Annotated in this window: 46 protein-coding genes, 19 tRNA genes and 1 pseudogene (1 of these 66 only partly in view); 12 read left to right on the plus strand and 54 right to left on the minus strand. The window is 24.3% G+C overall.

Going from position 1 to position 57,671, the window contains the following annotated elements; all coding sequences use genetic code 4:
• The 17 genes from lgt to NX772_RS03225 form a co-directional block, all read right to left on the minus strand.
• Nucleotides 1-549, minus strand: partial view of a prolipoprotein diacylglyceryl transferase gene (gene lgt / locus NX772_RS03145; protein ID WP_027123101.1) — the 5' portion only. It extends 429 nt beyond the left edge of the window; 549 of the gene's 978 nt are visible here — the first part of the coding sequence; the start codon lies at nt 547-549; the stop codon falls past the left edge of the window.
• Complete coding sequence (hprK, locus tag NX772_RS03150; protein WP_027123102.1) at nt 539-1,459, minus strand: HPr(Ser) kinase/phosphatase; 921 nt, start codon at nt 1,457-1,459, stop codon at nt 539-541. The genes lgt and hprK overlap by 11 nt, the downstream gene beginning before the upstream one ends.
• Complete coding sequence (gene uvrA, locus NX772_RS03155) at nt 1,443-4,283, minus strand: excinuclease ABC subunit UvrA (RefSeq protein ID WP_036449974.1); 2,841 nt, start codon at nt 4,281-4,283, stop codon at nt 1,443-1,445. Before uvrA ends, hprK begins: the two co-directional genes overlap by 17 nt.
• 65 nt (nt 4,284-4,348) lie before the next feature.
• Nucleotides 4,349-5,350 carry an NAD(P)-binding domain-containing protein gene (locus NX772_RS03160; protein WP_027123104.1) on the minus strand — a complete coding sequence of 334 codons (1,002 nt, stop codon included), beginning with the start codon at nt 5,348-5,350 and terminating at the stop codon, nt 4,349-4,351.
• Nucleotides 5,351-5,390: 40 nt separating this feature from the next.
• The gene (locus NX772_RS03165) at nt 5,391-6,596 is read right to left on the minus strand and encodes a replication-associated recombination protein A (RefSeq protein ID WP_051542108.1); all 1,206 of its coding nucleotides are present in this window, start codon (nt 6,594-6,596) and stop codon (nt 5,391-5,393) included.
• A 6-nt stretch (nt 6,597-6,602) separates the two neighbouring features.
• Nucleotides 6,603-7,958, minus strand: coding sequence for a DUF2130 domain-containing protein (locus NX772_RS03170; RefSeq protein WP_027123106.1), 1,356 nt, complete (start codon nt 7,956-7,958; stop codon nt 6,603-6,605).
• Between the two features lie 114 nt (nt 7,959-8,072).
• The gene (locus NX772_RS03175) at nt 8,073-8,426 is read right to left on the minus strand and encodes a hypothetical protein (protein WP_259429359.1); all 354 of its coding nucleotides are present in this window, start codon (nt 8,424-8,426) and stop codon (nt 8,073-8,075) included.
• Nucleotides 8,427-9,125: 699 nt separating this feature from the next.
• Nucleotides 9,126-9,216, minus strand: a tRNA-Ser gene (locus NX772_RS03180).
• Between the two features lie 40 nt (nt 9,217-9,256).
• A complete protein-coding gene (locus NX772_RS03185; RefSeq protein WP_027123108.1) occupies nt 9,257-9,763 on the minus strand; it encodes an adenine phosphoribosyltransferase in 507 nt (168 codons plus the stop codon).
• 33 nt (nt 9,764-9,796) lie between these two features.
• Entirely contained in the window at nt 9,797-10,636 is an 840-nt protein-coding gene (locus NX772_RS03190) for an FAD synthase (RefSeq protein WP_027123109.1), read from the minus strand.
• Complete coding sequence (locus NX772_RS03195) at nt 10,636-11,436, minus strand: YcsE-related riboflavin metabolism phosphatase (protein ID WP_027123110.1); 801 nt, start codon at nt 11,434-11,436, stop codon at nt 10,636-10,638. The genes NX772_RS03190 and NX772_RS03195 overlap by 1 nt, the downstream gene beginning before the upstream one ends.
• Entirely contained in the window at nt 11,423-12,289 is an 867-nt protein-coding gene (gene truB / locus NX772_RS03200; RefSeq protein WP_027123111.1) for a tRNA pseudouridine(55) synthase TruB, read from the minus strand. Before truB ends, NX772_RS03195 begins: the two co-directional genes overlap by 14 nt.
• Before the next feature lie 71 nt (nt 12,290-12,360).
• Nucleotides 12,361-12,445, minus strand: a tRNA-Leu gene (locus tag NX772_RS03205).
• 56 nt (nt 12,446-12,501) lie between these two features.
• A tRNA-Thr gene (locus tag NX772_RS03210) sits at nt 12,502-12,577 on the minus strand.
• Nucleotide 12,578: 1 nt separating this feature from the next.
• Nucleotides 12,579-12,654 (minus strand) — tRNA-Val (locus NX772_RS03215).
• 4 nt (nt 12,655-12,658) lie between these two features.
• Nucleotides 12,659-12,734: transfer RNA gene (locus tag NX772_RS03220), tRNA-Glu, on the minus strand.
• 2 nt (nt 12,735-12,736) lie between these two features.
• A tRNA-Asn gene (locus NX772_RS03225) sits at nt 12,737-12,811 on the minus strand.
• A gap of 261 nt (nt 12,812-13,072) precedes the next feature.
• Between NX772_RS03225 and NX772_RS03230 the strand changes: the two genes are divergently transcribed.
• From NX772_RS03230 to NX772_RS03240, 3 genes are all read left to right on the plus strand, one after another.
• Nucleotides 13,073-13,156, plus strand: a tRNA-Tyr gene (locus NX772_RS03230).
• A gap of 3 nt (nt 13,157-13,159) precedes the next feature.
• A tRNA-Gln gene (locus NX772_RS03235) sits at nt 13,160-13,234 on the plus strand.
• Between the two features lie 130 nt (nt 13,235-13,364).
• Nucleotides 13,365-15,485, plus strand: a complete 2,121-nt coding sequence (locus NX772_RS03240; protein ID WP_051542110.1) for an ATP-dependent Clp protease ATP-binding subunit — start codon at nt 13,365-13,367, stop codon at nt 15,483-15,485.
• Nucleotides 15,486-15,490: 5 nt separating this feature from the next.
• Here NX772_RS03240 and NX772_RS03245 read toward each other — a convergent pair.
• The 7 genes from NX772_RS03245 to NX772_RS03275 all read right to left on the minus strand — a co-directional run bounded on the left by NX772_RS03245 (nt 15,491) and on the right by NX772_RS03275 (nt 21,468).
• Nucleotides 15,491-15,565 (minus strand) — tRNA-Trp (locus NX772_RS03245).
• 80 nt (nt 15,566-15,645) lie between these two features.
• Nucleotides 15,646-16,098, minus strand: a complete 453-nt coding sequence (gene msrB / locus NX772_RS03250; protein WP_027123112.1) for a peptide-methionine (R)-S-oxide reductase MsrB — start codon at nt 16,096-16,098, stop codon at nt 15,646-15,648.
• A 26-nt stretch (nt 16,099-16,124) separates the two neighbouring features.
• A complete protein-coding gene (locus tag NX772_RS03255; RefSeq protein ID WP_027123113.1) occupies nt 16,125-18,998 on the minus strand; it encodes a lysylphosphatidylglycerol synthase transmembrane domain-containing protein in 2,874 nt (957 codons plus the stop codon).
• 12 nt (nt 18,999-19,010) lie between these two features.
• Nucleotides 19,011-19,601, minus strand: coding sequence for an SMC-Scp complex subunit ScpB (gene scpB / locus NX772_RS03260; RefSeq protein ID WP_027123114.1), 591 nt, complete (start codon nt 19,599-19,601; stop codon nt 19,011-19,013).
• Nucleotides 19,591-20,391, minus strand: coding sequence for a segregation/condensation protein A (locus NX772_RS03265; protein WP_036449978.1), 801 nt, complete (start codon nt 20,389-20,391; stop codon nt 19,591-19,593). The genes scpB and NX772_RS03265 overlap by 11 nt, the downstream gene beginning before the upstream one ends.
• A 2-nt stretch (nt 20,392-20,393) precedes the next feature.
• Nucleotides 20,394-21,161, minus strand: coding sequence for a lysophospholipid acyltransferase family protein (locus NX772_RS03270; protein WP_036449981.1), 768 nt, complete (start codon nt 21,159-21,161; stop codon nt 20,394-20,396).
• A gap of 13 nt (nt 21,162-21,174) precedes the next feature.
• Nucleotides 21,175-21,468, minus strand: a complete 294-nt coding sequence (locus NX772_RS03275) for a 4'-phosphopantetheinyl transferase superfamily protein (protein ID WP_027123117.1) — start codon at nt 21,466-21,468, stop codon at nt 21,175-21,177.
• A 102-nt stretch (nt 21,469-21,570) separates the two neighbouring features.
• On the opposite strand from NX772_RS03275, the gene recU reads away from it, so the two are divergent.
• Nucleotides 21,571-22,050 (plus strand): Holliday junction resolvase RecU, encoded by a 480-nt coding sequence (recU, locus tag NX772_RS03280; protein WP_027123118.1) that lies wholly within the window; start codon nt 21,571-21,573, stop codon nt 22,048-22,050.
• Here recU and NX772_RS03285 read toward each other — a convergent pair.
• The 11 genes from NX772_RS03285 to NX772_RS03335 all read right to left on the minus strand — a co-directional run bounded on the left by NX772_RS03285 (nt 22,045) and on the right by NX772_RS03335 (nt 32,092).
• Entirely contained in the window at nt 22,045-22,329 is a 285-nt protein-coding gene (locus NX772_RS03285; protein WP_027123119.1) for an HU family DNA-binding protein, read from the minus strand. The two genes, recU and NX772_RS03285, sit on opposite strands and share 6 nt — an antisense overlap.
• Nucleotides 22,330-23,637, minus strand: coding sequence for a ribosome biogenesis GTPase Der (der, locus tag NX772_RS03290; protein ID WP_259429360.1), 1,308 nt, complete (start codon nt 23,635-23,637; stop codon nt 22,330-22,332).
• The gene (gene cmk / locus NX772_RS03965) at nt 23,630-24,319 is read right to left on the minus strand and encodes a (d)CMP kinase (RefSeq protein WP_036450030.1); all 690 of its coding nucleotides are present in this window, start codon (nt 24,317-24,319) and stop codon (nt 23,630-23,632) included. Before cmk ends, der begins: the two co-directional genes overlap by 8 nt.
• Before the next feature lie 475 nt (nt 24,320-24,794).
• Nucleotides 24,795-25,718, minus strand: a complete 924-nt coding sequence (locus tag NX772_RS03300) for an ATP-binding protein (RefSeq protein WP_051542112.1) — start codon at nt 25,716-25,718, stop codon at nt 24,795-24,797.
• 7 nt (nt 25,719-25,725) lie between these two features.
• Nucleotides 25,726-26,661: a replication initiation and membrane attachment family protein gene (locus NX772_RS03305; RefSeq protein ID WP_027123122.1), complete on the minus strand. Its 936-nt coding sequence runs from the start codon at nt 26,659-26,661 to the stop codon at nt 25,726-25,728.
• A gap of 34 nt (nt 26,662-26,695) precedes the next feature.
• Nucleotides 26,696-27,244: a dephospho-CoA kinase gene (coaE, locus tag NX772_RS03310; protein WP_027123123.1), complete on the minus strand. Its 549-nt coding sequence runs from the start codon at nt 27,242-27,244 to the stop codon at nt 26,696-26,698.
• Nucleotides 27,245-28,105 carry a 5'-3' exonuclease gene (locus NX772_RS03315; RefSeq protein WP_027123124.1) on the minus strand — a complete coding sequence of 287 codons (861 nt, stop codon included), beginning with the start codon at nt 28,103-28,105 and terminating at the stop codon, nt 27,245-27,247.
• Nucleotides 28,098-31,025: a DNA polymerase III subunit alpha gene (gene dnaE, locus NX772_RS03320; protein WP_036449984.1), complete on the minus strand. Its 2,928-nt coding sequence runs from the start codon at nt 31,023-31,025 to the stop codon at nt 28,098-28,100. The genes NX772_RS03315 and dnaE overlap by 8 nt, the downstream gene beginning before the upstream one ends.
• Nucleotides 31,026-31,099: 74 nt before the next feature.
• A tRNA-Arg gene (locus NX772_RS03325) sits at nt 31,100-31,176 on the minus strand.
• Between the two features lie 2 nt (nt 31,177-31,178).
• A tRNA-Cys gene (locus NX772_RS03330) sits at nt 31,179-31,253 on the minus strand.
• Between the two features lie 35 nt (nt 31,254-31,288).
• Nucleotides 31,289-32,092 (minus strand): Cof-type HAD-IIB family hydrolase, encoded by an 804-nt coding sequence (locus NX772_RS03335; RefSeq protein WP_169733380.1) that lies wholly within the window; start codon nt 32,090-32,092, stop codon nt 31,289-31,291.
• 71 nt (nt 32,093-32,163) lie between these two features.
• On the opposite strand from NX772_RS03335, the gene NX772_RS03340 reads away from it, so the two are divergent.
• On the plus strand, nt 32,164-33,105 hold the full coding sequence (locus tag NX772_RS03340) for a ZIP family metal transporter (RefSeq protein ID WP_027123127.1): 942 nt from the start codon (nt 32,164-32,166) through the stop codon (nt 33,103-33,105).
• A 45-nt stretch (nt 33,106-33,150) separates the two neighbouring features.
• Here the strand turns inward: NX772_RS03340 and NX772_RS03345 are convergent, their stop codons facing one another.
• The 15 genes from NX772_RS03345 to NX772_RS03415 form a co-directional block, all read right to left on the minus strand.
• Nucleotides 33,151-35,118, minus strand: coding sequence for a transglutaminase-like domain-containing protein (locus NX772_RS03345; RefSeq protein ID WP_027123128.1), 1,968 nt, complete (start codon nt 35,116-35,118; stop codon nt 33,151-33,153).
• Between the two features lie 134 nt (nt 35,119-35,252).
• Nucleotides 35,253-35,328, minus strand: a tRNA-Phe gene (locus NX772_RS03350).
• Between the two features lies 1 nt (nt 35,329).
• Nucleotides 35,330-35,406: transfer RNA gene (locus tag NX772_RS03355), tRNA-Asp, on the minus strand.
• Between the two features lies 1 nt (nt 35,407).
• Nucleotides 35,408-35,483, minus strand: a tRNA-Met gene (locus tag NX772_RS03360).
• A 67-nt stretch (nt 35,484-35,550) separates the two neighbouring features.
• Nucleotides 35,551-35,641, minus strand: a tRNA-Ser gene (locus NX772_RS03365).
• 1 nt (nt 35,642) lies between these two features.
• A tRNA-Ile gene (locus NX772_RS03370) sits at nt 35,643-35,719 on the minus strand.
• A gap of 34 nt (nt 35,720-35,753) precedes the next feature.
• Nucleotides 35,754-35,830: transfer RNA gene (locus NX772_RS03375), tRNA-Met, on the minus strand.
• A 1-nt stretch (nt 35,831) separates the two neighbouring features.
• Nucleotides 35,832-35,908: transfer RNA gene (locus NX772_RS03380), tRNA-Ala, on the minus strand.
• Nucleotides 35,909-35,913: 5 nt separating this feature from the next.
• Nucleotides 35,914-35,990: transfer RNA gene (locus NX772_RS03385), tRNA-Pro, on the minus strand.
• Nucleotides 35,991-36,136: 146 nt separating this feature from the next.
• Complete coding sequence (locus tag NX772_RS03390) at nt 36,137-37,726, minus strand: MHO_4530 family protein (RefSeq protein ID WP_027123129.1); 1,590 nt, start codon at nt 37,724-37,726, stop codon at nt 36,137-36,139.
• 1 nt (nt 37,727) lies between these two features.
• Nucleotides 37,728-39,920 carry an ATP-dependent helicase gene (locus NX772_RS03395; RefSeq protein ID WP_084477560.1) on the minus strand — a complete coding sequence of 731 codons (2,193 nt, stop codon included), beginning with the start codon at nt 39,918-39,920 and terminating at the stop codon, nt 37,728-37,730.
• Complete coding sequence (locus NX772_RS03400) at nt 39,904-40,590, minus strand: RDD family protein (protein ID WP_027123131.1); 687 nt, start codon at nt 40,588-40,590, stop codon at nt 39,904-39,906. Before NX772_RS03400 ends, NX772_RS03395 begins: the two co-directional genes overlap by 17 nt.
• Complete coding sequence (locus NX772_RS03405; protein WP_027123132.1) at nt 40,590-41,585, minus strand: glycosyltransferase family 2 protein; 996 nt, start codon at nt 41,583-41,585, stop codon at nt 40,590-40,592. Before NX772_RS03405 ends, NX772_RS03400 begins: the two co-directional genes overlap by 1 nt.
• Nucleotides 41,586-41,593: 8 nt before the next feature.
• On the minus strand, nt 41,594-42,940 hold the full coding sequence (asnS, locus tag NX772_RS03410) for an asparagine--tRNA ligase (RefSeq protein WP_027123133.1): 1,347 nt from the start codon (nt 42,938-42,940) through the stop codon (nt 41,594-41,596).
• Nucleotides 42,941-43,033: 93 nt separating this feature from the next.
• Nucleotides 43,034-43,456, minus strand: a complete 423-nt coding sequence (locus NX772_RS03415; protein WP_240532002.1) for a hypothetical protein — start codon at nt 43,454-43,456, stop codon at nt 43,034-43,036.
• 13 nt (nt 43,457-43,469) lie between these two features.
• Here NX772_RS03415 and NX772_RS03420 point away from each other — a divergent pair, with 13 nt between their 5' ends.
• Nucleotides 43,470-44,117, plus strand: coding sequence for a hypothetical protein (locus NX772_RS03420; RefSeq protein ID WP_240532003.1), 648 nt, complete (start codon nt 43,470-43,472; stop codon nt 44,115-44,117).
• Here NX772_RS03420 and NX772_RS04020 read toward each other — a convergent pair.
• Both NX772_RS04020 and NX772_RS03430 read right to left on the minus strand, forming a co-directional pair.
• A pseudogene (locus NX772_RS04020) lies at nt 44,033-44,581 on the minus strand (MATE family efflux transporter); the annotation flags it as partial. The gene NX772_RS03420 and the pseudogene NX772_RS04020 overlap by 85 nt on opposite strands.
• The gene (locus NX772_RS03430) at nt 44,562-45,230 is read right to left on the minus strand and encodes a deoxynucleoside kinase (RefSeq protein ID WP_027123135.1); all 669 of its coding nucleotides are present in this window, start codon (nt 45,228-45,230) and stop codon (nt 44,562-44,564) included. The pseudogene NX772_RS04020 and the gene NX772_RS03430, both read right to left, overlap by 20 nt.
• A gap of 178 nt (nt 45,231-45,408) precedes the next feature.
• Here NX772_RS03430 and NX772_RS03435 point away from each other — a divergent pair, with 178 nt between their 5' ends.
• From NX772_RS03435 to NX772_RS03460, 6 genes are read left to right on the plus strand one after another with little or no spacing between them, the layout of a single operon-like run.
• Nucleotides 45,409-46,479, plus strand: a complete 1,071-nt coding sequence (locus NX772_RS03435) for a YitT family protein (RefSeq protein ID WP_051542116.1) — start codon at nt 45,409-45,411, stop codon at nt 46,477-46,479.
• A 52-nt stretch (nt 46,480-46,531) separates the two neighbouring features.
• Nucleotides 46,532-47,449, plus strand: coding sequence for a nucleotidyltransferase (locus NX772_RS03440; RefSeq protein ID WP_027123137.1), 918 nt, complete (start codon nt 46,532-46,534; stop codon nt 47,447-47,449).
• Complete coding sequence (locus NX772_RS03445; RefSeq protein WP_027123138.1) at nt 47,439-47,804, plus strand: hypothetical protein; 366 nt, start codon at nt 47,439-47,441, stop codon at nt 47,802-47,804. Before NX772_RS03440 ends, NX772_RS03445 begins: the two co-directional genes overlap by 11 nt.
• Before the next feature lies 1 nt (nt 47,805).
• A complete protein-coding gene (locus NX772_RS03450; protein ID WP_051542117.1) occupies nt 47,806-50,952 on the plus strand; it encodes an AAA domain-containing protein in 3,147 nt (1,048 codons plus the stop codon).
• On the plus strand, nt 50,942-52,024 hold the full coding sequence (locus NX772_RS03455) for a class I SAM-dependent RNA methyltransferase (protein WP_027123139.1): 1,083 nt from the start codon (nt 50,942-50,944) through the stop codon (nt 52,022-52,024). The genes NX772_RS03450 and NX772_RS03455 overlap by 11 nt, the downstream gene beginning before the upstream one ends.
• 40 nt (nt 52,025-52,064) lie before the next feature.
• The gene (locus NX772_RS03460; RefSeq protein ID WP_027123140.1) at nt 52,065-52,349 is read left to right on the plus strand and encodes a YneF family protein; all 285 of its coding nucleotides are present in this window, start codon (nt 52,065-52,067) and stop codon (nt 52,347-52,349) included.
• A gap of 24 nt (nt 52,350-52,373) precedes the next feature.
• On the opposite strand, the gene NX772_RS03465 is transcribed toward NX772_RS03460, so the two are convergent.
• The gene (locus NX772_RS03465; RefSeq protein WP_027123141.1) at nt 52,374-55,856 is read right to left on the minus strand and encodes a DUF1410 domain-containing protein; all 3,483 of its coding nucleotides are present in this window, start codon (nt 55,854-55,856) and stop codon (nt 52,374-52,376) included.
• The gene (locus tag NX772_RS03470; protein WP_027123142.1) at nt 55,798-57,345 is read right to left on the minus strand and encodes a DUF1410 domain-containing protein; all 1,548 of its coding nucleotides are present in this window, start codon (nt 57,343-57,345) and stop codon (nt 55,798-55,800) included. Before NX772_RS03470 ends, NX772_RS03465 begins: the two co-directional genes overlap by 59 nt.
• Nucleotides 57,346-57,671: the final 326 nt, after the last annotated feature.

A 57,671-nucleotide genomic window follows, 5' to 3' on the forward strand; every position in this document is an offset into this window, starting at 1 on the left:
ATTTCTAACAATTATTTCTCCTAATCATAAAACAGAAGAACCATCTAAATCAATTTTTCCATAAACTTCATGATTTGTATAATTTCCCCATCTTCCAACTGCTTGCCCTATTAAAACAGCAGGAAGAATAAAGCTCATAGCTTTTCGATAATCTATTTCTGTTCTTTTAAAATAAATATATGTTAAATCGGAAATAGTCGCTAAAATAACTCCTCATTGAATAGAAAGGCCACCACTTCTTATGTTTCATCAATTATCTTTTAATTTATCTGCATTTCCAGCTATAAGTTGTTCAAAAATATATCCTAATCTTGCTCCGATTATTGAAGTAGGAATTGTTATAATAATTAAAGTAAATAAATGATCAAAGTTTCATTTTTCTCTTTTTCAAAAAAATGCAATAGTTAATATAGCAAAAATCATTCCTAGCATAATCATAAAACTATATACAGGTAATCATTCTCAATTAAAAATATAAAATGCTTCACCTTCTTTAAAAGGTCTGGCAGTTTTTAAATATTCAGGTAATTGTGAAGTTTTATTTTCCATTTTTATTTTTTATCCTTTCTTGAATTTTTTCAATCGGGTCCAAACCATCCTGTTTAACTAAATAAGAATTAACTGCAGCAACAACTAAGGATGAAATTGTTCTTCCTTGCTTTACAGGAATTTGGATTTTTTTTATTTTACCATCTAAAATGTGGTAATATAACTCATTATTGCCAATTCGATCAAAATTATTGTTATTTTCAAAAGGAATTAGTTCTAAAACTAAATCTATATCTAATTTTGTTCTAATCATACTAGAACCATAAGTATGTCTAATATCTATTATCCCAATTCCTCTTACTTCTAATAAATCTTGTGTTATTGGTGAAGGTTTACCAATAAAGCGATTTCCTAATCGAGAAATTATTACAGTATCATCACTTACAAAAGTATGACCATCTTGAATTAATTCTAAAACTGCTTCTGATTTACCTACTCCTGAAGCTCCCGTTATTAGAACACCTACTCCATTTACAATAATAGCACTACCATGAATTGCTGTTTTTTTTGCAAAATACTCAGAAAGGTATCCTCCAATATTTGCAATTAAAGTTGATAAATGCTCTTCGCTAGAAACTGTAGGTACCATATAAAAATTAGAAATTTCTAAAATTTCATTAAATAACTCCTTTTCAAATCCGACAGAAAGCATTAATAAAGGAGGATTTGCTCCTATTACCCTATGTAACGCCTCTTTTCTGTCTTTTTGTGAAAGAGAAAGTAAAAATTTAGATTCATTCGTCCCTCATCCAACTATATTTTTAGTTAAAGTTTCATCTACATAAGCTCCTGCTAACAAAAGTCCTGCTCTGTTTATCGAAGGTCTTTCAATAAAGGACTCTTTGCATTCATTTAATGGTTTTAAATTAAATTCTTTAATTAAAAAATCTACATTAATTTTTTCTTTCATTTAATACTCCTTTTAAATAAATTCCGGTGTATGAATTTTCATTTTTAGCTACTGCTTCTGGTGTTCCTGTAGCTATAACTTTTCCTCCATTAATTCCACCACCAGGACCTAAATCAATAATATAATCAGCGACTTTAATTAAATCTAAATTATGTTCTATAACTAAAACTGTATCTCCATTATCAACTATTCTATTTAAAACTTTAACTAATTTTTCTACATCCGCAGTATGTAATCCTGTTGTAGGTTCATCTAAAACGTAAAATGTTTTACCTGTAGGTTTCTTTTGTAAAAATTTAGCTAGTTTAACCCTTTGCGCTTCTCCTCCGGAAAGAGTTGTTGCTGATTGTCCTAATGTTATATAATCTAAACCTACATCTATTAGCGTTTTTAATTTGTTAGCTATTTTAGGTCTATTTTCAAAAAATTCATAAGCATCTAAAACTGTCATATTTAAAATGTCTGATATATTTTTGTTTTTATATTTTATTTCTAAAATTTCATTTTTATATCTTGTACCATTACAATGATCGCAAGTTATGTAAACATCAGGTAAAAAATGCATTTCAATTCTTAACATCCCATCACCTTGACATTTTTCACAACGACCATCAGAGGCATTAAAAGAAAATTTTCCTTTTAAATAACCTCTAGTTCTAGATTCTTCTAGGCTAGCATATACATCCCTTATATCATCAAATACAGAAATATAAGTTGCAGGATTAGATCTAGGTGTTCTTCCTATTGGAGATTGAGAAACTTTTATTATTTTATCAATATTATATGAACCGTCTATAGATTTGTGTTTACCTGATTTTACTTTTTCTTCGCTAGTTAAATTTTCTAGACCTTTTACAAGAACTTCATTAACTAAAGTACTTTTACCTGAACCTGAAACACCTGTCACCGCAATAAATTTACCCAAAGGAAAAGAAACATCAAGATTTTTTAAATTATTCTCTGATGCACCTTTTACAATAATAGAATTTCCATTACCTGGTCGTCTTTTATTAGGTATTTCTATCTCTTTTTCTTTAGAAAGATATTTTCCAGTTATTGAATTAGGATTATTTATTAAATCTAAAACGCTTCCTTGCGCAACAACTTCTCCACCATTTCTACCTGCTAAAGGGCCTATTTCAATAACATGATCTGCCTCTAATATAGTTTCTTCATCGTGTTCTACTACAATTAGTGTATTACCAATTTCAACCATTTTTTTCAATGAATTAATTAACTTTCTATTATCTTTTTGATGTAATCCTATTGATGGTTCATCCAAAACATAAAGGACTCCCGTTAAATTAGAACCTATTTGCGTTGCTAGTCTTATTCTTTGTGCTTCTCCTCCAGAAAGACTTTCTGACTTTCTATTTAATGAAAGATATTCTAAACCTACATTTACTAAAAAACTCAGTCTATTTTTTATTTCTTTAATTAACATACTAGAAATTTCTTTATCAAACTCACTTATTTGAAGATTTTCAATTTCTTTTAAAGCATCTTCAATAGAAAGCGAAGATAATTCAAAAATATTTAGGTTATTTAGTTTTACAGCTAATGAGTATTTATTTAATCTTGCGCCCTTACATGAATCACAATTAGATTCCGACATAAATCTTTTATGTCATGCTCTTATATCTTCACTAGATGCTTCCATAAATTTTCGCTCTTGCTTATTAATTAAACCTTCGATAAATTTGGTTTTTTTGTATTCATTTCCAGCTTCGCTTACTACTGTAAAAGTTACTTCTTCATTTGAACCAAATTTTAATATTTCTATTTCTTCTTTTGTTCAAGTTTCTATCGCCTTGTCTAAAGGTAAATTATATTTATTAGCTAAAACTTCAAACTCTTTTCATTCTATAGTTTTTTTGTTTATAGGTAAAGGAAAAATAGCTAATGCTCCCTCTAAAACAGATAGTTCTTTTTTAGGCACTAAAAGATCAAAATCAGCTTTTAGTACAACCCCTATTCCCTTACATTTTTCACACATTCCTATTGGCGAATTAAATGAAAAGTTTTTTGTATCAAAATTTGGCATATTAAAATCACCAAATTGACAAGCTTGAATTTTTGAAAAAGTAATTTCTTGTTTATCTAAAACTTCTACTTTAACGATGCCTTTTGCATAGTCTGAAGCAATATCTATCGCTTCAGATATTCTATTACTTTCTTCTTCTTTTAAAACTAAACGATCAACAATAATATCAATATTATGTTTTTTGTTTTTATCTAAGATAATACTTTCTTCAACAGATCTAACTTCTCCGTTAACTTTTAGTCTTAAAAAGCCTTCTTTTTTTAGTTTTAATAATAACTTTTCATGTGTTCCTTTTTCATCAACAACAACAGGAGAAAGAATATGAATTTTTGATCCTAAAGGAAACCTATAAATAGCATCTACTATTTCTTTAGTTTTTTGACTTGTTATTTCTATATTATGTTTAGGACAAAAGGGTTTTCCAATTCTTGCATAAAGTAAACGTAAATAATCATAAATTTCAGTTATTGTTCCTACTGTAGATCTCGGGTTAGAATGTGTTGTTTTTTGTTCGATAGAAATAGCGGGAGAAAGTCCATCAATGGAAACCACATCAGGTTTTTTGGTTCCTCCTAAAAACTGTCTAGCATATGAACTAAGTGAATCAACATATCTTCTTCTTCCTTCTTCATAAATAGTATTAAAAGCTAAAGAAGATTTTCCAGATCCTGAAACTCCCGTAAAAACTACTAATTTATTTTTTGGAATAATTAAATCAATGTTTTTTAAATTATTTTCTTTCGCTCCAACAATGGTAATAAAATCGTGTGTATTTTTCATTATAAAATTATATAAAAAACTTTTTTGTTTTTTTATAAAAAGATGTTAAAAAAACTAAAATAAAACTATCTTAGTTCATTTATAAAAGTTGTAATTCTTTCAGGTTTTTTTGTTCCATTTAAAATTTCTATAATGGTTTTTATGACACTTATTTTTAAACTATTAATATCTATTTTAGACTCTAATATTTTAGCAGCTTCTTTACCTTCTATTGTTTGTTTAAAATCAATATTTGCTTTTTCGAGACCTCATCTAGCGATGTATCTTCCATAACTAAAATTTCGACTTTTTTCTGAACTACAAGTTAAAATTACATCACCTAAAGTTGAAAAATCAACAACATTTTTAAAATCAATGTCGGAAGATAAACTTTCATAAATTATCATAATATCTTTAATTCCTTGTGTTAAAAAAGCTGCGTGAGTATTTCTTGAATCACTATAGTAATTTAAAATCCCGCTACCAATAGCTAAAACGTTCTTTAAAGCCGCAAATAATTCAGATATAAAACTATCTTTAATTTCTATTAATTTGAAATAATCGTTATCAAATATTTTTTTAAGTTCTAAAACAAAATCTTTATTTTCAGAAAATACATTAACTATTGTTGTATTTTTATTGAAAAGTTCATTTGCAAAAGATGGGCCTAATATGGTTGCAAAATTATTAAGATTATTTTTAAATTCTTTTTTTATAAAGTTTGAAAAAAAGTTTTTACTATTGTTTTCAAATCCTTTAGCAATATTTATTAAATTTATCTTTTTATTTGGTCTTAGTTTTAAAATTTCCTCTAAAACCTTTTGAATGGAATTAGAAGGTATGGCCAAGACAATAATCTCGGTTTTGTCGATTAATTCTTCTAATTTTTTAGTAGTATGTAGCATTTCTTTATTTGAGAATTCAGAACTAGAAAAATATTTTTTGTTAAATCCTGACTCTATATCATTTAATTCTTCTTCATTTATACCATACATTAATACTTCATTTTTATTACTTAATGCCACATTTGCTATAGCTGAACCATATGCCCCTGTACCTATAAAACCTAATTTTATTTTTTTGTTCATAAAAACTATTATATAAAATTTTATTTTTTTATTAACTAACTTATTCCAAATTTTCTTTTATTTTTTTTCAATAACTCTTTATTTTTTCCTCATTTTTATTATTTCCGAAATGGAAAAAAACTTTATCCTTTAATTCGTTAGGTAAATATTGTTGATTTACAAAATTATTTTTAAAGTTATGAGGATATTTATAGTTTATTCCGTGATTCAAATTTTTCGCATTTTTATAATGAGCATCTTTTAAATAATTAGGAATATCAAAAATGTATCCGTCATCAACCATCTTTTTTACTTCATTGAAAGCTAAATAAGTAGAATTGCTTTTTGGACTAAGAGCTAATTCAACTATTATTTGAGATAAAGGTAATTTGGCTTCCGGCATACCTAATCTTTCGGCAGCTTGAATAGCTGCTTCTACTTTTAATGAAATAATGGAATTCGCCAGACCTATATCTTCATATGCGACAGCGGTAATTCTTCTATATAAACCATCAAAATCACCACTTTTTATTATCAAATATCCATAATATAAAGAAGCATCTACATCACTTCCCCTTAGAGACTTATGAAATGCACTTAAATTATTATAATGAGCATCTGAATTTTTGTCACTATAAAAATTTATATTCGGTATTACTTTTTTTATTAAATCTTGATCAATATTCTTATCATTACTTATTTTCATTATCAATGAAAAATTTAATTTTATTTTTCTAATATCAAAATTAGAATAATAAATAATTTTTTCGACAATATTTTTATCTATTTCTATATTTTCTTTTTTAAATAATGATTCAAAATAAGATAAAATATCCTCTTTTGTTGGTTTTAGAAATTGAAGAATTTGCATTCTGCTTCTAATTGCAGGATTAATTTTAAAATAAGGATTCTCTGTTGTTGTGGCAAAAATAATAATTTCTTGATTTTCTAAAAAAGTTAATAAAATATCTTGCTTATCCTTATTTAATCTATGTATTTCATCAATTATAAGAACTTTATTTTCTTTTAATTTACTTATCAATTCCTCTTTCTGTCCTATCGACGCGTTAAAGGTATCGAATTTAAAAGTCATTTTTCTAGCTAATAAGTTGGCAACAGAAGTCTTTCCAATCCCGGACTCTCCATAAAAAATAAAAGAACCAATGTTCTTTATTTCTATTATTTTATTAAACAAAAATTTAAGATGATTTTGTCCAATTATATCATCTAAATTTTCTATATCTTTTTCAAAAATTTTTGCATTCATAGTTAATTAATCTTGAGTTTTTTCTGTTTTTTTAATTATTTTTTTGATTTCAAAGTTTAATATTTTATTTTTTATGGTTATTAAATGTGAATCAATAACTATGTTAATATTTTCATCAATTTTTTGAGCTTGAGTTTTGATGATATCAGAAGCTTTTTTAATATCAATTATTTTCTTATTTAAATTCACTAAACTTATATCTAAAATGCTATCTTTCATTTTATTAAATTCTTCTATAATTTCTTCTTTTTCTTTAAAGACAATATTAGAAGTAGTTATATTTTCATAAGAATAAATAAAATATTTTAAAACGGATACAAAAGGAAGTAAATATGCGGGTCTAACCATATACATATTTTCAAAATCTTTAACTTTTTTTATTACAAAATCGTCTTTTGGTTCCACTTCCGTTACTAGAATTGAAAAACTCGCTTGCTTTTCTTTTCTTTCTTTTTCTAATTTTAAAAAGAAATCACTATTTTTTTGACCACCAGAAGCTCTTTGAGTTTTACACTCTATTACAATTTTACTCAAAGATAAACCTTCTCTTTTTTTACTAAAAAATTCTATAATAAAATCACTTTTAGTTCCATTAACAACACTATTATCTTTTTTAAGAACTATTTCAGGTTCCATACTAAAAGCGCTATTAATTTCTGAACTAACTCAAGTTTCTAGTTCCTCTCCTAAAAGTTTTATATTATTGTTTTTGTTTCTTTCTAAGTTGTTTATTTTTTCTAAAAGTTTTTCTTTTTCTGTTAAAAATTGAATTTGGAATTCTTGTTTAGAATTAATAACATCTGTTTCCATATTGACTTTTAAATTTTGATGTTCTAATTGCAATTTATTATAATTGTCTTTAATAACATTTGTATCATCAATTATTTTTAAAAATTCTTTACTTTTTTTATATTCCTCAACAGCGATAATCTTATCAGCTTCTTTCATTGATTTTATTCTTAAATTTTCGTCACTTAATTCTTTATTTTTGTCTTTTAAATCTTTAATTTCTTTAAGTATATTTAAATAATTAGAATCTGTCTTTAAATATTCTTCTATTGCTTGTTTTTTAAGTAACTCAACTTTGGATTCAAATATTTTTAGATTTTCTTTTTCTGTACTTAAATCTTGAACTAATTTTAAATATTCTTCACTTAGTTTAAATTCATTTATTGCATTTTTTCTTGCTTCTTCAATTAAAGAATTGTTGATTTTTCCTTTTATTTTTTGAATAAAATTTTCAATTTCTTGATTTTTATAATCATCGATTAAAAAGAAATCCCCTTTTTTAGCATCTTCAACAAGTTCAAATTTTATTGTTGGTTCATATTCAATAATTCTTACTTTAATTTCTTTACTCATTTTTTACCTCTCACACTAATTTACATTCGCCTATTGGCTTTTTTGGTTTTGAAATACATAATTCCCTTCTTTCTAATTACTATATTTAATAGTTAGACATAAATGAATCCTACATTAAAATTCGTTTTGTTCTTTTATGTATTTCCAAGAATTTAGCATTTCCTTTTTATAAATTATTCTATTTAAATTTTCAACATAAAAATGAAAACTTTTCAAAATTAATTTTACTGCAATTTTATCCTCAATTTTAAAATTATGGTTTTTAGATACTTCAAAAAAGAATTTCATTTCTGATTTTTTTTCTAGTAAATTTGATTTGAAATCATGAATATTATCAAACATTTGATAAGTGAAAATATTTTTAAATTCATTATTGATACTTTCTTTGTTAGCCCATAATCAATCAAAATATTTTTGACCCTTATCCGTTTTATTTTTTTTATAAAATCTTGAAATAATTATTCACATATAGAAAAATAAAAAAAATAATAAAAATGTATAAATTAAAAATAAATAAATTCACGCAAAGTTTGAATTAATTGATATTAAAAAATAAATGCTAATAGCATAAAAAAATATATAGAAAATTTTATTTATAAATCAAATAAATGAATGTTTTCTATAAAAAAATATTTCAAATTCTCTCTTACTTTTTAAATGTTTTATTTCTTTTTTATCTTTATCAAAAAATCCTATTATTTTTTTCAAGATAAAAAGGTAAAATATAGTAATCAATAATTTGGCCCCTGAATTAAAGAGTAATAAAGAAATAAAATTAAGAAAAAAGTAATTTATTGCTCAATTATTTTGTAAAAATGTTTCTTTACCTTTTAAAATTAAAAAATTAAAAATAATACTAATATCAAAAAATTTTAATAATCAAAAATCTTTATATAAATAAAAAATCCCAGTTATAAAAAAAGAAAAAATATTAAGGTAAATTTTGAAATCTAAAAAAATGTTTTTAAATTTTAAATTTATAATTTTTGTTCAACCAAAATAGTCAAACAAATAAAATTGTTTTTCCTTTTTTGTTGTATTTTTTTCTATTATTCGTATAACTACTGTTATTATTGTTAGAGAAAATGCTAATAAAAAAAATATATACGCCACTCTTTGTTCCTTTTTTAGTTATACTTGAATTATATCAAAAAAGGTATAAAAAAATGGCGGGGCAAACAGGATTTGAACCTGCGCGGGCGGTTAAGCCCCTAACGCGTTAGCAATGCGTCCTCTTCAGCCTCTTGAGTATTGCCCCACAAATTACTATATAATTATATAGTATTTTTTTATTTTTTTTATATTTTAATTAGAGATTCTACTTTATATGGAGAAAGCATATCTCTACCCTTTAAGTTTTCAAGTTCCATTAATAAAACTACTTTTTCTACTTTTGCCCCTTGAGACTCAACTAATTTTATAATAGCTTTAGTTGTACCTCCTGTAGCTAATACATCATCGATAATTATTGCTTTTTGACCTTCTTTGATCATTCCTTTTTGTACTTCTAATTTGTTTGTTCCATATTCTAAATTATATTCCATAGAAATTACTTCTCCAGGTAATTTATTAGGTTTACGCACCATTATGAAAGGTTTTTGTAGCATTGCAGCTACTGGTGTACCAAAAAGAAATCCTCTAGCATCTGGCCCTATTATAATATCCGCTTCTTTACTTAATTCAACCATTTTATCTATCACAAATCTTAAAACTTTGCCATTTGCAAGTAGAGGTGAGATGTCTTTAAACAAAATGCCTTTTTTAGGAAAATCTTGAACATCTCTAATATATTTATTTAATTCCATAATTTTAAATTATATTATATTTTTTATTTATGATTAATATTCTTTAGAAATAAATATTTCCTTAATTTCTTCTTTTTCTTTATCTGATAATTTATTTTCTAATTCAGTTGTAATTATTCTTTTTTCTTTGATAAATTCTAAAAATAAATATTCAACGTCGAAAATATTAGTTTTATAGTTATCAAAGAAAAATAATTTTTTTTCTTTATCTATAAAGTTTATAAATAGAATACAAGGGATTTTTTTATTGCCTTTTATAAGTTTAACTAAATATATTCCTGAAGGAAATGGAACTATATTTGAACTAAAATAAATTTGATTATTATATTTTATTTTAATTCTTGTAAAGTAATTATTTTTTAATTGTGAATTTACAAGACTAAATTTTCCTGTTAATAAATTTTCTTTTAATATAGAAGTGGAAATTTTATAATTGTCCTTTTTAATAATATCAACTATTGTTGTACTAGGGTAAATTTCTTTTATCTTATTAGAAGTTATTTTGGCTTCTTTACCCATTTTAAAATCTTTTCCCACAACAAAATGAGTTGCACCTTTTGAAAGTAATTTATTTAAAAATTCCTCTCCATTTGTATTTTTTATTTCATCATTAAAATCTAAAAGCAAAATATAATCTACTTTTAAATTTGCTAAATATTGAATTCTAGAATGCAAATCATTAAAAATATATTCACCATTTTTTTTAAGCTTTTCTGGATTTTTAAAAAGTAAAATTGTTACTTTTTTTTGAGTTTTTTTAGCTTCTTTCAATAATTCGCTATGTCCTAAATGAAAAGATTCAAATGATCCTAAAATAAATACAGAATCTTTAATTTCATCCTTATCAGAATCAAAATCAACTATTTTTGTCATTAAGATATTATTCCTAATTCTTTTAATTTTAAATATGTACCCATTTCAGTAGCCGATGAAGTTTTATCATTAGCAACTTCTACAACATAGTCAGGAGCACCTTCCATAGCAACACCATAACCTACTTCTTTTATCATTTCATAATCATTAGATCCATCGCCAAAAGCCATCATTTCTGATAAATCAATGTTTAATATTTTTCCTAGTTTTTTTAGACCACTGGCTTTATTACTATTAATTTTATTAATAAAAAAGCCTTTTGATCATGTTGAATTTATTTCTAAATCTAAATTATTTTCTTTTAAAAATTTTTTCGTTTTTTCAATCATATTAGGATCACTAGTTTTTACTGTTATAATATGTAAATTTTCTTTTTCAAACTCTAGTTCATTTAAATTTTTAAATTTTTCAACATGGTCTCTTAAAAATCAATTATCAAAGCTATGCCCTTCAGAAAAATAACCATAATTTTCAGTCATTACACTATGGTCACATTTTTCATTTTCTAAGAAATTACTTAACATTTTAAATTCTTTATGCGATATTTTATCTTCATAAATAATTTTTTTACTTTTACAATCGTATATAAATGATCCATTTGCTCCTAAAAAATAATCTACAGAAACATCGTCTAAAAGAGAACCTATAGTAATCATTTCTCTTCCTGTACAAAAAACAACTACTTTGTTTTTTTCTTTTAATTTAACAAACATTTCTTTTATTTCAGGATAAAAATCTTTATTAGTATAAGGTAATAGAGTTCCATCTATATCAAAAGAAAATAATTTATATTTCTCCATTTTTCTCCTTTAATTCTTTTTCAATAACATTACCAAATAATTTTATTGATTTCATTTTTTGTTCAACTATTTTACCAAATCCAACTATTTTATCATTAAAAATTAGCATAATTTCTTCTATTTTGTCATTTTTTACATCAATTTCTAAGCCATTTCAAAGTTTTTTTAATTCTTTTTCTGTCAAAATAAATTTTGGAATGTTTTTGTCTAATAGTTCTAATGGATTAATAACTTCTTTAGTCAAATCGGCGATTGATAAACTATTTAATTTAATTCTTTCTAACTCGATCATTATTGCTTCTGTACCTAATGCATTAGCAATATCTCTTATTAAACTTCTTATATATGTTCCTCTTGAAACTTCTGTCTCTAATTCTAGTTCTTGCTTTTCAAAGTCAAAATTTAATATTTTAATGTTTTTAATTTCCACTATTGAAGATTTAAGTTTAACTTCTTTATTCTGTCTAGCTAATTCATAAGCCTTTTTACCGTTTATTTTTTTAGCTGAAAAAATCGGTGGCATTTGCTCTATTTTACCTATAAATTTAGGAATTATATTTATTATTTCTTGTAGAATTATCTTTTTATTCACCTTTTTTTGCTCTATTTTACCCTCTATATCTAATGTGTCTGAAGAAAAGTGAAATTTTAGTTTAGTTATATATGTCTTATATTCTTTATCTAAATAATTTATTAATTTAGTGTCTTCATCAGTAGCTATTAAAAGTAAACCAGAAGCCATAGGATCTAGCGTACCTGTATGGCCTATTTTCTTTATTTTATTTTCTTTCGCAAATTTTTTTATTTTTTGAAAAGAACTTACTCCTTTTTCTTTATAAATAAGCTTAATCATATTAATAATATTACTTTAAAATTAAAAAATAAAAAGCAAAACAAACTGTTTTGCCGGTAATAATAATTATATGGTGCGCAAGAAGGGACTTGAACCCTTACGCCGTAAAGCACTAGAGCCTAAATCTAGCGTGTCTGCCAATTTCACCACTCGCGCATACTAAATAAGGTCATGTTAAAAGGAATCGAACCTTTCTAAAACCAAAAACATGATGGTGCCGTCTATAGGAATCGAACCTACGACCTACTGATTACAAGTCAGTTGCTCTGCCTGCTGAGCTAAGACGGCATGGTGGAAGATGAGGGGCTCGAACCCACGACCCTTGCCTTGTAAGGGCAATGCTCTCCCAACTGAGCTAATCTTCCAAAATGGTGACCCATACGGGACTCGAACCCGTGAATGCATGGATGAAAACCATGTGTGTTAACCGCTTCACCAATGGGCCAATGGCGCCGATTGCGGGGATCGAACCTGCGACCAACTGGTTAACAGCCAGCTGCTCTACCGCTGAGCTAAATCGGCACAATTTAGCGTATTTTTTTAATACTTTACAATTATACAACTTTTTAAAAAAATTCAAAAACTTTTTTTTAGAATATTTTTATTTTTAAAAAGCATAAATATTTTAACATATTTTAATAATAAAAAAATAATTTAATCTAATTAAAAACAATTACCCTTATAAAAATTATTGAATTTTAAATTTATATCTGTAAAATAAAAAAAATATAAAAATATTTTTAAAAATAATAAATTTTATTGTATAATGTTAAATGCATTTATGGGGGGGTAGCGAAGCGGCCAAACGCGGGTGGCTGTAACCCACTTTCTAACGATTCGGGGGTTCGAATCCCTCCCCCCCCACCATATTGCCCCATGGCCAAGCGGTAAGGCAGCGGTTTTTGGTGCCGCGATGCGTTAGTTCGAATCTAACTGGGGCAGCCAATCGTTTTTACGACCTAAACATCATTATTAGTATGATGTTTTTTTTATATCATATTTTTGGCACTCAACTAATTAGACTGCCAAAAATATGATATAATTTATGTAACATATTATAAAATAGGGAGGTAATATGAATTTTGAATTTAAAGAAGAAAAAAATCCACTAGAAGAATTTGGAAAAAATTTAACTGACTTAGCGATTAAAAATAAACTAGATCCAGTGATTGGAAGAGATGATGAAATCAGAAGAATTATTACTATTCTTTCTAGAAAAACTAAAAACAATCCGGTCCTTGTAGGGGAACCTGGAGTTGGTAAAACAGCTATAATTGAAGGATTGGCAAGAAAAATAGTTGAAGGAAGTGTTCCTGAAAATCTTAAAAATAAGCAAATTTGAGAAATTGATTTAGCTTCTGTTATAGCAGGAGCATCATATCAAGGTCAATTCGAGGATAGACTTAAAAAAATAATTAAGCAAATAGAAAACTCAAATGGAGATATAATAATTTTTATTGATGAAATACACTTATTAATAGGTGCTGGAAAAAATAATTCTGGAGCTATGGACGCTGCAAACATTATTAAACCTATTATGGCTAGAGGCGGAATTAAATTAATAGGGGCTACAACTTTAGAAGAATATAAATTATATATAGAAAAAGATGCTGCATTAGAAAGAAGAATGCAAAAAATCGATGTTATTGAACCAACTATAGAAGATACTATAACTATTCTTAGAGGAATTAAAAATAGAATGGAGAACTATCATAAAATAAAAATAACAGATGAAGCTTTAGTTGCTGCTGCTAATCTTTCATATCGTTATATTAATGATAGATTTTTACCAGATAAAGCTATTGATTTAGTTGATGAAGCTGGAGCAACTATTAAAGTAGAAATAAACTATCAACCAGAAGAAATTGAAAAATTAAAACAAACTTACGCTAAACTAAACATGGAGATCATATCTCTATCAAATGAAAAAAATAATGTAAATAATGAAAAAATAAAAGAAATAAACGAAAAAATAGAAAATGTTAAAGCTAAAATAAAAGAAAAAGAAGAACTGTTTCAAAAAGAAAAAAAACAAACACATAAATTGGCTTTTTTAAAGAATCAATTAGATGATCTAAATAATAATTTTAAAATATTGCAAAACGAAGGAAAATTTAAAGAAGCATCCGAAATTATTTATAATAAAATTCCTAATATTAAAAGAGAAATTGAAGATTTAGAAAACAACGTTATAAATAATAACAATTCTTTTGTAAAGGATCAAGTTACTGTTGAAGACATTGCTAAAATTGTTTCAAAATGAACTAAAATTCCCGTTACTAAACTCGTAGAAAAAGATAAAACTAAAATTTTAAATTTAAAAACTAATTTAGAAAAAATGATCAAAGGTCAAAATCAAGCTATAGAATTAGTTAATTCTTCCATTTTAAGATCAAAAGCAAATATAAATGACCCAAATAAACCGATTGGTTCTTTTATTTTTGTTGGTCCTACAGGTGTAGGTAAAACAGAGCTTGCTAGAGCTTTATCCTTATTATTATTTAATTCAGAAAAGCAAATTATTCGTTTAGATATGTCTGAATACATGGAAAAACATTCAGTTTCTAAATTAATAGGTTCTCCTCCAGGGTATATTGGTTATGAAAATGGAGGACAATTAACTGAAAAAATTAGACAGAATCCTTACTCTTTAATTCTTTTTGATGAAATAGAAAAAGCTCATCCTGATGTTTCAAATATCCTATTACAAATTTTAGATAATGGATATTTAACTGATTCTAAAGGAAGAAAAATAAACTTTAGAAATACAATTATAATAATGACAAGTAACATAGGAGCTCATGAAATATTAAAAAATCCAAATATTTCTATAGATATTTTAAAAAACAAACTTCTTGAACATTTTAAGCCAGAATTTTTAAATAGAATAGATGAAATCATTAAATTTAATCCTCTTTCTAAAGAAGTTTTAAAAAATATAACTGAATTAGAATTAGTTAAATTAATTGAAAGAATCAAGGATAATACTAAAATAAATATTAAATTCAATAAAGAAATAATAGATTTTATTGTTAATAATACTGATTATGAAAATTTTGGAGCTAGACCTATAAAATTGTTTATAAAAAGAAATATTGAAACTTTTATTGCTAATAGTATTTTAAATAATCAAATTAGTGTTGATAAAGAAAATATTTTAATTATTGAAAAAAACGCAATTACTTGAAAGGAATAAAAAAATGGCAGAGGTGACAGGACTCGAACCCATAACACACGGGGTTGAAGCCCGTTGTTCTACCATTGAACTACACCTCTAGCTCTCTATATATGATACCATATATTTAACAATTTAATTATTAAAAAACTACCATTTTTATACTGGTAGCTTTTTTTTATTAATCAGATTTATTTTTACTAAACAATTCTAAGTATTCTTCATAACCTTCTTCTTTTAATTTATCGACAGGTATAAATCTTAATGAAGCAGAATTAATACAGTATCTTAATCCTCCTTTTTCTTTCGGACCATCAGTAAAAACATGTCCTAAATGAGAATCCGCGTTCTTACTTTTAACTTCTATTCTTTTCATATTGTGCGATAAATCTTCATGTTCTACAATTATTTGCTCATTTATAGGTTTTGAAAATGCAGGTCAGCCACAACCTGAATCATATTTATCATCAGATTTAAATAAAGGAGTTCCATCAACTATATCTACATAAATACCTTCTTCAAAATGTTTATCATATTCATTAGTAAATGGTCTTTCAGTAAATGATTCTTGAGTAACTTTATACTGTAATTCTGTTAACTCTTTTAATCTTTTTTCTTTTTTTGTTTTGTCCATATTTCCTCCGTATTAAATAATTTAATTTAATGTATTAAAATTATAAACACTATAGATATGATACCAATTATTCACATTAATAATGCATTTCTAAAGAAAATAGTTTTGGTTTTTTTAAAATTTTTGCTAATTTTTGGATCAATTGATATCATGGTCGCTATTTGTTTATATTTATCTATTCTTTTTTCACCTAAATATAAAGTCAATAACATAAGAGCTGAAATTATGTTAGGAATTAATCAATAAAATATTTTTGTTGAAAAACTAAAAATTTTCAAGTTATTTTCAATTAGTTCTTTATCGCTAGTTACAAAAACATTTTGAAAAATAACCGTCATTAGCCAATCGGAAGTACCAATTCCCCCAGGAGTTGGTGATAAATTATTAGCCATGTTAAGTAATGAAGAACCTGACTGAAAGTTTAAATATCAAAATAAAAAACTACTGAAATTATTATTTACTAAAATAATATCTTTTTCAATAAGAATTAAGACGATAATTGAAGTATTTAATAAAAAGGGTAAAATTTTATATAAAAATAAACATTCTAAAAAGAACAAAAAATCTTTAAATAAGTTTTTAAAATTAATTTTAAATTCTAAAAATTTATTTTCTAATATAATTTTTTTTCTATCTAAATTATCATTGTAACTAAATGGATTATTTTTGTAAATAAATATAATTATTTTGATGATAAATAATTGCATCTTCTTTAAAATAGACACGAAAAGAATTAATAAAAATAAAACTATATTTAAAATTATTCCTAAAAGAATAAAAATAAAAGTTATTATTTTTCTAGCGTCTATATCTTTTAATAAAATATCTTGATAGAAGTAAAATCCCATAGGTATAAAAATTAGAGATATAAATAACACAGATACTTGGTGAAATAAAGAAGTAAATGCAAAGGCGGAAGCTAAATTAGGTTTTGAGTATCCTTTTTTCTGCAAGTATCAATACGAAGAAAGATCTCCTCCAAAAGAAAAAGGAGTAATGTTTTGTACAATAGTCGATATCATTGCAGCTAAAAATAGATGTTTAAAATTTATCTTCATTTTTTGTTTTCTAAACACTCTATATAACATCATTGAATAAAAAAAATAAAAACCAACATTAGAAACTACAATAGCTAAAAAAATAAACCTTAATTTGTAATCACTTAAAAAAATGTCATAAAAATTTTTAAATATTGCTAAAGGCCCTTCTAATTCAGAATCTTTTGTTCTATAAATGGTCGAAAATAAAATTAAAAAAACTAAAAATATAAATAATAAAAAAGAACTAAATTTTAAAATATTTTTTCATTTATTATTGGGATTATTTTCTTTTAAAATATGAGAATATTCTTCCATTTCTTTTCTAATACTCTCTTCTTTTTTTACTATATCGTAAATATTAGATTTAAAATAACTAGAAACTATTTCAGTTTTTACTTCATTTAAAATCTTATCAAACTCCATTAGGATTTCTGTGCCATCTTTTAGATTGATTTCAATAAATATTTTTCTTTTATTTAAATTTCTTACTTCATTTAATTTATTAATATTTAATTTTTCTATTTTAAATTTAGCAATTTTTCTTTCTTTTCTGATTTTTTTATAAAAGTTTAAAAAAGAATTATAATTCATTGTTCTATTGTCTTTAAAAGCCGCTGATACTAAATAATTCTTTTTATTTTCTTCTAAAGTTTTAAAAATATCAATTTTATTTTTTTCATAAAACTCAAACATTTCTACTTTTAATAAAAGGTTACTTATACTTTCAAAACCAATAAAATTATTGGAAAAATTTAGTTTAATAATTTGATTTCCATCAAAAATGTATGCCCTTTCATTTTTGATTTTTATTTCTCTACTTAAAAAATAATAAAGATCATTTAAATTATTATAAGTTTTAATGTTTTGATGATTATTTTTATATAAAAACTCTTTTACATTATTAGAAGATTTAAAAGGTATATAAAAGGAAGTATTATGAAAATCAGTATCGGTTTTAATAAAATAATTTAACAATAAAAAATTAATATCTTCATTTGAAATTTCTTGATATTTATTTTTATTTTTTATAAAAGTTTTTTCTATATTTTTACTATTTTCCGAATAAAAAAACACGTCGTGCTTACTTTTTTTGTCTTTTATAAATTCTTTTTTAATTATTCTTTTATAGTACTTAAAATAGTTAGAAGGTTTTTTGATAAAGTTTAGAGTAAAATTTTCTGAGATATTTTTTATTTGATCAAATTCTCTATAACCTTCTACTAACATTAAATATTTTCTTTTAATTTTTTCATTCAAAACAATATTTATATTCTTATTTATATAAATTGTTTTTTTATTTTTATTTTTTAAAAGTTCAGAGTTAAATTTAGTTAATGTAATTTTTTTATTTATAAAATCTTCTTCTTGTTTAGTTAGATATTGAAAATTATTTTTCCTAAAAATTATTCTATAAAATTCTTTATTTTCCTTTAAAAAAAATATAGAATAATCATATTCATTTTTTATAATTTCATTTAAAGCCATATCTTTACTATAAAAAGTATTTTTTTCAAACTTAAATACGTTATTTTTTTCTTCAGAACTTAATACATTTTCAAAAATCTCAGAAAAAGCATAGCTTATATCATCATTATCGTTATAAATAAATATTTTTCTTATCTCATGATTTTTTTGTTTTTTTATTAATTCCTTAAATAATAAAGCTTTTTGAAAAATAACATTTTCGTTTATTTCGTCTTCAAATTCTCCTAATTTTGCTAAAACTTCTGAACAAACAATGTTGGAATTTTTTAACTCATTACCTGTTATTAAATAATCTTCATTATAATTTAAAAAATTTTCCGATGAGATTTCTGTTTCTAGTTTTAACAAATCAGTGCCATTAATAATTTCTTCCATTAAAATCCTTTATTAATTTTCTCTTTGGGAACCAAAAAGATCAAAAGTTTCTTCTTCTGTTTCATTATCAAATTCACCAGATTCTTCTGTAAATTGATCAAATTCTTGAAATTTAGGTAATTCTTGTAATGATTTTAATTTAAAATAGTCATAAAATCTATTAGTTATTCCATATAGTGTTGGTTGCCCAACCGTTGGTGATACACCCACTTCTTCTATTATTCCCTTCATTAAAAGGGATGCTACTATTGCGTCAGAAGCTACACCTCTTATGTCGCTAACCATAGAACGCGTTACAGGTTGTTTATATGCGATAATTGCAGCTGTTTCAATAGCAGCATTAGATAATTTATGTCTTCTAGTTATTGTAACTAAATCAGAGATATAGTCTTTAAACTCTTCTCTTGTTGCAAATTTAAAAATATCATTAAATTCAACAACATAAATTCCTCTTTCTAATTTGTTAAAATTTTCTAAAAATCTTTTTAAAAGACTTCTAGCTTCATTAACAGTATTAAGTTTTAAGACTTGTTGTAATTGTTCTGAAGATAAGCCTTCCTCTCCTTGCATATAAATTAGCGCCTCAATAATTTTATTTTTCATAATTTGGTCCTTTTTCGATGCTTATGGTTGCAAATTGTTGTTCTTGTTTTAATATTACTTCTTCTTTTCTGCTCATATCCAATAAAGCAATTAATGTTATAACAAAATGTTTTATCGAAGGAACTGAAAAAACCATTTCAAAAGTTAAAACTTTATTTTCTTTAAATAATTCTCTAATCATCTTAATTTGATCACTAGGTGTTACACTTACACTATCAATTTTTATTTGTCTCAATTTTTCAGCGTGTATTCTTTCGAACATTAAAGTAAGAATTTGAGTTATTTTTTGTTTAGAAGAATTACCATCCACTTTAGTTCTATCTATAGGTCTAATAAATTCTTCTAAATCAGAAGGCTTTTTGATAAAAATTTTAGATCTTTTTTCTTCTTGTTCTCTCAACAATTGAAAGATAGGTTTAAATTGTTGATATTCAGCTAATAATCTTAATAATTTTTCTTTATCTTCTTCTATTTCTTGTTTGATTACTTCATCTTTTTCAGCTAATAGCATCTTAGCTTTTATTTGAATTAATGTTGCAGCCATTACAAGATAATCAGAAGCAATCTCAAAATGACTATCTTTTATTCTATCAATGATTCTTAAATAATCTGTAGCTAGTTCGGCTAAATTAATTTCAAAAATATCAACATTTTTTTCTTTAACTAGACTTAATAGTAAATCAAGTGGTCCATTAAAATTTTCAATATTTAAATCAACATCATGTTTTTTGTCTTTTATTTCTTTTTCAGTATTTTCTTTTAATTCTTCATTAATTTTATCAATTTCCATGTCTATTTTTTATCCCTTTTCTTTTCTGGAAGGCTTTTTATGTATCTACTTTCAATTATATCTTTTACTCTTAAAGAAATAGCTTCATTAGACTGAGATACAAAGGAAGATGGTTTTAAAGAAGGGTGAAAAATTACCTCTACATTTAATTTTTTAGTTCTTGAAGAATCAAAAACTTTTCCACTAAAGTTTATAGTTACAGGTAATATTGGTAAAAGCATTTTTTTAGCAACTCTAAAGGCTCCTGCTTTAAAATTTTGAATTTCTCCACTCTCGCTTCTAGTTCCCTCGGGAAAAATAACTCCATATGTTTTATTATTTTTTATAAAATTTCCAAAATCATCTATCGTTTTAACGGAATCTTTTATTTTAGAGCGATCAATAAAAAATGTATCAATTAAATTTAAAACACTTCTAGAAGTTCAATTTTTAGTCAATTCAATTTTAGCTAAAAAAGTTACTATTTTTTTTGGATCATGTTTTGTTTCTAAAATTGATTGTAATGCACTAAAAATTATAAAAGCATCTGCATTTGAAAGGTGATTTGCTACGATTAATGAATTTTTAGAAGTTATATTTTCTTTTCCTTTAATAATTAAATTAACATTATAAAGTTTTAAAAGCTTATTAGCATATTTTAAAATTAAGTCATTTCTAAATTGTGCAGAAAGTTCTAATTTTCCTTTTTTATATTTTTTAGACATTCTTCTTATTTTATTTAATCTATACAATCAAATCGGGGCTAGTAAAATTTGTTTAAGTTTTATCATGACATGTCCTTTTCTATTTTTTATAAACTATTGCTATTACCAAATTATTTTCATAAGAAGTAGATATTTCAAATTCTCTAAATTTATACCTTTTATTTTCTTTTTTTATATCTATAAGATTAAATTCAAAGAATGAGTTATCAGCTTTAAATATAGCTTCTTTTATTGCTCACCTAGTAGCTAAAAACTTTTCTTTGTTTTCAGAATTTTCATACTCTAGTATTTCATTTTTACTAAGTATTTTTCTAACAAATGTTTCTTTTTTATTTTTGAATCTTGATATTTGTGTTAAATCTACTCCAATCATATATTAAATTATACTTTTTTTTATAAAAATAGTAAAAATTCTATACTTTTACTTTTTATTTCCTTTTTTAAAATTACTTTATTATTTTTGAAATTTTTGTATATGATAAGTAAAAATAGAGGAATGATACTAGAACAAATAATAAACAAAACTATTAAATTTTATTTAGAGAACAATGTAGCAATTTTTCACAAAAAGAACTTAGATATTTCTTTTAAAAAAGTTCATAATAATAATGAATTAGAAAATGCAATAATAGCTAAAAAAAGTACTGTGGATTATTACGGCGTTTTTAAAGGAAACTTCATCAGTTTTGAAGCTAAAAGTACTAATGAAAACTTTTTACCAAAATCAAATATAAAAAAACACCAACTAGATTATTTAAGGAAAATTAAAAATCATGGTGGTATTTCATTTTTTATAATTTTATTTAAACATTTAGAACGTTTTTTTATCATTTCAATTGATAAACTAAATTTAAAAGAGAGTTTAAATCTAACTTTTTTTGAAAAAAACGGAATCGAATTAGAATTAATGTATCCAGGAATAATAGATTTTGTTTCTGTAATAGAATATTTATAAATCGTTTTTTAGCACTAAATCCTTAAAGGACTTAGAAGCTTTAAATTTAGGAGTTCTTTTTGGAGAAACTTTAAATTTTTCTCCTGTTTTAAAATAAACAGTTTCTCTCTCTTTTTTTAATTGACTTGTAAAAGTTCCTAATTTAGGAATCAATATTTCTTCATTATTAGAAACCTTTTCTTTAATCAAATCAATAAAAGCATCCAAAAATAAATCACAATCTTTTAAATTTAGTTTTGTTCTTTGAGATAATTGAATTAAAATATCTTTTCTTCTCATTTATTTAGCCTCATTTTTATTTTTTAAAATTAATTTAATAGGAGTACCTCTAAAATCAAAATATTTTCTTAATTGATTTTCTAAATATCTCATGTAAGTAAAATGCGCATAATTTTTATTATTTACAAAAAGTAAGAAAGTTGGAATTTTACCTTCTACTTGCTTTATAAATGAAATTTCTAATCTTTTACCTTTTAAAGAAGGCGCGGGCTGACTTTGATGAATCTCCATCATAACTTCATTCAAAAGATGAGCTGGGATTTTTCTTTGTAAATTTGTTCTTACAGATAATATTTCCTCTTTTAATTTATCTAATCTATTACCAAAAAGTGCTGATATAAATATTACTGAAGCTCAATCTAAAAACTTATAATTTTTTCTTAAATTCTTTTCAAATTCAACCATTGTATTAGTTTCTTTTTGAACTAAATCTCATTTATTTACAACCAATATTATTGGTTTATTTTCTTCAAAGGCATATCCTGCAAGTCTAGAATCAAAGTGCGAAATTTCTTTGGTTGCATCTATGACAATTAACGATAAATCACTTTCTGCTAAGGAATTCATAGCCCTCATAAGTGCATAATGATCTACAGATTCTACTAATTTAGATTTTCTAGTAATTCCTGCTGTATCTATAATTTCAAAGTCTAAATTATCAATCTGAAAAAAAGAAGAAATAGAATCTCTTGTGGTTCCAGCTATTGGCGAAACTATAGATCTGTTTTCTTTTAATAAAGAATTTAGTAAAGAAGACTTTCCGGCATTTGGTTTACCAATTATTGAAAGTTTAAAATGGTCATTAGAGTTTTCGTTATCATTACTGAAATTAGACACCACTTCATCTAATAAATCCCCAACTCCTTCACTATGCATAGCAGAAATTGGAAAGTACTTTTCAAATCCTAATTTATAAATAGAATAATCAAATTCTTTATTATCTTCTAACTTATTGCATGCAACTATTATTTTTTTTCCTGATTTTCTTAATAGGTTAACTACAAAAAAATCATCTTTATCTATTTCGTTTCTTCCATCTAATATAAGTAAAATTATTTCAGCTTCTTCGATAGCAATTTGAGCTTGAATCCTAATTTGATCTTGAAATATTTTTTCTTCAACTTCTATTCCGCCTGTATCGATTATTTTAAATTCTTTTCCTGCTCATTGAACTTTTTCGTATATTCTATCTCTAGTAACTCCTGGTTCATCATAAACTATAGAAACTCTTTTACCAATTAATTTGTTAAATAATGTTGATTTACCAACATTAGGTTTACCAACAATAGCCACTACCTTACTACTCATTATTAATCCTTTCTAAAATAAGCTCAGAAATTTTATTTACTACTTCTTGAATATTCATATTAGAAGAATCTATCAATATTGCATCATCTGTTTTATGAAGAGGGTCGTTTTCTCTATTCATATCCTGAAAATCTCTTTCTTCTATTTCTTTTAGTAATTCTTCATAATTGGTTTTAAAACCTAACTCCTGGTTTTGTTCCATTCTTCTTGTTGCTCTAATTTCTGCTGATGCTCATAAAAAAATCTTTAGCTCCGCATTAGGTAAAACAACAAAAGTAGTGTCCCTGCCATCCATAATTACACCTTTTTCTTTTTCCGAATAATCTTGCAAAAATGAAACAATTTGACTTCTTATTAATTTATATTTAGCAATTTTACTTGCTCCTCAAGATATTTCATCTTTTCTTAAATCTTTATTTTCTATTTTAACATTATCTAAAAATAAGTTTCCAAAGGGATCAAGAAACAATTGTTTAATATTCCAATTATCTAAAACATATTTTTCATCTAAAATTTGCTTAAATTGTTCTTTTCCTAATTTTTGAAAGAAAAATAAAGAAATTGCTCTATAAAGAGATCCGCTATTTATAAATTTTAAATTGAATTTTTTGGCAATAAGTTCAGAAACTGTTGATTTACCCACTCCAGAAGGTCCATCAATCGCTATATTTATTTTTTTCATAATATCTCCCTTATTATTTAATTTTATATTATCTAATTCTTTTATTTCATCATCAAATAAATGAGAAGAAATATCTAAATTATCTAAAAAAGAAAAATCATCATTAATTTCACTATATAAATTTTCTAGACTAATTTTAAAATTATTTTCATCTAAAATATTTAATTTATTATAAATATTATCAAATTCTAATTCAAGACTATTTTCTTTATCTAAATTTTCAAAAACACTTATTTCATCTAACTTCATGGTTTTTTCTAGATTAATTTTTTTAATCATCTCTTTTAATGTTAAATATTTCTTTTTTAAATTTTCATCAGATTGTAAAAAAGAATAATAAAAAAAAGAGCCTCCATTTACAGAATCTCTATACTTTTTTCACTTTTTTAATCTAGTTTCCATATCTTCTGTTTTCATAATATTTAAATTAATTATAAAATATTTTTCAAATTAATAAAATATTATTAATTATAGACTAAATAGAAATCTTTTCTCCTTTTATTTCATATTCAACTGATAAACTTTTTATTCGGTTAATAAATTTTGATATTTTTAATTTTTCAATTTCTGATAAATTATTTTTAGCTTTTTTGTGTTCATTTTCAATAATTGCTAAATAAACTTCTTCTAATTGATTAATACTGAAATAAGAAGAAAAGAAAGTTTTCTTTTTATTAAAATATCTATTTTCTAAAACTTGTAAAAGAACAGTGTCTCTAAATCAATCTGACTTTTTTTCTAAACCCAAATCATCCAAATATAAAACATCAACTTTTTTTAATTTTTCAATAATTTCGGATAAATTAAGTTTTTTTTCACTAATTTTATCCATTAAATGTTGTTGAAAAATAGGTATATTAATAAACGCTACACTAAATCCTTCTTTTGCATATGTTACAGCAGAAGATTTTAAAAATGTACTTTTTCCTACTCCATTATTTCCATATAAAAAAAAGCCAAGATTATTTTTTTTATACATTTTAACTAAGTCAATGTATCTTTTATTTATATCAGAATTTTTTATGCTATTATCTCTCATTAAATCTTTTAAGTCTTTTTCAATATCAACAACAGAAATATTTGTTAATCAAAAGTTTTCTTTATATATGTTTCTTTTTCTTTTTAAAGAAGATGTAAAAATTCTTTTAATTTCTCCGTCTTCATCTCTTTTAAAAGAAATTTCAAAATCCTTATCATTTTCTAATGATTCATTTTCTAAAACTTGAATAAATAAATCTAATTTCGTTATTATTTCTTGTTCTGTAACATTATATTTTTCTATTAGTTTTTGAACTTTATCACTAGACTTTATTTCATCTATTATTTTGTCTACTTCTCTATTTAAGAATGTTTTTTCAACTTTTGCATTTTGAGCAAAAATATTATTTTCTTTATTCATAATTTTATTATAAGTAATTTTCCAATAGTTCTTCTAAAGTAGTATCAGAAATATTTTTGGATTTTTTTTCTTCTACAGTTGCTATTTTTTTTATTTCTTCTTCATCTTCTAAACTAAGAATATTTTCTGAATTATTGCTATTGCCTGTTTTAAATTCTAAAGCATCGTGTAATTCTATCTTAATTTCGTTAGGATCTAAAATTTCTTTTTTTATAAGATCTAATGCGATTGCATTAAAATATCCTTTATTAATTTTTTTATTAACTTTAAAACAAAAATCTAATATTTCATTGATGCTTTCTTGACTTAAATGCGTTAAAAATTTATCTATTTCTCTTACAAGAGAAATTTTCGCAGGCTTATTAGTTAAAAAAGATAAAAATCTCTGTGTGTTAAAAATAGTTTTAGCATTTTCGTTGTCGTTAACTTTTACTAAATCTATTTCAGTAGTATTAGAAATTTTAATTTCATCTATAGAAAAAACATCTAAAAATCTAGTACTAACATCATCGAATTCTTCTAAATCTGTTGTATGTATTCTAAATTTTTCAATTAAATTATTTAATTTTTTTTCTCCTATACTTTTTTTGATCTCATTTAAAAATAAATTATTTTTTAAAATCATATCAATTTCTAAGGGCTTTTTTATCACCATAATATATTCATTAAATAAAGCAGAATAATAAGTTCTAATTAAACCAACAGCTTCAAGAAATTTTTTAGATTTACTTATTTGGCTTTCTCTCATATTTAACTCTTTCATTAGCTCTAAAATATCTAAATTGAAAGGTTTATTAAAACCATTTTCTTTTAGTTTATTGTAAATAAAAGTGAATATATAAACCGATTTTGCTCCTATTACAGGTGTATAAAAATTATTTATTATTTCAAAATCATAATCTGTTATTCTTTTATCCAATTCAACTTTATATTCTGTTTTCATATTACCCCTTATTTTTTAGTACATTAGTATTTTATTATAGCAATTTTAGAGATTTTAAAAAATCAATAAAAAAATCTTTTTTATGCGTATCTTCTCACATTATATTAACAACTTTTTTGCCTTTTTTTCCGTTGTTTAGTTTATTATTTAATTTTGATGTTTTTTTATCTACATACTTTTTTTCAATGTTTTTTAATCTTTGTTCTTCGCTTATTTCAATATTAAAAATTTGTTCAAAATATTTAGCAAAATTTGCATTTTGAGTAAATAAATTAGGAATTTCGACAAAATCATATTTATTATTTTTTAAATGATCTTCTAAAACGGGATAAACTAATTTTTCGATTATATTTATATTATTTTTGTTTTCTATAATAAATTCTCTTAATTTGTTTTTTAAAACTGATTTATCGTCTACAAATTCTTGACCTAACGATTCTTTAATAATGCAATAGCATTCTTCATTTTTTTCATAACATTTTTTAAAAAAGTCATCTGTATATAAAACCGAAAAGCCATAAGATTCAATTTTTTTTAAAAAGGTGGTTTTACCTGAACCATATTTACCAATTATCGCAATCATTTAATATATTTCCAATATACCCTTTATTCTTTTTAGTTCTAAAAAATCAAGTATTTCAAATGTTTCTTTGGAAGTGCTGATTCTTAATCTTATAGAATCTAAATCATAATTAGTTTTTGCTTGTGAATTTAATTTTATAATTTCTCTAAATAAGTAAACTTGCTCTTTAGCTTCTAAAAGTTTTTGTTGCATAGGTAAAGAAAAATCATCTATATGTCTATATATAGAATCTATATTAGAGTATTTATTTAATAATTTTTTTGCAGATACTTCCCCGATTCCTGGAACTCCTTTTATATTGTCAGATGAATCACCTGCAAGTGCTTTAAAATCAATTATTTGTTTTGGAAATAAATCTTCGTTAACAAAAAAATTTAAATAATTTCATTCTGTTATTTCTTGTCTTTTTTTACTTATAACAGATACATTTTTATCCACTAATTGTAATAAATCTTTATCATCTGAAAAAATAAAAATTTGATTTTCATCGCAGTATCTTTTAGCAATTGTTGCTATTAAATCATCTGCTTCATAACCTGGCACATTTTCATATACTATATTAAGAGACTTTAATATTTTTTTTATTCAATCAAATTGAACCCATAATTCTTCTGGAGCTTTTTTTCTACCTTCCTTATAATTTGCATATAATTTGTGTCTTTCTGTTTTTTCCTCAGAATCAAATGCTAAATATAAATAATCTGGATCAACGTAATTAATAATGTTAAATAAACTATTAAAAAACGCATTTATTGCAGAAGTTGGTGTACCTGTTTTATTAGTCAATTTTGTATAAAATGTTCCATAAAATGACTTGAAAAGTAGTAAATTAGCATCTACTAGTAAAATTTTTTTATTCATATAACTCCCTCAAGGTTTTTGAAATATAATATTTGTCATTTTTCTTCATTATTTCAAAATAATACAATTTTTTTACTTCAATTTCCTTTATTTTTTCTCACGCTTTTCAAAACACAAAAACATCTATAGTTTTTGAACTATCTTTTAAAGTTAAGATGCCCATTTCATTTTTGTTTTTATCAAATATTGTTTTTTTAGAAATAACTCTTAGTGGTAAAACATATTGCGTATCTACATGCATATTTTCTAATTTTATATCGGTTTCATATTTATTAGGTTTTTCTTTAGAAAAAATCATCCCTAAATAATTTAATTCATTATCTTGAATTAAAGAGATTTCATTTTTATCTATAAAATTATTTTCACTAGAAAATAATAAATTATTTTCCTTTAATTTTTCATAAATAGTTGTATTTATTTTATGTTCATCATTTTCTTTGTCTATAACTAAATCTAAAGATAATAAAATTTCATTATATTGTTTTAATAAAAATGATGGTGAACCAAACTCTCTTAAAGTATTAGAATTGATTAAAATTTTTATAACGGAATCTCCGATATTATTTAATTTCATTTTTAAGCAAAAATCAAAAAATGAGCTAAATTTTTCACTTTTTCTAATGTCGATAATTTTATTTGTAGCTACAGTCCCCAATCCTTTTATCATTATTAAAGGTAAAAATATTTTATTATTATCAATCACACAGTTATTTGTAGAATTATTAATATCAGGAGCTATTATTTCGTAACCCATTTCTTTAGCTTCCAAAACATATTTCTTTATAGTTTCATGAGAGCCATTTGCGTTATTTAAAAGCGCTGAATAAAAATATAATGTGTAATTTGTTTTTAGATACGCCATTTTATAAGCTAATATTGCATAAGCAACAGCATGAGCTTTATTGAAACCATATTCAGCAAAGTGCTCAATTTTTTCAAATATATTTTTAGCTGTTTGTTCATCATATCCTCTACTTAAAGCTCCTAAGAAAAATTTATCTTTTATAGGTTGTATTTCATTGAAATTTTTCTTTGAAATTGCTTTTCTTAAAATATCAGAATCAGAAAAACTCATTCCAGAAATTTGTTGACAAATTTTCATAATTTGCTCTTGATAAACAATAATACCGAAAGTATTTTTAACAATTTCATCAAATTCATTTGAAATAGACGAAATATTTTCTAAACCACTTTTTCTTTTGGCATATACATTTATATTTTCCATAGGTCCTGGTCTAAACAATGAAATTATCGCTATTACATCATCCAAAGAAGAAACTTTTACTTTAAGTAAAGTACTTTTCATACCAGGAGATTCTAATTGGAAAATTCCATTAGTTTTGGCTTGTGAAAGTAGAATATTGGTTTTTAAATTATATGTCGGCACATTTTCAAATTTAATATCTAAGTTTAAATTTTCCTTTATTAAAACCAAAATATCTTTTACCACTGATAAGTTTTTTAATCCTAATAAGTCTATTTTTAGTAAACCAAAGTTTTCTAAGTGTTCCATCGTAAATTGCGTTTCTAACAAATTATTTTCTGTGTAAAGAGTAGGAACAAAATTATTAATTTCCTTGTTACTTATAACTATTCCGGCCGCATGAGTACCATGTTGTCTAGGTAAACCTTCTATTTGTTTTGCTATATTATAAACTTCTAAATATTTTGCATTGGAGTTTATTTTAGCCTTTATTTTAGGGATTGCTTCGTATGATTCTTCTAAAGAAATATCATTTTTAAATAATTTTGTTATTTCATTAACTTCAGAAACAGAAATGCCTTTAACTCTCGCTATGTCTCTAAATGCCATTTTTGCACCTAAAGTTTGAAAGGTAGCGATTAATGCTACATTTTTTTCTCCATATTTATTAAATAAGTATTTTATAACTTCATCTCTTCTAGTATCTTGAATGTCAATATCAATATCAGGCATTGAAACTCTTTTAGGGTTTAAAAATCTTTCAAAGTATAAGTCATATTTTAAAGGATTAACTTCGGTAATATCTAGAACATAGGAAATTAAAGAACCAGAAACAGAACCTCTTCCTGGGCCTATAAATATTCCTTGTTCTTTTGCTCATTTTATTAAATCCCAAATAATTAAAAAGTAATCTGCAAATCCTAGATTTTCTATAATTTCTAATTCATACTTTATTCTTTGTAAACTATCTTTATATTTTTTTAATTCTTCTTCTTTTAGTTTTAAATTTTCTTTTACTATTTTTTTTAAAAAAGTATTAGAATCTAAATTTAAATTATTTCTAAATTTGGGTAAAGTATTTCTTATTTTAGGAAAAACTATATCTATTTCTCTAATTATTTTTTCAATTCTTTCTTTTATAATTTCATCTAAAATTACTTCTTCTGTAAAATAATTATAAAAATTATTTGATTCTAAACTTTTACCACTTATTTGTAATAAAGATTCTAAAACTTTGTTTTCATCTTTAGAAAACATTCTATTTTCCTTTATAAAAATAGAATTTTCTTTATTGAGGTCATTTGTAGAAATAAAATAATTTTTAATATTTAATTCTTCTTTGTTCTTTGCAAAATAACCAAAGATAGGGTGATCAATTACAATAATATTTTCATTATCTAGCATAGATAAATTTATATATTTTTTTTCATAGTATAAAGAACTTAATTTAGATAAATGAATGAATCCTTCATAATTTTTAGCCAAAATTATAAAACGGTAGTTTTCTACATCTAAATCGATTCCGATTATCGGTTTAATTCCATTAGATTTACACTCTTCTAAAAAATACGCTATACCAAACATAGAATTTCTATCTGTCAAAGACAAAAAAGGTATATTTTCCTTTTTAGCATATTCAACCATTTTTTTTATAGTTAAAGTAGATTCTAAAAAAGAATATTCACTAATATTATGCAAATTATATTTATTATTCAAAATTCCTCCATCTTTATAAAGTAAATAATTTGATAAAAAAAAGGAATTGGGATTCCTTTAGGTCAAAAATGATATGGCGCGCCCGAGAGGAGTCGAACCCCTAACCTTTTGGGCCGTAACCAAACACTCTGTCCAGTTGAGCTACGGGCGCTTTGGAGGCACCAACCGGATTCGAACCGGTAATCAGGGTGTTGCAGACCCATGCCTTGGCCGTTTGGCTATGGTGCCATAAATACATTTTAAATTATACAATAAATAAAATTTTATTTAAAAGAATTTAAAATTTTCGCAACTCCTCCCCGTCGTTTTCTGGGTCCAACTGTGTCCGCTATTTCCCTTAGTCTTTTTGAGCCGCTTTTTAAAGCAATTAAATTGCCTACAATATTTTTTGTAGATGAATCATTCATAGAATCTCCTATATGCATAGAATTTGAAAGATCTATGTTTAATAAATCCGCTATTTTTTTAGCAGCATTACCTTTGGAACAACCTTTTTTTGTAATTTCTATTGCAAAGTTTTTACCTACAACTTTAGCTTCAACTTCATTAGAAAACTTTGTGTTTAATAGATTCAAAATTTTTTTAATTTTCTTTTTAGATCTACTAATTAATAATATTTTATTTAATTCTTTTGAAAAAAAATCAGAATATTTTTTAGGCTCGAAATGTGAAAATCAAGAAAAAACTCTGTTTCAAACACCTCTTCCATATATTATTTCACCAGGATTTGCTACAAATGTAATTTTTAAATCCTGTACCTCTTTTAATATAATTTCTACAACATCGCTTGAAATTTTAGAATTTTCTAATTCTTTAAAATTTTTATCAAGAATAATAGAACCATTTTGGCATACAACAAACTCTGCATTAATATTTAAAGCTATATTTCTTACCTCATTTGAAAAAACTCTACCTGTTGATATTACAACAGGATGATCTTTGGAGTATTTCAAAACTGCATTTTTATTTTTTTCACTCATCCTAGCCCAAACACCAATACCTTTATCAAGTAATGTTCCGTCTAAGTCTAAGAAAAGTAAATTCGGCTTTTTAATTGGAGTTTTCATTATTCAATTATACTTATAAAATTTATAAATTGTGATAAAATATAGTTGTTTTTTAAAGTAGAAAGGAAAAAATGTTCCCATTTAAATCTCAAAATTTTAATGGAAATATAGATCTTGCAATTCTTGTTAATCTAATAATTTATATATCAATTCTTTTAGTTATACCTATAAGTATTGTTTTATTAATTGCAAAAATCAAGCCTACAATTAAAAAAAGCACTAACATTTATTTATACGCTTTAAGTGCTGGAATGCTTTTAATAATTGGAACTGTTGGTTTTTTAAGAGAAAGTTATGAAGTTTTAGAACGCAATATTCACGAACAAGCTTATTTAGCGGACTTTTTAGAAGCTAATGAATTAAATGAACAATTTTTAGTACTTTTAATTGTGGGTTCTGGTTCATTTATAGGAATAAGTAGTATTTTTGTTGTTAGATATTTCTTTGTTAGATTTTTTGGAGTTTCTGAATCTCATCAAAATCATGATGAACATGGTCACCATGATCATATTGTAAACTTTGCAGATATTGATAATCCGAAATCAGCTTGATTAGCTATACTTCTATTATTATCGCATAGAACTATAGATGGTTTTATTTTAGGTGCTACAGTTGCTAAAATGAGTTCAGGTGAACCTTTAAATATTGGACTGATAGTTACTTTTAATATCCATATAATTATTGAAATTTTAATTGTTTATTATAGACAAGTGCAATATGGACAAACAATAAAAAAAGCTGTTATATATAATTTAATTACAACTTTACTTTTAGTACCAATTATGACAATAGGTGCTTTTATAAATAGATTTTTAAATTCAGTTTGGTGATTATTACCTCTAATAAATTCATCTGGTGGTTCGATTTTAACTTTTGTTGTTGTAATTGAATTAACTCCAGAATTTATTCATTTAAGAAATAGAACAAAAAAAGAATGATATTTAGCATTAATTGCATTTGCTATCGGTATAATTATGACATTAATGTTATTGGCATTTCACAGTCATAGTTAATATTAAACAAAAATGAAAAACACACAAAATAATGTGTGTTTTATTTTATTTATTTTTGATTTTGTATTTTAATTTTTCTATAGTTTTTATTACATCTTCACTTATTTTATCAGCTAAAATAACTTCAAAGTCTTTAGAATTAACTCTAGAAAAGGCATTTTCATCAAAACTTTTTAGCGTGGAAGGGAGATAAATTTTTTTAAAGGAAGTTAAATTATTTAAAAAATCTCTAGGAATTTTTTCTATTCCTTCTGGAATAATTATTTCTTCAATATTTTTATTAAATGAAAAATCATTTTGTTTTAGCTTTGTAAAGGGATGTACTATTAAAGTTTTATTAATATTGTTAGGAACATAAACTATATTTGTAAAATCAGAATTATATAAAATTCCCCCAAAACTTTTATATCAGTAATTACCAGGTTCTACTAAAATTTTATTTAATTTTTCTGCTTGAAGTGAAGATTTTAAATCTTCTATAACTTTTACAGTTTTGGGTATAGTAATTTCGGTATTTTCATATTTTCTAGGTACGACAAGTAATATTTTCATGTCTTTACTAAATAAAACACCATTTTTTGAAGAAAAGTACTTATTATTAGGATGTACTTCAAATCTTTTAACATTATAAGTGCCACCTAAATAATCAATTCTTTCAATGTTTTCACCTATATATAATACATCACTAGTTTGTAATGTTTCCTGTGAAATGCTTACAACTTTATATTTTTCATCAATAATTTCTAATGGTTTTTTTATACTTTCATCTTTATTATTTAAATTTTTAAATACAGAAAATCCTCTATTGTATTCATATTCAAAACCGCCTATAGGTTGGTGCGCATCTATAATTTTATATGTTCTATGTAATCTGGAAAAATTTTCAACTGGTGAATTAAAATTAGCATCTCCTCCTCACGTAGGATCTGAGTGAAAAAAGTTTTTACCCTCTTCATCATAAACTAAATTTCATTGATGATCACCGTATCTTGATCAACCAATAACCACAACATTTTTCACACCAATAGAATCTAGCATAGCTTTATATAAATTACTATATCCTCCACAAACAGCAAATTTATTTTTATATGCTCTAACCGGATCTATCTCTGCAGTAATATCGCCATTATGTGCATATCTTAGATTTTTGTGAATTCAATCATATATAGCTCTAATTTTGCTCATTCTTGTTGATTTTCCCGAAGTAATTTCCAACGTTTTTTCTAAAATAAACTTTTTTGCATTTTGTTGTTCTTTATGTTTATAATAATCATTTATTTTTTCAACAGAAAATAAATTCATAAAATAACGACTTTCTTCATTTATCAAAATATTTTCATCTAGTGTTTTATTGTAGTCTTTAACAACGTTACTTGTGTTGGTATTTTTTTCTTCTGTATTAAAGTCTTTTACTTCTTCTGCACTAGTATAGCTTTTTATGACTTTTTCAAAGGCACTACTTAAAATTTCTTTTTGTTTTCCATAAAATTCATTTAAGTTTTTATATTGTTTGGTCATTACGAAATAATAAGTATCATTTATAATATTTTCTAATTCATCTTTATATTTTTTATATTTTAGTTCCTCTAAACTTGTTTCGATAAAAGATGTTACTTCACTTTTTAATTGAAAATAAGACTCTTCATTACTTGAATTTTTTTTCACTTTGGAAGTATCTGAATTTTCTTCTGTTTTTTTATCTTGCTTTTGTTCGTTGTTCTTTACTTCATTATTTTCGTTTGCTACTTTTTTAGTTTCTAAATTTTTATCATCTTTCTTGTTTTCAATATTGATATTGTTACTTGTAAAATCAACTTTAGATGTTTTTTCTTTTTCTTTATTTTCACTTTTATTTATAGAATTATCAACTTTAGTTTTTAATTTAATTTTTGAATTTTTTTCTTGCTCTTTATTTTCTTTATTTTTTATTGTACTTTGTATTTGATAATTGCAGGATGAAACTAAAAACGGAATTGAGAAAACTAATAATACTTTAAAAATTTTATTTTTCATATTACACCTAGTAAAAAATAGTATTGTATATAAATTTTAATCTAAAAAATAAAAAAGAATAAAAAATCCCCATTTTATTGGGGGGGGCGTATTTAAACAAAATTATTTATGTTTAAATTAGGTCATATTTGAAATGGTGGCTCCGACAGGAATCGAACCAGTGACACACGGAGCTTCAATCCGTTGCTCTACCTACTGAGCTACAGAGCCATGGCGGTCCAGACGGGGATCGAACCCGCGATCTTCTCCGTGACAGGGAGACGTATTAAACCACTTTACCACTGAACCTTGGTTGCGGAGATAGGACTCGAACCTATGACCTTCGGGTTATGAGCCCGACGAGCTGCCAACTGCTCCACTCCGCTATATTAATGTTGAAATTAATAACAACATTTTGGAATTATTTTTAAGCTCTTTACTTATTAATAATAATGGCGGGCAATGAGGGATTTGAACCCCCGCGGGCGGTGAAGCCCCTGCTAGTTTTCAAGACTAGTCCCTTCAGCCTCTTGGGTAATTGCCCATGGTGGACCCAACTGGACTCGAACCAGTGACCGACCGGTTATGAGCCGGTTGCTCTAACCAACTGAGCTATAGGTCCAAAATTTTTTTATTAACCCGTTGGGTTTCCATATTGGTGGCTCCGAAGAGAGTCGAACTCTTGACCTTTCGGGTATGAACCGAACGCTCTAACCAACTGAGCTACAGAGCCATGGTGGAGAGGAAGGGAGTCGAACCCTCTACCTCCTGCGTGCAAGGCAGGCGCTCTAGCCAGGTGAGCTACCCCCCCAAAAATGGTGAAGAAGACAGGATTTGAACCTGCGACCACTACGACCCAAACGTAGCGCTCTGCCAAGCTGAGCTACTTCTCCGGTATTTATTATAGCATAATTTTTATTTTTTATAAGAACTTTTTTTATTATTTAAATTATTTATAAAATATAAAAAAATTAAAAAGTAAAAATTTAAGTTAATAAAAAAGATATTCAGATTAAAATCGAATATCTACATTATTTAATTATATATAGTAATAATACTTATAACCTATTTTATCTATTATTTGTTCATCTTTTATTATGGTCTTTTTATTTTCATATATTATCATTATCTCTTTTTCTTGAGCTATTTTAAACAATGATTCTAAAGTTAACACATTAAAATTATCATCTATTTTGCTTAAAATTTCACTAGATATAACTAAAAATTTAGGTTTTAGTTCTATTAAAAGAGAAAATAATGAATTATTCATTTTTTCTATGTATAATCCCCATCTGTCGAATTCTTTATTTTCTTCAGTTATTAATTTTTCCTTCGCTCTTTTAACGAAAGTTAAAAAACTTTTTATTTTAATAATTAGATTAGACGTGTTTTTATCAAATGATGAATAATTATTTAAAAAAAGGTCAGTGTAAGTGAAAATAAAGTTTGATTTGTCTGAAACTTTTTTATCTAAATCTTCTAATAAAATTTTTTCAGCTATTTTATATTTTTCTCTATAAGACAAATATTTTCTAGTTTCTAAAGGAATATCTTCTAACTGAATTTGTCCTATTTTTCTTTTAAGATTTCTTATTTCTAAATTTATTTTATTTAATTCATCTTTTTTAATTCAATTTTTTAAATTTTCTAAAGCTAAATTGTATTTCTCTAATTCCTCGGCATCTTCCAAAAAATAAGGATGTTCTAATTCAAATATTGTTTTTGATTCTTTAGATTTTCATAAAGAAAAATTAATAATTTTTTTGATTTTATTATTATTTAAAGTTGTTTTTGTGTTTGCTTTATTGTCTATTATTACTATTGATTCATAATTAAAAAAGAAATTATTTTTAAATTTATTAAACTTTTTTACTAAATTACTTTTTAAAATGTTAATTTCCTTTTTACTATTGCTAGTAAACATAAAACTTAGGTTACCATCATCATAAACTATTTGTTTAATTTTTATACTAAGTAAAAAATTAGTTTCAATAATTTTTTCAACAATGTTTTTATAAACATCTTCCTTTATGAATCAACGAATTAAAGAAAAACTAAAAAATAATGAATATCTTTTCTTTGTTTTTGTCTCATATGTTTTTTTAATCTTTAATTTTTTATACATTTTAGTTCAAAATCTGTATTCAAACTTTGCATAATTATTTTTTTGGATAATGATCGTTTTATCCTCATCATTTTTTGAAAATATAAATTTATATTTCTTTGTAGATTCCTCTTTTCTTTCTTTTTCTAATAATGAAAATTCAATTTCTTGATTTGATCAATTTTTTAAGATTTCTAAAAATTGAACTCTATCTTTTGTTTTAATATTTTTAGCAAATTCTGATATATTTACTCATTTTCCGTTAAAAATATCAGATTTATTTTTAAATATTTGTTCTGCACTATCTTTAAATTTAGAATCTATTAAACGAATTCTTTGATTTTTATCGTCAAAAACTAAGGGAACTAAAATTGAAATATTTTTTCTTCTTTTCTTTTCAAAATTTATATACGAAAATAAGAAAAAAATAGAGGCAGTAAGAAATAAAAAAAATATTAAAAGTGTTAAAAAAATCTCTAAATGATTAGAAAGCAATAAGGCGAAAATATCTTTATTATCATTCATTTTAATTTGTTACTATTCTTTCTAGAGATTTATGATTTTTTAAAACTTTTTTTATCGAATCTTTTTCGGTTAAATTTTTAAATTTTATAACCACGGTGTCATTTTGTAATTCTAAAACAACACCTTCTCCAAAAACTATATGATTAACAATATCACCCGGTAGTCAATTTATATTTTTTTCTTCTTTTCTATAATTTAATTTTCCATCAGTGTTTCTTTTTCTAAAATTTTGTAGTATTTCAGATTTTATACCCATTTCAGAAACAAATCTAGATGTTTGTGATTGAAGTTGATTTTCAAAATAATTTCCTCCAGAATCGGAAATAAAAAGCCTTTCTTTAGCTCTAGTTATAGCAACATAAATTAGTCTTCTTTCTTCTTCGATAGCTTCTTTATCTTTTAATGATTTTTTACTTGGAGAAATACCCTCTGCCATACCTACTAAAAAAACATTAGAGAATTCTAAACCTTTAGAACTATGTATAGTCATCATAGTTATAGCATTACTTTCAAAACTAGATTCTTCATTATCGGTTAGTAAAGAAATTTCGAGTAAATAATCATTTAAAGTTAATTTTGGATTTTTATTTTCTCAATTTTTTATTCCTTGTAATAAACTATTTAGATTATTTTGCGCTTCTTGTTTATCTAAAGGATTTTTAATTGAACTAATATATTTTACTTTTTCTACAATTGTTTCTAACACAAATGCTATACTTTTTCCATTTTTAAGCAATTTTTTAGATAAATTAATGATATTCAAAAAATCAACTAATTCTTTTTGTAGAGAATGATTTAAAGGTAAATCTATAAAATTATCATCTAGGCTTTTTTCTTTACGATTGGTAAAGTAATCAATTAAACTATCAAAAATATTCATCTTTTTTTCTAGTGAAAAATCCACTATTTTTTGAATTGCAGAAGGTCCTATTTTTCTAGAAGGAACATTGATTATTCTATGAAATCCTATAGTAGATCCATCGTTTACGACTTTTAAGTAAGAAATTAAGTCTTTTACAACTCTTTTTTCAAAGAATTTTACTCCACCCAATAGTTGATAAGGAATATTTTCCTTTATTAACGCATCTTCAAATGCTCTTGAATAAAAACCGGAACGATATAAAATAGCAATATTTTTTAATTGTACTTTTTTTCTTTTTAATTCATTTATCTCTTCAGCAACTCATCTAGCTTCTACATCTACATTAAATGAATGATGAAAAGTTATTTCCTCACTAGAAATATTCTCTGTAAATAAGTTTTTTTCTAATCTATTTTTGTTATTTTTAATTAAACTATTAGCTGCATTTAAAATTAAGTTAGTTGAACGATAATTTTGATCTAATGTAATTGTTTGAACTCCATTTAAAGTTTTATCAAAATTTAAGATTAAATCAACCTTCGCCCCTCTTCAAGTATAAATAGTTTGATCAGGATCTCCAACAACAGTTAATATCGTTTTTTCAGAAAGTAAATATTTAATAATGTCAAATTGTAAGTCTGATGTATCTTGAAATTCATCAACCAAAATATGACTAAATTTATCAGATCATTTCTTTCTAATTTCTATATTTTCTTTAAGTATTTTTAAAGTAAATATCATTAAATCATCAAAATCTAAGGCCTTTAAATTGGATAATTCTTGATAGTAAAGTTCATAAATCTCTAATAATATTTCATCATCAGTTTCTAATTTATCTCTATCAATGTCTGAAGGTAACATTTCTAAATTTTTTCATTTAGAAATCTGTTCTAAAGCTGTAGAATAACTAACATCTCTATTAGTTATTTTCAATGTTCTATAAATATTTTCTAAAATATTTTTTTGATCACCACTATCTAGAATATCAAAATTACTATGATAACCTTTAATATTTTTTATTTCTCTTCTTAAAAAAAAGTTACATAATGAATGAAACGTACTTATCATTGTTTTTTCGCTTTTTCATTCTACTAAGTTAAAAATTCTTTCCTTCATTTCGTTTGTTGCTTTATTAGTGAAAGTAACAGCTAAAATTTTTTCAGGATTAGCTAAATTGTTTTCAATTAAATAGGCAATTTTTTTTGTTAAAACACTAGTTTTTCCACTTCCTGCTCCAGCTATAATTCTTAAATGCCCTTCATTATAGATAACAGCTGCTTTTTGTTTAGGATTTAAACCATTTAAAATTTTTTCATTAATTTCATTCAACATAATGCTCGCTTTCCTTTTCCCATTCCACTTCTTGCCAATTTAAAACTTCTATTTCTATTTCTTGTTTTTTAGTAATTTCCTCTTTTTTATGTAAATAATATGCTCTAGTTCCTGAAAAAAAATCAATTGGATTTTTTTTGCTAATATTCAATATAAAAATTACAAATAAAACTAAAAAATTTATATTACTAAATGCTAAAAATAAATTAAAAAATATTTTTTCTAGATTAGAAAACTCATTGCTTAAATTTATATTTTTTAAATTACTTAAATTTCTTATATCAATTATTTTTTTTAAAGTATCTGGTTGAATTAAAATAATGGAAATTAATAACATAATTATTCAAGTAACAGAAAAAAATAAATTTCTTTTTATTATATAAACTAACATATTATTTTTTTTATTAATTTGGTTGTTTATATTTATAATAATTTGATATTTAAAAATAATTTTACCTATTGTTTGACCTTTATATACAATAGGTAAAACATTAAAGTAAATTATTAAAAACAAAATTTGAGACAATAATCAAAAATAATATGATATTTCGAAATTAAAATTGAACACAAAAAAAGAAACAAAAATTAACAATAATGAAAAAGAAAAAAATAACAATAAATCAATAACACCTGAAAAGAAACGTACATAAAACTGAACTTCTTTTTTCATTAAATCCTTTTAGATATAAGATGTCATTTTGAAGGGGGGGTGTTTTCTAGAATAAGTTTACTTTCTTCGGTATTTAGCAAAATATATTTATTAATCGTTGTTAATAAAATAAATTCATTTTTTCTCATTTCTTTTAATTTTTCATAGTAATTTAGTACAAAAGGAGAAAATTCTTTTTGTTTAGTTAAAAATCTAACTAATAAAGACTTTTTAGTTTCTGCTAATATTACAGGTAAAAAAATTTGTAAAAAATAAAGTTTAGCATATAGAACTTCTTGTAAAAAATAAATATTATTTTCTCTTACATAATTTTCTAATCCCTTTAATTCTTTAATAACTTGAACTGGATTAGTAATACTAATATCATTATTTCATTCATGAACTATAACTTCATCTATATAAACATAACTTTTTAGATCTATTAATAGTTTATATAAAAAATCTAGTGTATATTTGGAATTTAAATCTTTAAAAGTTTTATTCTTAATTATTTCACGAACATTTTCTAATTTAAAAAATTTATTAAATATAATCGGGAAAGCATAAGCAATTACGCTCTTATCATCTTTTATTGAAAATATTTTCTTTTCTTCAATTCTTTTTTTAGGTTCCAGGTGAAAAAAACCTTTAAATTGTGGTTTAAATTCAATTAAATCTGCGGGATACTTATTTTGAGTATCTATGAATTTTTGTACAAAAAAGTTTTTTAAATTTGTTTCCGGAAATACTACAACAAAATATTCTCCTTCTGCAATAAAAAGCATATCCAATATACCTTTAATAACACTTTTTCTTTTTGTATTTATTAATATTTTTAGCTTTTCTTTAAATAATGATTTATATTCAAAAATTAAATTAAGTTCTTCATTTGTTGGCTTATTTATTGTAAGGACAATTTCAAAATCATTATTAGTTTGTTGAACAAACAATGAATCTAATAAAGATTTTAATTCATTTTTTTGTTTATATGATGGAACTAGTATAGATAATTTCATTTTACTCCTTACATTTTTAGATTATTAGGTGTTCTAGGAAATGGTATAGCATCTCTTATGTTATCAATTCCTGTAACATACATAACCAATCTTTCAAATCCTAAACCAAAACCTGAAGAACCTGCATCTCCAAATCTTCTTAAGTCTAGATATCATTTTAATTCTTCTTCAGAAATGGAAAGCTCTTTTATTCTAGATAATAACTTTTCATGTCTTACTTCTCTTTGAGAACCACCAATTAATTCACCTATTCCAGGAACTAGTAAATCAAATGCACTAACTGTTTTCCCATCATCATTTTGATGCATGTAAAAAGCTTTGAATTCTTTAGGATAATTAATTACTGCAACTGGTCCTTGAAATAATTTTTCCGCTAAATATTTTTCATGTTCAGTCGCTAAATCTAAACCGAAGTGAATATTTTGTTCTTCAAAATCAGTTTTAACTTTTTTCAATTCTTCTATTGCATCTTTATAATCAATGATAGAAATCTTTTTATTGACAAAATTACTTAATTTTTCTCTTAATTTAGAATCGATACTTTCTTCTAAAAAATCAAATTCTAATTTATTTACTTCTAAAGTTTTTTTAATTACGGTTTTTAGCATGTGATCTGCTAATTTAATAATATCTTTCAATTCATAAAATGCCACTTCTGGTTCAACCATTCAAAATTCTGCAGCATGTTTTTTTGTATGTGAATTTTCAGCTCTAAATGTAGGTCCGAAGGTGTATACTTTGTTAAAACCTATCGCATATGCTTCTGCATGTAGTTGTCCAGTTACTCCTAATGTAGCTTTTTTACCAAAGAAATCTTTAACACTTTCAGAGTCAACAATAAATGTTTCTCCTGCTCCTTCTCCATCGTTAGAAGTTATTATTGGTGAAGAAACATATAAAAAATTATGTTTAGAAAAAAAATTATGAATCTCTAGAGCTAGCGTTGAACGAATTAACATTACAGACTTAATTAATTTTGTTCTATGTCTAAGGTGAGGTATTTCTCTCAATACTTCCATAGAAATTTCTTTCTTTTGAATAGGAAAGTCTTCATCTGTATTTTTTAAAAGTTTAAATTCAATTGCTTGAAGCTCTGCAATTTGTTTTGAATTAGGAGTATGTTTAATAATTCCTACAATAGAAATAGCAGCACCATCTCTAGTTTTATCAACAACTTCTAAATCAACACTTTCTGATTTTAAAACTACTTGCAAATTATAAACTGTAGAACCGTCATTAAGTTCTAAAAATTTAATTTTCTTATTACCTCTTAAACTTGAAGTTCATCCTAAAACTTTAACTTCTTTTCCATCAAAATCTTTTATGTTTGATAATATCTTTTTTACTGTATACACCTTATCTCCCTTATATATTATTTATATTTTAAATTTTACTATAATTTTTCTTTTTAATAAAAATAGTAATTAAAAAACACAATTTTCATTGTGTTAATGAGTTATATTTTTAGCTCAGTTTACTTTTAAATAAAAAATTTCATAAACAATTAATTTTAGCAAATCAGATGTAAATAAAATAAAATAATAAAACGCAAATTCGTATCTAAAGTCTAAAGAAATATTCGGAATAAATACAAAAACAATTATTGATAATCAAATAATTTGTAAAACCCCGGATAAAAATTGTAGTATAGAGGTTAAGTTATTTTTTCCTCCAGCTTCCATACTTCTTATGCTGGAAGAAAAAATTATTCATATTGGATTAAAAATTGCAATAGATATACAAGTTAATTGTATTTCTTTTAAATAATAATTAGAAATTAACTCTTTTTGTTCGTTTAATACTTCTAAAGTGACTATATCTTTTATTTGTTCTTCTAAACCGATAACAACTCCGCCTGAAATAAATTTCATATAAGGTATAAAAATGATTATTATAAAAAATATAAAGGATAAAAATGCAGCAATTAAAAAATGGAATCCTTTAAGCTCCTTGGCATTTTTCTTAGCTTCCTCGATTTCATTTTTACCCAACTTAGAAGTAACAAATAAAGAAATATTTGCTCCTATTATTCCAAAAGTGGATGTAAAAATATTTGTAAGTGATGTTGTTATTCCTAAAATCGCTGAAGAGCCTAGCCCTCAATATTCTTTATATTCTCCAAAACCTAATGAACCGACTTTATATCCTTCTGCTCATAAAAAAGTTCTTATAGAAATAAAAATAAAACTAGAAGATGACAATAAAAAGCTAGGAATTCTTTTTAAAAAGAATGTTCATGTTTTTTTCTTTATTGATCCTATAGAAAATGGATTAATTAATAACTCTTTCTTTTTTAATCAAATAAAAAATAAACTAAAAGTTAAACTAATAAAACCCGATATAACTGTCGCTCAAGCAGAACCTTTTATTTCAAAAAAGGGAATTAAAATTAAATTTAAACAAATATTAGTAAATAATGTTGCTAAAGAGATATATAAAGAAATGGAACTATTTTTAGTTTCTCTTAATAAAGAAATGGAAGTAAAAGAAATCGAGAGCAATATTCAAGAAATGGTAATTATTCTAATGTAGTCGGTTGCATTATTGACAATTATATTAAATGTAACACTACTTGAACCATTGCCTGAATTATTATCTTTAGCAATTGTTCTAATGAAGAACTCTGGACTTAAAAAAATTATTAAACTAAATAAAAAAGTTAATAAAAAGGAAACTAAATACCTAACTCTCAATACATCTTTAGCTTCACTTTGCTTTTTTGCTCCAAAAAACTGTCCAAATAAAGACATACCTATAGCGTTGAAGCTAATTAAAATACCACCTATTATTCCGGTAAATGCATTAGCGAAATTCAAGGATGAAACTCCTCCCTGAATTCCAGTTACCATGAAATTATCAATAAAACCATTTAAAGATACAAGAAATCCTGATAAAACTATCGGAATTGCGTTTTTAGAATAAATTTTTCATTTTTCTTTAGTAGAAGGGAAAAAAGAAAGAAAAAAAGATAAAATTTTATTTTTTGTGTTCAGCATTTTTAGAATAATTGTTTATTATTTCAACAACTTTTTCCTCTACTTCTTGTTCACTTAAATTATTTGTATCAACAATGAAATATTTTAAATTAAACTCATTACATAAATTTTCAAAATAAGGTCTATAAAACTTATGTAAAGTCTCAAAATATTCTTTATTTAATTCTCAGTTGTTTGTTTCAACTTCTCTTTCTCTTTTAAAAAATCTTTCTTTAAATGTTTCAAAAGAAACATCGAGAAAAATTGCTAATTCAGGTAATTCTTCTTTAGTTATTAATTCTTTAAAAGCTAAGTTATAAGCTCTCATGTACTTAGGTTCTTTTTGTGCTAAATTTATTTGCGCAAAAATATTGTGCTCAATTGAAAATCTATCTAAAAAGAAGTGCCCTTTTACTTTATTATTTTTATTTTTTTCATTAAATTCTTTAATTTTTTTTGAAAAAATTGATGAGTGACTTTCAATTATATATGTTTGAAATCCAATTGTTAAATTTTCTTTTTTCTCATATAATCACTTTAAAAATGTATTAAATACTTCATCTTTTTCATCAAACTCTAATAGTAAATCAGAATTTTCAAATCTATTTACTAAAGATTTGGTTAAAGTACTTTTACCACTACTTATCATTCCGCTTATTCCTATAATCATATTTTTCTCCTTTTTCTTCTAGTTATTTAATGATATATATTTTTTTAAAAAATAGAAATAAAAATATTTTCAAAATATTTAAAATATTACTTTTCTATTTTTTGTAAAAAAAATTTATAATTTGTAAAAAATGTTATAAAATTTTTATAATTTTTAATTTATAAAAATAAGGAAAATTATGAGTACTAATTCTAATAATAAATTTAAATCGCAATTTGTTAATTTACAAAAAGAATTAATTAATATGGATAACCACAATCCTAAAAATTTAATAGAAGTTTGTAAGAAAAAACCTTTTTCTATTTTTATGATGTTTTTATCATCTTGTTTATTTACATTTGCTATAACAGTAATTCTTGCACAATCTAAAACTATACCTTCAGGCTTAACTGCAATACCTACTTTAATTACTTATATTTTTAGTATAACTAAACCATATTTTTCTTTTATTTATTTATTATTAAATTTACCGCTTATTATTATTTTTTGAAAATCAATAAAAAAATCTTTTTTATATTTAACAATCATTTGAATGATTTTTCAAAATTTATGAAATTTATTTTTTAATATTGAAATAATTAAAAATTTTTTAATTTATCATATTTCTATTACTTCAGAAAGCTGAAACATAAACAAAGCGCTTGAAAGTAATTCCGATTTATGACAAATAATTTATTACACAGTCTTTGGTTCTGTATTAATCGGAACATCTATTGGTATTTCTTGAAAATTTGGAGGTTCTACAGGAGGTACTGACTTTATCTCTTATTATTATTCAACTAAAAAAAGAAAACCGATTGGAAAAATATTATTCATAATTTCAATTTCTATAGCACTCTTTTCATTAATAACATTTGGTTCATTAGGGCATTTTAATATAGGGGAAGGTAGAATATATAGAATTTTAGGAATCCAAGTTATTTCAACTATTTTATATATTTTTATCACTTCTATCATTGTTAATTTAATTTATCCTAAATATAAAAAAGTGGCAATAACTATTTATTGTTCTGAACCTCAAAAAATTATGAATCATCTAAAAGAAATTAATTATTGACATTCTTATAATTTATGAGTAGGTCAATCAGGATATACCGGGAAAGAAACATATAAAATTAAAACAATTGCATTATATTTAGAAGTTAAAATGATTGTTAGTGAGCTAAGAAAAGTTGATCCTAAAATTTGAATTTCTTTAAAACCAGTCATTGAAACTTCTGGATTATTTGACACTTCTAGAATAGAATAATTATTTAAATTATTTTATTCTTTTTTTTATTTTTTTTTAATAAAATTAAACTATGGCAATAGCGATAATAGCAGAATATAACCCATTTCATAATGGACATAGATATCAATTAGAATATGTAAAAAAACATTTTCCTAACGATAAAATTTACATTATTCTATCAGGAAAATATGTACAAAGAGGCGAAATAGCCGTTGCTTCCTTTGAAGAAAGAAAAAAAATAGCTTTAAAACACGGTGCTGATTATGTTATAGAATTACCCTTTAATTTCGCAACTCAAGCAGCTCATATTTTTGCTCAAGGAGCACTAAAAATCATTAATGAACATAAAATTGACAAAATTATTTTCGGTAGTGAATCCGATAATGTAGAAAATCTATACAAAATTGCAGAAACAATTTATTACAATCAAGAAATATATGACAAATTAGTTAAAAAATATTTAAAAACTGGTTTATCTTTTCCTAATTCGAGTTCTAAAGCTTTAAGTGATTTAACTGGCGAATCAATTTTAATGCCTAATGATATATTAGGACTAGAATATGTAAAAGCAATAGTTAATAATAATTATCCAATTAAAGCTTATTCACTAAAAAGAACAGTAGGATTCCATTCACTAGAAAGTAAAGATAATTTTGCCTCTGCTAGTTTAATTAGACAAATGATTTTTAATAAAGAAGATATTTCAAAATACACACCAATGCAATTTGACAATGTTCCTGATAGAATAGAAAATTATTATAAAGATTTTCAAAAAATAGTAATAGAAACTAGCGCTGAAGAGCTTAGAAAAAACCCGATGATTTCTGAAGGTATGGAAAATCTATTTAAAAAAAATATACATGCAGAAAGTTATGATGAATTTGTTAATAAATGTAATTCAAGAAGATACACAAGTAGTAGAATAAAAAGAGTTATGCTTTATGTTTTATTGGAAAAACATAAAGAAAAGGAGAATGATGAAAACTAAAGATAAAATAATGATATTTTTCTTAACAATAATAACATTTGGAACAATATGAATATATTGAAATTCTAAAAAGAAAAATAATAAAAAAAATGAACTTTCTAGAAGTGAAAAAATTTCTTTCGATATAAATGATTTAATATTATTTTTAGGTGATATAAATAATATTCAAAATGTTGAAAATACACATAAAAAAGTGAAAATTTACATAAAAGATAGTAACTTAGTAAAAACTGAAGAAATTCAAAAATTAAAAGGTATTTCTAGTACTTTAGTTTCTAGCGAGTATGTAAATATTATTGTTGGAAATGTTGCTGAATTTTTAAAGGAAGAATTATCTAGAAAAATGGAGAAATAAAATGACCGACAGATTTGAAATGGCTAAAAAAAATAAAGAAAATTACAAGAGAATTTTAGATAATTTATTTAATGTAGATAGATTTGATACTTCATTATTTGTTAACTTAAATGAAGTAGATTTTGTAGATATTTTTAAACTACTAGATGATAAAAATTTAGACAAAATATACAAATTCTCTAATTTTAAAATTCCTTTAACAGAAAATAATTTAAAAAACATTGAAAAGAATATTAACTCAAAAAGATCTATACAAGAAATGGAAGATCTTTTTTTAGAAAATAAAAACATTTTAACTAATGAATGAAAAAGCAAATTAGAAAAAGACTTTGAAAACTCTAAAAACAAAATTCAAAATGAAATAGCAGAAAAAATTCAAACACAAAATCATAGATGAAAAAAGTTTTTAAATAAAGCTAAAAATATAAATTTAGAAAGAAACATCTGACCTATGCAAATAGGTTTTATGTTCGTATCTGTCGAAATTGAAAAAAGAAAGTTATATGCTCCTTTATTTTTTAAAGAAGTAAATATTGAATTTTCTAATTCTCAAGCTTTTCTTTTCTCTAATGGAGATATTAAATTAAATGAAAAATTAATTTGAGCATTAGAAAAGGGAAATTTTATATTTGATATTGATGAAGATTTTTCAAATTATTCAATTAGTGATTTAGAAAATCTTATTAAACAAGAATGAACAAACTATAATACTCAAAATATATTAAATAATTTCATAAAATTAGCAGACAAAGACATTGATAATAATTTAAAATTCCACCCAGGAATTATATTAGGTATATTTAATTCTTTTGGTAGTCACCAAAGAAAAATAATGGAAAAAATCATTGAAAATGATGAATTTGATCAAATACTAGAAGTGGATTTTAATAAAAATAATTATAAAAATAAAGTTAATCAAATTATTTTTGAAAAAGAGCATTTCAATTTTATTAAAATTAATAAAACTAATTTTTCTCAAGATAAAGCAACCGTTTCTGCTTTATTACAAAATACAATTATTTGAGGTCCTCCCGGAACAGGTAAGTCACAAACAATTTCTAATATAATCGCTAATATAATAGCTTTTAATAAAACTGGATTAATTGTTTCCCAAAAAAAAGCTGCCCTTGACGTTTTAAAAGAAAGAATGAACAAATTATCTATTTTTTGCTTATTTATTCTTAATGATAATTCAATGAACAAAAAAAGTTTTTATGAACCTATTTTAAAGTTTATAGATATTCTAGAAAACTTCAATAATAAATCAATAATTAAAACTTTAAAAATTATTTATGATGATGAAAAAAAATATATAGATTTATTTAAAAATATTAAAAATAGTTCAAACTTAGAAGAAAACTTTAATTCTTTTTCTTTCTTAAAAAGAAATATTAATAATTTTTCAGAAAAGACAATTGAGTCATTATATAAATTAAGTAAAAATATCAATTTAGATCTCAAAAATGCACCTCAAAATTTAAAAAAATTAAAATGGGCTATATTAGAAGCTAAAAGAGGTAAAAAATTAAATTTGATAAAGAAAATATTTACTAAATTTTCTGATGAAGACAAACAAGATATAGAAATCATAATTAGTGAAATTCAAAATTTTAAAGGTAATATTCAAGAATTAACTAAAAATATATCCAATTTAACTTTAGAGCAAGTTTCTAATATTAATAGTTTTTATGAATTTGTTTTTGAAAACAATAAACAAGAACTAACAGACGAAGATGATATAGTAAATTTCGTTTTCTATAGAATCTTTAAAAGGATGCAACAACTACAAGAAGATAAAGAAATGAAAAAGCTTTACAATAAATTTGTAGTAATTGCAAGAAACGGAAAAAGAGATCCTTATAAATTTGTTTTAGAGCATCATAGAATTATAAAAGAGTTATTCCCGATAATAATTTCCTCTGTCGATACCGAGTTAAACAAATGAGAAAAAAACGAATTCGATTATGTTGTATTAGATGAATCTTCACAAATTTTTATAGAAAAAGCCTTTCCGATGCTTTATTTAGCTAAAATCAAAATTTTCGCTGGTGATGATAAACAAATGCAACCAACTAGTTGATTTTCAACAAGAAGTAATGCTGAAGATGTCGAGTTAGGAGATATTGAATCTATACTAAACTATGCAGTTTATAAAGGTGTTCACACAATATTACTAGATAAAAATTATCGTTCTAATTATGCTTCTTTAATGACTTTTTCTTCTAAACATTTTTATAACTCAAAGTTAGATGTTATTGATAAATTTACAGAAAATAAATCTGATTCTATCGAAGTTATTCAAACAAATGGTATTTGAGATAAAGATAAAACAAACAAAATAGAAGCCGAAATAACAATCGAACGTGCTAAATTAAATATTGATAAATACAAAAAAATTATTATCTTAACTTTTAATAGCGCGCAGAGAGAACTAATTGAAAATATGATATTAAATAATGAACCGCTTTTAGAAGAAGCGATAAATAGTAATAAACTTTTATTAAAAAATATTGAAAATATTCAAGGAGATGAAGCCGATTTATTAATAGTATCTGTTGTTTATGATAAAACTACTTCATTGCACTCTACTTATGTATCTCGTTCTGGCGGAAAAAATGCACTTAATGTTGCTATTTCTAGAGCTAAAGAAAAAATAATTGTTATTAAATCTTTAAAAGCAGATGAAATCGATGCTTCTATTCAAAACGAAGATGTAAGTTTATTTAAAAAATGATTATTATTTTTAGAATTATCAAACGAAGAAAGAACAAATTATTTAAATAGCGAAATAGAAAATACAAATAATTCTAATTTAGTTTTAAACGATTTAAAAGAAAAAGTTTATTTAGAACTACAAAAAGATTCATTTTTTGCTAATAATAACCTTTCTATTTTTAAAAATTATTCAGTGGGTAGTCAAAAAATTGATCTAGCAATAGTAAGTAATGAAAATAATAAAATATTATGTTTATTTATTAATGATTATTCTAATCTAGATTCTTATGAAAATTACATTTTAGAAAAAGATAAGAATAACTTTTTACTTGCTAAAAAATATAATTTAAAAGAAATTAAATTATTAGATTGAATGATAAAAAAAGAAGAAGTTATAAGTGATATAAAAAGCGAGTTTTCAAATGACAACTAGAATAATTTATTATAACCAACGTGGAGAAGGAGTTGGTATATATCAAAATAAACCTATATATATTCCTTTTTCCATTTTAAATGAAGAAATAGAATTTGAAATAGTCGAAGAGAAAGAAAAATACTATATTGGTAAACTTAAAAAATTAATTTCTCCTTCTATTAATCGAAATTATAATTTACCAAAAAATTATGAATTTATTGGTGGATATGAACTAATTCATATGAATAAAGAGGCAGAAAAAGAATATAAAATTTATAACTTAATAAACACATTTAAAAAAATAGCTAATATTGATTTAAAAATAGAAGATATAAATTATTTCCAAGGTGAAAAAGAATTAAGATATAGAAATAAAATAACTCTTTTCGATGGCGGTTTAAAAAAGAAGAAGTCAAATGAAATTTATTATTTAGATGATTTTCTTTTGACAAATATTAAACCTCAAAGCACTAAAAAAGGCAAAATCATAATTAGAGATCTTGAAACAAGAATTGAGGGACATAAAAAAGAAAATCTTTATACTTTTGATTCACTCGAAGATTTAAGATTTAAAGTCAGTATAGGGTCATTTTATCAAGTGAATAAAGAAGTTTGCTTATATGTATATAACAAAATTAAAGAATTAATCCCAAAAAATAAAGATATACTAGATCTTTATTCAGGGATAGGAACTATAGCTGCTTTTATTTCTAATAAATCTCAAAGTGTTACAGCAGTAGAAATTAATGATTCTTCTTTTAAAGACTTTATTTACAACATTGAATTAAATAATTTAAAAAATATCACACCAGTAAAGCAAGATGTTTACAAATTTTTAAAAAATACACAAAATAATTTTTTTGATGTCTTTGTTGTAGATCCTGATAGAACAGGATTAAAAAAAGAAGTTGTTAAAGAAATTAGTAGATTACTTCCTGAAAAAATTATATATTTATCTTGTAATATTGCAACTCAAGCTAATGATATAAATTTATTAAAAGAAAACTACAATATAGAATACATAGAAATAGTGAATATGTTTCCTAAAACTTTTCATATCGAAAATTTAATTCTATTAAATAAAAAATAATAAAGTATAATTATAATGATAATCACAAGGAGATTTTAATATGTTAAAACTTTTTAGTGATTCAACAACCGAAAATATTGTCTATGAAGCTGGTGGAGTTGGTTTAGGTGGTTGAATCGGAATAGTCATATCTGTTGCTATAGTACTTTTTATAGTAGGAGCTATTATTGGAATAATAGTATCTAAAAAAATGTTTGAAAAACAAATAAAAGAAAACCCTCCAATAAACGAGAAAATGATTCGTGCTATGTTTCTTCAAATGGGAAGAAAAGCTTCTGAAACTCAAATAAAAGCAGTTATGCGTTCTATGAAAAATGCAAAATAAAAACATCCAATTTGGATGTTTTTTTTATCTAAAATTTGCAGGTAATGTAGTTCCGCTCGGATGCATAGAATAAAGATTTACTGTATCAACTGTATCTGTTGGATTATTAATTTGATCTTCGGGCACAGTCTCAAAATGTTGTACATGCTCTATAATATTATCAATTGCTATTAAATATGAATCAATGTAAGCAAATTTTCAACTATAATCCATTACATTTCTAGCAAGAGGAGAAGAATCTGGACCCATTCCTCCTAAAATAGGTTTGTAATATTTATTAATTGAATCTGCATTAGCTTTCATTCTATCAATATAAAGGGTGGCTTCATCTTCTCATTTTCTACCTAATTGTATTGCGTATAAAGTACCGAATCCATAGTGTCTCTTTTTATTCAATCTAGAAGACTGATTAACAACTTTAGTTAGTTCTGATTTTAGATTTTCTAACCATTTTTCTCCAGGTGTTTTTCCTATATTTGTTTGAACCTGAGTTGGAGTTTTAAATTTAATGTAATTAAACATTCTAATAAAATCATTAGCCTCTATACCTCTTTGAAACCCTATAGAAACAGTATCATCTTCTCTACCGGAATTTGCATTAGGTCAATATGTTGTGGCAGCGTCAAATGCTAAGTATTCTCAACCATAACCAACAGCAATATGGCTTTCTTTTCTTGCATTAGTTGTATCAATTACTTTATCAGTTTTTTCGGTTGTTGTTGAACTATGTTTGTATTGACTAAATGTAAATGATTGTAAGTTATATGTATAAGCAGCTTTAGCTCCTTTTAATTTAAATCTAATTGTTTTAGAAGCTTTATCATAGTCTATATCACTTGCAGTAATACTATCTGTTCCTGTCGTTCCATCTTTTAAGGAAGCTGAACCACTATAAACTATGTTTATTCCTTTATTTTCTAAAGAATTATCTATTAAATCCTCTGGTAAGTCAACGTTAGTTCATGTTCCCTCAATGTCATAAGAAAGCTCTAAAATTCTTTTTCCTCTAGCATTTTCATCTCTGGTATTTGAATCTACTAAAGTAATAACGCTTTCAGTTTCCACTTTAGGTTCTAATTTAGTTTTAAACTCAATAATGCTTTCCGGTAAATTAATTAAATTATCAGTTGTTGCATTTATATTCTCATAAGCTTTGGAAGGTTTATTTACAAATTTTAACGCATAAACATTATAATCAGTAAACTCTGTTAGGTTTTCTAAATTAAATGTAACAAAGTATTCATCATTATTTAATTCAATTCTAGAAACTAATTTTACATCTGTATCTGAAGTTCTATTTTCTTTTTTACCAACAGTAATTTCAACCTCTTGACCTACTTCTAATACTTTATCTTCAGAAGCTAATTTCACTTTTATGGTTGCAATATTTTGGGCGATTGAATTTACAGTTCCCTCTAAAATGGAGTTTGTTACACCTGGTGTTGTTATAAAACTAAAATCTAATGCATTATCATTTAAAAATCTTTTATTAAAGCTGCTGTTTTCACCATAAACTAATCTATCAAAAATGTATTTTCTATTTCTAGTTAAATTATCTAATGTAAAGGTTAATTGATGTATGCCTTCACCTAAGTTTAATACATCTGATTCTACTTCTACACCGTCTGTTTGAGATCTAAAAATAATCTTAGCATTTTTATTATTTGCTTCAATTCCTTGTCTATTTAATGACACAACAAATTTTCTTGTAGTTTCTGAACCATTATATTCTTCATAATTTCTTACATTTGAAACTTCAAATCTTTCATTTTTAGTTTCAAATGTAGAAGATTCAGGGAATTCATTAAAGGAATATACGTGTGCTGAACCTTTATTTTTAGCAGTTGTAGTTAATCTAACTAATGTATATCTAGTATTTGCTTCTAAATTGTCAACATTAATTGATATTTTATTATTTTCAACAACTCTACCTAAAGTTTTTAGTTCAATTTCACTATTAACTTTTTTAAACACTAATTCGACTGGATTTCCAACTTCTAGTTTTTGATCATTATCTGTATAACCAAACATAAATCTTACTTGATTATGTGTAATTATGTTATTAACTTCATCATTTAAATCAAATAATACATCAATAGGAGTTGCATTTGTACTAAATTCTTGAGTTAATTTAGTTACATCATTTTTAAATAAATTGGTTTCTACTTCATTTTTTTGAATAGAAAGTCTTTTTACAACATAAAGTGTATTTCCTGAAAGACTTTCTAAATTATGAGTTCTACTTTGTTTTGTGATAATGAAATTCATTTCATCACTTTCAGTTCCGTCATTATTTATTTTTACATAGTGAACTGTAATTTGTTCTTCATTAGTTAATGGATTTGAATTAGATTCATCGAATTCAAAGTTTAAAGTTACTGAATTATTAGTTACATTTGTAGTGCTAAAGTTAGATCATACAGCAACTTCAAATTCTGGAGTTTTAAATTCGCTATTTGCTAATTCATTTAAAAAAGAAATGTTATTATTAGTGAATTCAGGTTTAATTGAATCAAAAATATAGTAAGTGTTGCTTTCTAACTCAGTAAAGTCAAAGAATAATTTATTTTTTTCTAAATTAACTTTTGCTTTTATTGATTTTTTAGACTCTGTTTCTTCTTTTTTAGCAATAGTTAATACAAAATTTGAATCTTGACTAATTAAGTTATTTTCATCAGCAAATGCAATTTCTATACTTGCTTTTGTTGTAGCTAAATCAGAAATATTTCAATTTCTAAATATTATTTTCTTAGCTTCTTCTTTGTCATCGTTAATTTGTTGAATTTCTTCAGGTAAATCATCTTTAGAAACAATAATAGTTTCAGGACTTGTATCTTTATTAACAACTGATTCTAATGTATAAATTTTGTCAGGGTTTAATAAAGGAGAACTTAAATCTATTACTAGTTTTCCTTCACTATTTATTGTTCCTTCTACTTCTACTATGTTTCCATCTACATCTATAAATCTTGCGATATTTCCATTTGCTTTACTATTTTCCGGTAAATCAAATTGTAATTCTTTTGATCCGTCTGCTTTTTCAACTAGTTTTCCATTTGATTTATTTCCTGTTTTAACTAAAGTGATTGGTTTTTCTAAATTAGATATATTTACTACTTTGTTATCATTTTCATCAGTTAGAGAACTTAAAGTGTATGTCTCTCCCTCTGGGAAAACATTATTATTTGAGGTATCAAATATTAGATCTCCGTTTGCATCAACAGTAGCTTTAGTTTTGATTTTTTTGCCTTTAGAATTAGTAAAAGTTGCTTCGATTTCTTTTCCTATTAAGTCGTTAGAAACGTTTAATTTTAAGTCCCTTGCACCTTTACCATCTTCTAATATTGAAGAGTTAACTTCTGGTTTTTTAATATTAATTTTTTGAGAATTAGATAAAGAATTATTATCTAAAATATCTTCATCATTTTCATTAACTATTTTTTCTAAATTAAAATCTCCAGGATTCGGTAAGCTTGAAGTATCAAAAGAAAACGTTTCCTTGTTCATCCGTAGTTGCTTCTAATTCGAATTTTTCACCTTCTTTATTTACAAATACAGCTTTAACTTTTTTATTAGAGTTTTCAGTACCTAAGTTAGCATTTATTAAAATGTCACCATTTTCATTTCTAGATACTTTTCCATCATTGTAATTAACTTTATCAATTGTTAAATCTTCTTTATCAACATTTGATAAATCTGCTACTTTATTATTGTTAGAATCTGTTATTGAAACTAAAGTGTATTTTTCGCCTTCTGGTAAAGCATCATTAGTATTAACAATTAATTTTCCATCTTTACCAACTGTAGCTGGAATTTTAATTTCATTTCCTTTTGAATCTCTAAAAAGAAGTGAAACTTCCTCATTTGCTCTTGAAGGATGTAACTCTAGGTTGATAGTTGAACCTGTTGAATCGCTTAAGTCTTTTTGGATGCTAATTTCTGGTTTTTTAATAGAACTTTTTTCAATTGAACTTAGTTTTTCGTTAGATTTTAAAACATTGCTTTCATTATCTTTTTCAACAACTCTATCTAAACTATATTCTCCAGGATTTGGTAAGCTTGAAGTATTAAATGAAACATTTCCTTGTTCATCTGTAGTTGCTTCAACTTTATATTCTTTACCATTTTTATCTTTAAAAATTGCTACTGCATTTTTATTAGCATTTTCATTTCCTAAGTTTAAGTTTAATTTTGTATTACCGGTTTCGTCGCTTGAGAATGTATTTTTATAGTTTTGTTTATCAATTGTTTTTAAATCTTCAGGCATATCATCGATATTAACAACTGATTCTAAATTACCTTCAACATCTTTAATATTACTTAAAGTTCATTTTGATCCTTCTGGTAAAACAGATGAGTTAAAAATAAGTTCACCGTTTTCAGAAACTTGAACTTTTGTTGTAAAAACTTCTCCTTTTTCGTTTACAAAACTTAATTCTAATTCTTTGTTTACTAATCCTTTATTTAAACTTAAATTAAGAATTTTATCTTTTGTTTCTGAATCATAAGAAACTGTTCCGCTTACAGCGGGTTTTTTAATAGTTTCCTTTAATTCTTCTGGAAATTCTTCTCTTGACATAATAGAATTATTTGATTCTTGATCAATAATATTTAGTAAATTATATTCTCCAGGATTTGGTAAGCTTGAAGTATCTAATGAAAATTTACCGTTTTCATCAACTGAGGATTTTACATAGTGTTTTTTACCATTTTCATCCATGAATACAGATAATATTTTTTTATTTTTATACTTTAATGTAGCACTTGCTGGTAACGCAACTTCTAATTGTATATCTCCTTTTTTATTGTAATTATAGCGGGAAGAATAACTATTAGCTTGTGGATTTTTAGAATCTTTATTTAGAATTAAAACAGTTGCAGTTATTGTTGAAGCTGCTGTTAGTAAAAATAAAGGAGGAATTAAAAATAAAAGAAACTTTTTCTTTTTACGCTTTTTTTCTTCCTTTAGTTCTTGTTTATTTTCTATATTTTCCATAATATATCCTTAATTTAAAAATTTTTATAACTTAAAATTTAATTATACTTTTTTTTTTTTTTTTTTAAAGTAAACAGAAAAACAATTTTCAAAGAAAAAACATAAAAAATTAACTTTTTTACGTTCCTAAAATGCAAATTGAAGTGCACCAGTAATTTTTATTATAAAAACATTGTACTACAATTTATAATATTTTATACCCCTATTTACTATTAAGGGGTGGTGAAGGGGATATCCCCTTCTTTTAATTCCGCTTGTAAAGCGGTTTTTATTAATGAAATTAATAAAAATTATGAGGCGAAATTTTTCGACCCTTTCATTATTTT

It is taken from the genome of Mesomycoplasma molare (assembly GCF_024918955.1).
Lineage (GTDB): Bacteria > Bacillota_I > Bacilli_A > Mycoplasmatales > Metamycoplasmataceae > Mesomycoplasma_A > Mesomycoplasma_A molare.